The sequence below is a fragment of the Neisseria sicca VK64 genome, from assembly GCF_000260655.1.
Lineage (GTDB): Bacteria > Pseudomonadota > Gammaproteobacteria > Burkholderiales > Neisseriaceae > Neisseria > Neisseria sicca_B.
The window spans coordinates 1-44,616 of record NZ_AJMT01000076.1 but is presented as its reverse complement, the minus strand read 5'-3'; the positions used below and the strand labels follow the sequence as shown (position 1 = coordinate 44,616).

The 44,616-nt window shown below is 52.6% G+C and carries 46 protein-coding genes; 34 read left to right on the top strand and 12 right to left on the bottom strand.

What is annotated here, in order from left to right:
* The first annotated feature begins 385 nt into the window (after positions 1-385).
* Positions 386-1,765 (top strand): PIG-L deacetylase family protein, encoded by a 1,380-nt coding sequence (locus tag HMPREF1051_RS04775; RefSeq protein ID WP_003765096.1) that lies wholly within the window; start codon positions 386-388, stop codon positions 1,763-1,765.
* 162 nt (positions 1,766-1,927) lie between these two features.
* The gene (gene lpxH, locus HMPREF1051_RS04770; RefSeq protein ID WP_036491895.1) at positions 1,928-2,635 is read left to right on the top strand and encodes a UDP-2,3-diacylglucosamine diphosphatase; all 708 of its coding nucleotides are present in this window, start codon (positions 1,928-1,930) and stop codon (positions 2,633-2,635) included.
* 215 nt (positions 2,636-2,850) lie between these two features.
* Here lpxH and HMPREF1051_RS04765 read toward each other — a convergent pair whose 3' ends face one another.
* Together HMPREF1051_RS04765 and serB are read right to left on the bottom strand one after the other, a co-directional pair.
* Complete coding sequence (locus tag HMPREF1051_RS04765) at positions 2,851-4,824, bottom strand: TonB-dependent copper receptor (RefSeq protein ID WP_003765101.1); 1,974 nt, start codon at positions 4,822-4,824, stop codon at positions 2,851-2,853.
* Between the two features lie 399 nt (positions 4,825-5,223).
* Positions 5,224-6,057: a phosphoserine phosphatase SerB gene (serB, locus tag HMPREF1051_RS04760; RefSeq protein WP_003765047.1), complete on the bottom strand. Its 834-nt coding sequence runs from the start codon at positions 6,055-6,057 to the stop codon at positions 5,224-5,226.
* A 235-nt stretch (positions 6,058-6,292) separates the two neighbouring features.
* Here serB and HMPREF1051_RS04755 point away from each other — a divergent pair, with 235 nt between their 5' ends.
* The 6 genes from HMPREF1051_RS04755 (at position 6,293) to HMPREF1051_RS14240 (ending at position 11,646) form a co-directional block, all read left to right on the top strand.
* On the top strand, positions 6,293-7,834 hold the full coding sequence (locus HMPREF1051_RS04755; RefSeq protein ID WP_003765089.1) for a Re/Si-specific NAD(P)(+) transhydrogenase subunit alpha: 1,542 nt from the start codon (positions 6,293-6,295) through the stop codon (positions 7,832-7,834).
* A gap of 4 nt (positions 7,835-7,838) precedes the next feature.
* Positions 7,839-8,222, top strand: coding sequence for an MAPEG family protein (locus tag HMPREF1051_RS04750; RefSeq protein ID WP_003765063.1), 384 nt, complete (start codon positions 7,839-7,841; stop codon positions 8,220-8,222).
* A 103-nt stretch (positions 8,223-8,325) separates the two neighbouring features.
* Entirely contained in the window at positions 8,326-8,727 is a 402-nt protein-coding gene (locus tag HMPREF1051_RS04745) for a GFA family protein (RefSeq protein ID WP_003765117.1), read from the top strand.
* A gap of 87 nt (positions 8,728-8,814) precedes the next feature.
* Complete coding sequence (locus HMPREF1051_RS04740) at positions 8,815-9,468, top strand: class I SAM-dependent methyltransferase (RefSeq protein WP_003765082.1); 654 nt, start codon at positions 8,815-8,817, stop codon at positions 9,466-9,468.
* A gap of 90 nt (positions 9,469-9,558) precedes the next feature.
* Entirely contained in the window at positions 9,559-10,944 is a 1,386-nt protein-coding gene (pntB, locus tag HMPREF1051_RS04735) for a Re/Si-specific NAD(P)(+) transhydrogenase subunit beta (RefSeq protein ID WP_003765078.1), read from the top strand.
* A 402-nt stretch (positions 10,945-11,346) separates the two neighbouring features.
* A complete protein-coding gene (locus HMPREF1051_RS14240) occupies positions 11,347-11,646 on the top strand; it encodes a hypothetical protein (RefSeq protein WP_003765123.1) in 300 nt (99 codons plus the stop codon).
* A gap of 662 nt (positions 11,647-12,308) precedes the next feature.
* On the opposite strand, the gene HMPREF1051_RS15510 is transcribed toward HMPREF1051_RS14240, so the two are convergent.
* Positions 12,309-12,830, bottom strand: coding sequence for a thioredoxin family protein (locus HMPREF1051_RS15510; protein WP_003759382.1), 522 nt, complete (start codon positions 12,828-12,830; stop codon positions 12,309-12,311).
* A 300-nt stretch (positions 12,831-13,130) separates the two neighbouring features.
* Here HMPREF1051_RS15510 and HMPREF1051_RS04720 point away from each other — a divergent pair, with 300 nt between their 5' ends.
* Positions 13,131-14,663 carry a helicase HerA-like domain-containing protein gene (locus tag HMPREF1051_RS04720; protein ID WP_003765126.1) on the top strand — a complete coding sequence of 511 codons (1,533 nt, stop codon included), beginning with the start codon at positions 13,131-13,133 and terminating at the stop codon, positions 14,661-14,663.
* A gap of 112 nt (positions 14,664-14,775) precedes the next feature.
* Positions 14,776-15,318, top strand: a complete 543-nt coding sequence (gene ruvC, locus HMPREF1051_RS04715; protein ID WP_003765050.1) for a crossover junction endodeoxyribonuclease RuvC — start codon at positions 14,776-14,778, stop codon at positions 15,316-15,318.
* 171 nt (positions 15,319-15,489) lie between these two features.
* Here ruvC and apaG read toward each other — a convergent pair whose 3' ends face one another.
* From apaG to HMPREF1051_RS04695, 4 genes are all read right to left on the bottom strand, one after another.
* On the bottom strand, positions 15,490-15,858 hold the full coding sequence (gene apaG / locus HMPREF1051_RS04710) for a Co2+/Mg2+ efflux protein ApaG (RefSeq protein ID WP_003759386.1): 369 nt from the start codon (positions 15,856-15,858) through the stop codon (positions 15,490-15,492).
* 89 nt (positions 15,859-15,947) lie between these two features.
* Positions 15,948-16,436, bottom strand: coding sequence for a phosphatidylglycerophosphatase A (locus tag HMPREF1051_RS04705; protein ID WP_003759387.1), 489 nt, complete (start codon positions 16,434-16,436; stop codon positions 15,948-15,950).
* On the bottom strand, positions 16,429-17,385 hold the full coding sequence (thiL, locus tag HMPREF1051_RS04700; protein ID WP_036491892.1) for a thiamine-phosphate kinase: 957 nt from the start codon (positions 17,383-17,385) through the stop codon (positions 16,429-16,431). Before thiL ends, HMPREF1051_RS04705 begins: the two co-directional genes overlap by 8 nt.
* 365 nt (positions 17,386-17,750) lie before the next feature.
* Positions 17,751-18,551: a competence/damage-inducible protein A gene (locus HMPREF1051_RS04695; RefSeq protein ID WP_003765084.1), complete on the bottom strand. Its 801-nt coding sequence runs from the start codon at positions 18,549-18,551 to the stop codon at positions 17,751-17,753.
* A gap of 432 nt (positions 18,552-18,983) precedes the next feature.
* Here HMPREF1051_RS04695 and argG point away from each other — a divergent pair, with 432 nt between their 5' ends.
* From argG to HMPREF1051_RS04670, 5 genes are all read left to right on the top strand, one after another.
* Entirely contained in the window at positions 18,984-20,327 is a 1,344-nt protein-coding gene (gene argG / locus HMPREF1051_RS04690) for an argininosuccinate synthase (RefSeq protein WP_003765076.1), read from the top strand.
* Between the two features lie 71 nt (positions 20,328-20,398).
* Positions 20,399-20,614 (top strand): DUF4177 domain-containing protein, encoded by a 216-nt coding sequence (locus tag HMPREF1051_RS04685; protein WP_003765071.1) that lies wholly within the window; start codon positions 20,399-20,401, stop codon positions 20,612-20,614.
* Positions 20,607-20,822, top strand: coding sequence for a hypothetical protein (locus HMPREF1051_RS04680; RefSeq protein WP_003677014.1), 216 nt, complete (start codon positions 20,607-20,609; stop codon positions 20,820-20,822). The genes HMPREF1051_RS04685 and HMPREF1051_RS04680 overlap by 8 nt, the downstream gene beginning before the upstream one ends.
* A 95-nt stretch (positions 20,823-20,917) precedes the next feature.
* Complete coding sequence (locus tag HMPREF1051_RS04675) at positions 20,918-21,367, top strand: DUF3290 family protein (RefSeq protein ID WP_003677016.1); 450 nt, start codon at positions 20,918-20,920, stop codon at positions 21,365-21,367.
* Between the two features lie 12 nt (positions 21,368-21,379).
* Positions 21,380-22,012 (top strand): DUF421 domain-containing protein, encoded by a 633-nt coding sequence (locus tag HMPREF1051_RS04670; RefSeq protein WP_003765121.1) that lies wholly within the window; start codon positions 21,380-21,382, stop codon positions 22,010-22,012.
* 246 nt (positions 22,013-22,258) lie between these two features.
* On the opposite strand, the gene HMPREF1051_RS04665 is transcribed toward HMPREF1051_RS04670, so the two are convergent.
* Positions 22,259-22,630, bottom strand: a complete 372-nt coding sequence (locus HMPREF1051_RS04665) for a DUF488 domain-containing protein (RefSeq protein ID WP_003765065.1) — start codon at positions 22,628-22,630, stop codon at positions 22,259-22,261.
* A gap of 2 nt (positions 22,631-22,632) precedes the next feature.
* Here HMPREF1051_RS04665 and HMPREF1051_RS15560 point away from each other — a divergent pair, with 2 nt between their 5' ends.
* A complete protein-coding gene (locus HMPREF1051_RS15560; RefSeq protein WP_419538014.1) occupies positions 22,633-22,773 on the top strand; it encodes a hypothetical protein in 141 nt (46 codons plus the stop codon).
* Between the two features lie 83 nt (positions 22,774-22,856).
* Here the strand turns inward: HMPREF1051_RS15560 and HMPREF1051_RS04660 are convergent, their stop codons facing one another.
* From HMPREF1051_RS04660 to HMPREF1051_RS04650, 3 genes are all read right to left on the bottom strand, one after another.
* Positions 22,857-24,332, bottom strand: coding sequence for a malate:quinone oxidoreductase (locus tag HMPREF1051_RS04660; RefSeq protein WP_003765105.1), 1,476 nt, complete (start codon positions 24,330-24,332; stop codon positions 22,857-22,859).
* A 375-nt stretch (positions 24,333-24,707) separates the two neighbouring features.
* Positions 24,708-25,295 carry a GNAT family N-acetyltransferase gene (locus tag HMPREF1051_RS04655; RefSeq protein WP_036491885.1) on the bottom strand — a complete coding sequence of 196 codons (588 nt, stop codon included), beginning with the start codon at positions 25,293-25,295 and terminating at the stop codon, positions 24,708-24,710.
* 95 nt (positions 25,296-25,390) lie between these two features.
* The gene (locus HMPREF1051_RS04650) at positions 25,391-25,981 is read right to left on the bottom strand and encodes a 5-formyltetrahydrofolate cyclo-ligase (RefSeq protein WP_003765124.1); all 591 of its coding nucleotides are present in this window, start codon (positions 25,979-25,981) and stop codon (positions 25,391-25,393) included.
* Between the two features lie 77 nt (positions 25,982-26,058).
* Between HMPREF1051_RS04650 and HMPREF1051_RS04645 the strand changes: the two genes are divergently transcribed.
* From HMPREF1051_RS04645 to murJ, 5 genes are all read left to right on the top strand, one after another.
* Positions 26,059-26,271 (top strand): hypothetical protein, encoded by a 213-nt coding sequence (locus HMPREF1051_RS04645; RefSeq protein WP_003765085.1) that lies wholly within the window; start codon positions 26,059-26,061, stop codon positions 26,269-26,271.
* Positions 26,272-26,474: 203 nt separating this feature from the next.
* Positions 26,475-27,203, top strand: a complete 729-nt coding sequence (gene rpsB / locus HMPREF1051_RS04640) for a 30S ribosomal protein S2 (RefSeq protein ID WP_003759405.1) — start codon at positions 26,475-26,477, stop codon at positions 27,201-27,203.
* A gap of 123 nt (positions 27,204-27,326) precedes the next feature.
* Entirely contained in the window at positions 27,327-28,181 is an 855-nt protein-coding gene (gene tsf / locus HMPREF1051_RS04635) for a translation elongation factor Ts (RefSeq protein WP_003765122.1), read from the top strand.
* A 432-nt stretch (positions 28,182-28,613) separates the two neighbouring features.
* Positions 28,614-29,333 carry a UMP kinase gene (gene pyrH, locus HMPREF1051_RS04630; RefSeq protein WP_003712995.1) on the top strand — a complete coding sequence of 240 codons (720 nt, stop codon included), beginning with the start codon at positions 28,614-28,616 and terminating at the stop codon, positions 29,331-29,333.
* 237 nt (positions 29,334-29,570) lie between these two features.
* Positions 29,571-31,109: a murein biosynthesis integral membrane protein MurJ gene (murJ, locus tag HMPREF1051_RS04625; protein ID WP_036491881.1), complete on the top strand. Its 1,539-nt coding sequence runs from the start codon at positions 29,571-29,573 to the stop codon at positions 31,107-31,109.
* A gap of 79 nt (positions 31,110-31,188) precedes the next feature.
* On the opposite strand, the gene HMPREF1051_RS04620 is transcribed toward murJ, so the two are convergent.
* Complete coding sequence (locus tag HMPREF1051_RS04620; protein WP_003765119.1) at positions 31,189-33,051, bottom strand: ribonuclease catalytic domain-containing protein; 1,863 nt, start codon at positions 33,049-33,051, stop codon at positions 31,189-31,191.
* 351 nt (positions 33,052-33,402) lie between these two features.
* Here HMPREF1051_RS04620 and HMPREF1051_RS04615 point away from each other — a divergent pair, with 351 nt between their 5' ends.
* The 13 genes from HMPREF1051_RS04615 (at position 33,403) to HMPREF1051_RS14225 (ending at position 44,577) form a co-directional block, all read left to right on the top strand.
* Positions 33,403-33,759 carry an NADH-quinone oxidoreductase subunit A gene (locus tag HMPREF1051_RS04615; protein WP_003765068.1) on the top strand — a complete coding sequence of 119 codons (357 nt, stop codon included), beginning with the start codon at positions 33,403-33,405 and terminating at the stop codon, positions 33,757-33,759.
* The gene (locus HMPREF1051_RS04610; protein WP_003677002.1) at positions 33,750-34,232 is read left to right on the top strand and encodes a NuoB/complex I 20 kDa subunit family protein; all 483 of its coding nucleotides are present in this window, start codon (positions 33,750-33,752) and stop codon (positions 34,230-34,232) included. Before HMPREF1051_RS04615 ends, HMPREF1051_RS04610 begins: the two co-directional genes overlap by 10 nt.
* Positions 34,233-34,243: 11 nt before the next feature.
* A complete protein-coding gene (locus HMPREF1051_RS04605; RefSeq protein ID WP_003765094.1) occupies positions 34,244-34,837 on the top strand; it encodes an NADH-quinone oxidoreductase subunit C in 594 nt (197 codons plus the stop codon).
* Positions 34,827-36,083 (top strand): NADH dehydrogenase (quinone) subunit D, encoded by a 1,257-nt coding sequence (gene nuoD, locus HMPREF1051_RS04600; protein WP_003765049.1) that lies wholly within the window; start codon positions 34,827-34,829, stop codon positions 36,081-36,083. The genes HMPREF1051_RS04605 and nuoD overlap by 11 nt, the downstream gene beginning before the upstream one ends.
* A complete protein-coding gene (nuoE, locus tag HMPREF1051_RS04595; RefSeq protein WP_003765053.1) occupies positions 36,083-36,556 on the top strand; it encodes an NADH-quinone oxidoreductase subunit NuoE in 474 nt (157 codons plus the stop codon). Before nuoD ends, nuoE begins: the two co-directional genes overlap by 1 nt.
* Positions 36,557-36,950: 394 nt before the next feature.
* A complete protein-coding gene (gene nuoF, locus HMPREF1051_RS04590; RefSeq protein WP_003765091.1) occupies positions 36,951-38,246 on the top strand; it encodes an NADH-quinone oxidoreductase subunit NuoF in 1,296 nt (431 codons plus the stop codon).
* 187 nt (positions 38,247-38,433) lie between these two features.
* A complete protein-coding gene (locus HMPREF1051_RS04585) occupies positions 38,434-38,790 on the top strand; it encodes an endonuclease domain-containing protein (RefSeq protein ID WP_036491878.1) in 357 nt (118 codons plus the stop codon).
* Between the two features lie 371 nt (positions 38,791-39,161).
* Positions 39,162-41,423, top strand: a complete 2,262-nt coding sequence (gene nuoG / locus HMPREF1051_RS04580) for an NADH-quinone oxidoreductase subunit NuoG (protein WP_003765086.1) — start codon at positions 39,162-39,164, stop codon at positions 41,421-41,423.
* 2 nt (positions 41,424-41,425) lie between these two features.
* On the top strand, positions 41,426-42,502 hold the full coding sequence (gene nuoH, locus HMPREF1051_RS04575; RefSeq protein WP_003681683.1) for an NADH-quinone oxidoreductase subunit NuoH: 1,077 nt from the start codon (positions 41,426-41,428) through the stop codon (positions 42,500-42,502).
* 79 nt (positions 42,503-42,581) lie between these two features.
* Complete coding sequence (nuoI, locus tag HMPREF1051_RS04570; protein WP_002216341.1) at positions 42,582-43,061, top strand: NADH-quinone oxidoreductase subunit NuoI; 480 nt, start codon at positions 42,582-42,584, stop codon at positions 43,059-43,061.
* An 11-nt stretch (positions 43,062-43,072) separates the two neighbouring features.
* A complete protein-coding gene (locus HMPREF1051_RS04565) occupies positions 43,073-43,744 on the top strand; it encodes an NADH-quinone oxidoreductase subunit J (protein ID WP_003765115.1) in 672 nt (223 codons plus the stop codon).
* On the top strand, positions 43,741-44,046 hold the full coding sequence (nuoK, locus tag HMPREF1051_RS04560; protein WP_003759427.1) for an NADH-quinone oxidoreductase subunit NuoK: 306 nt from the start codon (positions 43,741-43,743) through the stop codon (positions 44,044-44,046). Before HMPREF1051_RS04565 ends, nuoK begins: the two co-directional genes overlap by 4 nt.
* Before the next feature lie 78 nt (positions 44,047-44,124).
* Complete coding sequence (locus HMPREF1051_RS14225) at positions 44,125-44,577, top strand: hypothetical protein (protein WP_155815287.1); 453 nt, start codon at positions 44,125-44,127, stop codon at positions 44,575-44,577.
* The last annotated feature ends 39 nt before the right edge of the window (positions 44,578-44,616 follow it).

The window sequence follows — 44,616 nt, the reverse complement described above, 5'->3', positions numbered from 1 at the left end:
TAAGCCCAATCGGGCAACAGTCCGATAACGAAAAATCCCGATACGGCAAAATGCCTGCGTATGCGTGTTTATAGTGGATTAACTTTAAACCAGTACGGCGTTGCCTCGCCTTGTCGTACTATCTGTACTGTCTGCGGCTTCGTCGCCTTGTCCTGATTTAAATTTAATCCACTATATTTTATGGGGAGGATTGCTCGAAATTTAATTGTCGGATGGCGCAGACCGCTTATAAATAAAGGGATTGTGCAATTGAAAACTGTATGATTTCAAATTGTAAATTAATCTTTTAAATGACGTTTGGTTTTTAAAACGACCGTTTGTTAGAAAGTTAAGACGGGCGCATTTTTAAATAATAAGATACGGGAAATTATCACAGGGAAAAAAAATGTTATTGTTAGTATTATTTTGCATGATACTTTGTCTGCTTGTAATTGCTGCCTTTATCGTGGCATCAATTCGCAGAAAACGGTTTGCTTACGATGTCAGCCGCGATTACGAATACGGTCAATTGCCCAAGTCGGCGACAGTCAGTTTGCGTGAGGGCGAACTGATCTTGCCCGACACCATCGGCGCGAATGATACGGTAATCGCCAGAATCAACGTGAAATCAGGTTGGCTGGGCAGATTGGTGATGCCTTGGATCGGCGTCAAAACCAACCGCGGGGAATGGCGGGCGTATGTCGAACATGGCGGCAACGGCGCGCGCTACCTCAATTTGACCGATACCTTCGACGACGGCAGCAGAAAAATTACATTAAGCGGCAACCGCGTGTCCCTGCCTGATCAGGAAGTCGAATTGTCGGTTTATCCGCGTGAGTGTTTGAGCGGTAAAAAAATCCTGGTCCTTGCGCCCCATGCGGATGATGCGGAATTGGCGGCTTACGGATTATATGAAAAACATGCTGCCGATACGTTGGTGGTTACGATTACCGCAGGGGAGGGCGGCAGCTTCCATTACAACAATCTGTATGCGCGCAATCCCGAGCAAATGCAGGCGCAGTATCTGCAAAAGGGCAGGATGCGCGTATGGAACAGCCTGACCGTGCCGCTTTTGGCAGGCGTGTCGTCTGAAAACATTTTGCAGCTCGGCTATTTTGACAGCACATTGCAAGTCATGAAGCAGAATCCCGATGCCGATGTGAAGTCGACCAAACTGGATACGGCGGATGTCAATCTGTTCCGCCGTGCCAATACTTCGCCTTTATCCAAGGGTTTGAACGGCGGCTCGAATTGGCGCGGTTTGGTCAATAATCTGGCCTATATTATCGAGACCTTCCAGCCCGACATCATCGTCAGCCCGTCGCCCAATATTGACGCACACAAAGACCATCAATATACGACGATTGCTGCGGTTGAAGCGTTGAAACAACTGGATTATCGGAAAGGCTCGCTGTTTTTGCATACGCTGCATTTTTTGAGCGACGATTTCCCGATCGGCAAGTCCGGCTCGATGTTGAGCCTGCCGCCGATGTTCGGTCAGCCGTTCCATTTCCACTCCGTTTATTCCCTGCCTTTGAACAAGGAAGAGCAGAACCGCAAACTGCTGGCGCTGGACGCGATGAACGATATCCGCCCCAACGCCAACGGGTATGCGGACTGGAAAACCATGATATTCCGCGGCTTGAACGGCTTGCGCCATCATGTATTTGATATCGATAAGGATTTGGTCAACCGCTTTGTCCGCAGCAACGAGTTGTTTTACGTCGTTCCCGTCAGCGATGTGCATCAGGAAGACAGTTATCAAAAAATCGTCCAATGCGGCTGATTGGGTCGGGTTTCAAATCATTGCCTGCCTGAATGTCGGATAAAAAGAGAAATTGAGCGAAGTTCCGGCAAGGAGCAGGCTACTGCCGCATACGTTGGCAGTTGATATACAAAGGTCGTCTGAAAACCTATAATGGCAAGGATTTCACACCTGTTGCCCGCCATGCCGATTTACTTTATTTCCGATTTGCACCTGAGCGAATCCCATCCCGAATTGACCGAATTGTTTTTGCGCTTTATGCGCGAAAAAGCACCAAAGGCGCGTTCGGTTTATATTTTGGGGGATTTGTTTGATTTTTGGATAGGCGACGACGAACAATCCGAATTGACCCAAACCGTCGCGCAAGCGATTCAATCGGTCGTGCAGCGCGGGGTGGAATGTTTCTTTGTACACGGCAATCGGGATTTTTTGATCGGAAAGCAATTTGCAGCGCAATCCGGTATGAAGTTGCTGCCCGAATATGCGGTGGTCGATTTATACGGCAGCTCTGCCTTGATTTGTCACGGAGATACTTTGTGTATCGATGATGCGCGTTATCAGAAGTTCAGAAAGGTTGTTCACCAAAAATGGCTGCAACGCCTGTTCCTAAGCCTGCCGCTGGCCCTGCGCCTGAAAATCGCCCGCAAAATACGCCGAACCAGCAAACAGGGCAAACAATATAAAGCTGCCGAAATCATGGACGTCCAGCCGCAATTCACCGCAGACATTGTGCGTCGGCATCATGCCCAACTGTTGATTCACGGACACACCCACCGTGAGCATATCCATCAGGAAGACGGCTTTACCCGTATCGTGTTGGGGGATTGGAAGCCTGATTACGCTTCCATACTGGAGGTTGACGAACAAGGTTTTCGGTTTGTTCCTTTATAAATTTGCGGGGCGGTGGCGGGTAAAAATACAGGGGCTTGGGTTCAAGCTTTCATCTCGGTACGATATTTCAACTGTTCCGTATGGTTTGAATATGATTTGAATCACTAAAACATCGTCTCTTGTAAAACAGCTTCACTTTAAAGTCATCATCAAAAAGGTCGTCTGAAAACCCACAATCGGGTTTTCAGACGACCTTTCACTTTCTCAACTCAACATCAGAATTTCGCTTGCAGCCTCAACCAAGCGGTACGGCCGGGTTCGTCGACGCGCAAGGTTTGCGTGCCTGCTGAAGGGTCGCCGCCTTTGCTGACGAATTCGGCGTAGGTTTTGTTGAACACGTTGTCTATACCGGCCTGCAAGGTGGCGTATTTGCTGAATTTCCAGCCGGCATTGAGCGAGAGTACGCCGAAGCCGGAAGAGGCGCCGATGTCCTGTCCGACGATATTGCCTTGACCTTTGCTGTAACGGTTTTGTTTCGCCACGACGCGCCATAACGCGCCTGCGCTGAATTTGCCGTTGTCGAAGGCGAGGGTGTTGTTCCACTCGAGCGGCGGAGTTTGTGCCAAAGGTTTGCCGTCGGTGCGGTTTTTGCCGTGGGTGTAGGCGAGGCTGCTGCCGATTTCCCAATTAGGTGCAAACGTCCATTTGACTTCGGCTTCGCCGCCGAAACGAGAGGCTTTAACGTTGCGTACGCCTAAATCCGTGCCTTGGCGTTCGAGTATGATGAAGTTTTTGACATCGCTGCCGAATACGGATACGGAGGCATGGAGGTTGGGACGTTTCCAGATGATGCCCGCATCGATTTGGCGGTTTTGCTCGGGATGGATGATTTTCTTTTTGGCGCGCAGACGTTCCCAGTAGTCGGGCGAGCGTTCGGCAATACCGAATCCGGCGTAGTATTTCAAGCCGTTATCCGTATCACGTTCCCAACGTAAGAAACCGGAATTCAAGTTGAATTTCTGATGTTTCAAAGCGGGATCGGTTACGTCTGCGGAATCGTAATGCGCTTTGACACGGTCGTGGCGCAAGCCTGCTACCCAACGTTGTTTGTCGGTTTGCTGCCAAGCGGCTTCGGTGAAAATGCCCCATTGTTTGAAACTTTGATTGGGCATATAGGGCTTGTGGCGGTAACCGTCGCCGCCGCGCTCCATGCGGGCGACGTGTACGTCGTCCATATAATCTACGCCGGTTTGCAGGTTGAGATTATCCCAATCGAAGGTGGCTTTCAGACGACCTGTGTCGGTGTTGCGTTTGGGGTTGTTGGCGTTTTTAATCTGTTTGCCTGCCGGATTGCGGATGGTGCGCAGGCTGTATGTGTCCATGACGTGGTCGATTTCGCTTTCACCGTAGCGCAATTCGAGTTCGCTGAACCAAGGGGTGAGGTTGCGCTGGGTAAAGCGGACGTTCCATGCGTCGCGGTCGAATTTGCTGCCGTCCATCATGCGGTCGGCGTAGGCGACTTTGGCCCTGCTTCGTTCGTATGTGCCTGCGATGGTGGTGTTTTCGGTCGGGGTGATGCCCAGTTGCAGCATTTGGCTGTCGCGTTTGAAATGGGAGTGGACGCGTTTGCCGTCGCCGTCTTTGTAGTCGCCGGCTTCGTTATGGGAAATATTGCTGCGGACGTAGCCGTATTTGCCGCCGAACTCGGCTTCAAGCGAACCGTCGCGGCGGTCGTTGCTGCCTGCGGTCAGGGAGGCGTTGATGTTGTAGGGTTTTTCGCTGAAATCAGGGTCTTTGCGGATGAATTGTACCGAGCCGCTGACCAAACCCATGCCTTGGGTTACGGTTTGCGGGCCTTTGGTGACGACGACTTTGTCGAAAGAATTCGGGTGGATGTAGGCAGTCGGCGGGTCCATACGCATGCTGCAGCCGCCGTAAATAAACTGGTCGTCTGCGTTAATCGACAGGCGCGAACCGCCCAAACCGCGGAACAATGGATCGCCCGAGCTTCCGCCTTTGCGGATGATGCTCATGTTGGGCACGGATTGTAAAAGGTCCGCACCGTCTCCGGCAGGGAGGGGTTGCAAAGCAGCTTTGGGGTTGAAAGTAACGCTATTGGCTTTTTGTTGTTGTGTGCCGGTGACGGTAACGGGGGAAAGGATAACAGTTTCTTCGGGAACAGGGTCTGTGTCCGCCCAAGCCTGGGAGACGGCTAAGGCAATCGGCAGAAGGAGTAACTGGTGTTTCATTCTTAGAGCTCCTTTTATTGGTTTAGTTCATTGTGCGTAGTTAATTACTACTTTGGTAGTATAAAGAATGTCAGGTAGTTTGTGAGGAAGAAAACGGTTTTATTTAATTTAAGTCAATATTTTCGAGGCATAATTAAATTATTTGAATAATAGTAATAACAGTGTTGATTAATTGCCTGCTTTTCCATCTGGCAGGAAGAAGGGATAAGGCTGTTACGGGGATAAAGAGGGTGGTATTCGGGAGCGGGATGCAAATCTGTTTTGGTATGTTGATACGGCGTGTCCTTTGACATTCCGTTTGTAGTCATTACGATATTTCAAACAGCAAAAAGGTCGTCTGAAAATTTTTCAGACGACCTTGGTTTTAACGGGAAACTCCTGACCACCGATACAGACGGTTTATTTAAACCAACCCCTGACGCGCTCCAGCCCGCCGAAATTGATGCAGGCATCGGCGACTGCCTGCGCTTTCGGTTTGGCGCGGTAAGCTACGCCTACGCCGGCTTCTTTGAGCATCGGAATATCGTTCGCACCGTCGCCCATCGCCAACACCTGATGCGGCTGCAATCCGAGGCGGTCGCGGTATTCGCGCAATAAATCCACCTTTGCCTGCGCGTCGATGATTCTGCCTTTCAGACGACCTGTCAGCTTGCCGTTTTCAATTTCCAAAATATTGGCGTGTTGGTATTCGAAGCCGAGGCGTTGTTGCAGCCTTTCGGTGAAAAACGTGAATCCGCCCGACACCAGCATGAATTTCACGCCGTGCGCCTTACATTCGTCCAGCAAAAATTCCGCGCCGGGCGAGAGCCGCAAAACGTTTTCATAAACCTCCGTCAAAACCCGCTCGTCCAATCCCGCCAGCAGGGCGACGCGGCTGCGCAAAGACTGCTCGAAATCCAATTCACCGCGCATCGAGTGTTCGGTAATTTCCGCCACGCGGTCTTTCAAGCCGACGCCCGCCGCAATTTCATCGACGCATTCAATGGTAATCAGTGTCGAATCCATATCGCTGACAATCAGCCCGAGTTCGCCGAACGCCCTATCGGGCAAAACAGCGTGGTCGATTTGACGGCTGTCCAGCAACGCCGCGTCTGCCCCGTTTAAAGAAAAGCCTTCTTCAACGATAAAACGCATACGCTTTTCATCGGCGTAATCAGGCTCGGGCAGGCGGGAGAGGAGGGCGGAAGGCAGGGCTTCGGCGGAGGGGAATTGGAGGACGAGGGCGTGCGGCATGGCGGTGGCTCAAAAAATGCGGATTATATAGTGAAACAGTGAAAAATGTTACGGCACCCAAGCCGTATTTTCGGAAATGATTTCAAACGCAGACGGCAGTATGTGTAAGGCAATACAGGGAGGAAATGCCGAATTGTCGGCTTGCCTATTGCCAGTCCACTGAAAATTCGCTATAAGGGGATTATATGGAATATATTAACATTTATATACAGACAACCTAAAAAAGGATTCAGAGATGAAAATCGGTATCCCACGCGAGTCATTATCCGGCGAAACCCGCGTCGCCTGTACGCCTGCCACCGTTGCCCTGTTGAGTAAACTGGGCTTTGAAACCGTTGTCGAAAGCGGCGCAGGTTTGGCGGCGAGTTTGGACGATGCCGCTTACCAAACAGCAGGCGCGACCGTTGCCGACAAAGCGACGGTTTGGGCCTGCCCTTTGATTTATAAGGTCAACGCGCCGTCCGAAGGCGAGCTGCCGCTGCTCAAAGAAGGGCAAACCATTGTCAGCTTCCTGTGGCCGCGCCAAAACGAGGCTTTGGTCGAAGCCTTGCGCGCCAAGAAAGTGAACGCGCTGGCGATGGACATGGTGCCCCGTATTTCCCGCGCGCAGGCTTTGGACGCTTTGTCTTCGATGGCAAACATCAGCGGCTACCGCGCCGTGATTGAAGCCGCTAACGCCTTCGGCCGTTTCTTCACCGGTCAAATTACTGCCGCAGGCAAAGTGCCGCCCGCGCAGGTTTTGGTGATTGGTGCAGGTGTGGCGGGTTTGGCGGCGATTGGTACGGCAAACTCGCTCGGCGCAGTGGTGCGCGCGTTCGATACCCGCTTGGAAGTGGCGGAACAAATCGAATCGATGGGCGGTAAGTTCCTGAAACTCGACTTCCCGCAAGAATCGGGCGGCAGCGGCGACGGCTACGCCAAAGTGATGAGCGACGAATTTATCGCCGCCGAGATGAAACTCTTTGCCGAACAGGCGAAAGAAGTGGACATCATCATTACCACCGCCGCCATTCCGGGCAAACCCGCGCCCAAACTGATTACTAAAGAAATGGTGGAAAGCATGAAATCCGGCTCTGTCATCGTCGATTTGGCGGCGGCGACGGGCGGCAACTGCGAACTCACCAAACCGGGCGAATTGTTTGTGACCGACAACGGCGTGAAAATCATCGGCTACACCGATATGGCAAACCGCCTTGCCGGACAGTCTTCCCAGCTTTACGCCACCAATTTGGTGAACCTGACCAAGCTGTTAAGCCCGAACAAAGACGGCGAAATCACGCTGGACTTCGAAGACGTGATTATCCGAAATATGACCGTTACCCGCGACGGCGAAATCACCTTCCCGCCTCCGCCGATTCAAGTTTCCGCCCAGCCGCAGCAAACGCCGTCTGAAAAAGCCGCGCCTGCCGCCAAGCCTGAGCCGAAACCCGTTCCCCTGTGGAAAAAACTCGCGCCCGCCGTCATCGCCGCCGTGTTGGTACTGTGGGTCGGCGCGGTTGCACCCGCAGCATTTTTGAACCACTTTATCGTGTTCGTCCTCGCCTGCGTTATCGGCTACTACGTCGTCTGGAACGTCAGCCACTCGCTGCATACCCCGCTGATGTCCGTAACCAACGCCATTTCCGGCATCATCGTCGTCGGCGCGCTGCTGCAAATCAGCCAAGGCAACGGCTTCGTTACCCTGCTGGCCTTCATCGCCATCCTGATTGCCAGCGTCAACATCTTCGGCGGCTTCTTCGTAACACGCCGGATGTTGAATATGTTTAGGAAAGGGTAAAAGCATGACTTTAGCCTATTGGTGCATCCTGATTGCATCGCTGCTGCCGCTGTTTTGTTCCTTCATCGCCAAAGCGCAGGGCGGTTTTCAGCCGTCGGACAACCGAAATCCGCGCGATTTCCTCGCCCGCACGCAAGGCTTGTCGGCGCGCGCCAATGCCGCGCAGCAAAACGGTTTTGAAGTGTTCGCCCCGTTTGCCGCCGCCGTTTTGGTGGCACACGCCACAGGCAATGCCGCGCAAGCGACCATCAACCTTTTGTCCATATCGTTCATCGCCTTTCGCATTGCTTATATTTTCAGTTATCTGAAAGACAAACCGAGCCTGCGTTCGGCAATGTGGACGGGCGGATTTGTCTGCACCATCGGGCTGTTTGTAGCCGCTGTCTGACAGCGGGGTCGTCTGAAAACGAGTGCAGCGAGTTTCGCTAAAACGAGCGCAGCGAGTTTTCAGACGACCTGGAAGCCAGTTTTCGAATATGAGGATTTCGACCATGAAAGCAAAATGCCTGTGCGGCAACGTATCTTTAGAAGTAGAACACGACAAACACGTCCATGCCTGCCATTGCTCAATGTGCCGCATTTGGGGCAGCGGCGCGACGTTTTCGCTGATTGCCGCCAAGCCGCCTAAAATCGACGGCGGTGAAAACATCGCCCGCTACCATTCGTCCGAATGGGCGGAACGCGCGTTCTGCAAAAACTGCGGTACCCACCTGTTCTACCATTTCCTGCCGAACGACAGCTATTTCGTCTTCGCCGGACTGTTTGCCGACAACGCCGATTTCAAATTGGAAGAGCAGATTTTCATCGACGCCAAAGCCCCGTATTACGAACTGGCAAACGACACGCCCAAGCTGACCGAAGAAGAATTTTTAGCACAATTCGGCAGCGAATAGGCAACCCGATACAGAGGTCGTCTGAAAACCCGAGTTCCAGATTTTCAGACGACGTTGAATCAACCATCCCAATAGTCGGAGAACCCTATGAACCTGTCCCCCGAACAAACCGCCGCCCAACTGCGCTGTCCGCATGACGAAGCGGGAGCAGCGTTCGGGCAGATGATGAACCTGCGCAACCTGACACAGATTCTCGGTTCGTTTGAAGCGGTGCAGCTGCAAAACGGAGACCGCATCCTAGAAACGGGTTGCGGCAACGGCGGGCTGCTCGGCTACATTTTGTCGCAGGCAGAAAACCTGCATTACACAGGTTTGGAAATTTCTCCGTTAATGCACGCACAGGCGCAGGCATTCAATGCCCCGTTTCTCGAAGCAGGGCTGGCGAATTACCGGCTGTACGACGGCGGCGCGCTGCCTTTTGCCGATGAAAGCTTCGACAAAATCGTTTCCGTCAATACCGTCTATTTTTGGGACGACGCGCCAAGCGTACTTTCGGAACTGAGCCGCGTGCTGAAATCCGGCGGGCGACTATGCCTGAATTTCTGCGAAAAAGACTTTATGGCGAAACTGCCGTTTGCCGCGCACGGCTTCGCGCCCTACGATGCCGCCGACATCCGCGCCCTGTCGGAAAACCTGCCGTTGCGCTGCATTCGGGAACAGCGAAGCCGCGATTGGGTGGTCAGCAAAAGCGGCAATCTGGTGCGGAGGGAGTTTGTCATAGTCGTCTTTGAAAAATACTAAGCATCAGGGTCGTCTGAAAACCCGAAATTCAGTTTTCAGACGACCCGATTAAAAAACACAGTTACTTTCACAAATAATTGGAGAATCACCATGTCTTCAGGACTCGTTACAGCGGCGTACATCGTAGCCGCGATACTGTTCATCTTCTCGCTGGCGGGGCTGTCCAAGCAGGAAACCGCCAAGCAAGGCTGTTATTCCGGCGTAGCGGGGATGGCGGTCGCCTTGTTCGTTACCGTGTTTTCCGAAAACACCCACGGACTCGGCTGGATCATCATCGCCATGCTCATCGGCGCCGCCATCGGCATCTACAAAGCCAAAAAAGTAGAAATGACCGAAATGCCCGAGCTGATTGCACTTCTGCACAGCTTTGTCGGCTTGGCAGCCGTTTTGGTCGGCTTCAACAGCTATATCGAGCCGGGCAACGTTTCGCACGATATGCACACCATCCATCTGGTCGAAGTCTATTTGGGCATCTTCATCGGCGCCGTAACCTTTACCGGCTCGCTGGTCGCGTTCGGCAAGCTCAACGGCAAAATCAGCAGCGCGCCGCTGCAACTGCCCGCCAAACACAAGCTCAACCTCGCCGCATTGGTTTTATCCTTTATCCTGATGCTGGTGTTCGTATCCGTTGACGGCAGCGGCTTCATCCTGATCCTGATGACCCTGATCGCCCTCGCATTCGGCTGGCATTTGGTCGCCTCCATCGGCGGCGCGGATATGCCCGTGGTCGTGTCCATGCTGAACTCCTACTCCGGCTGGGCGGCCGCAGCGGCAGGCTTCATGCTCTCCAACGACCTGCTTATCGTCACCGGCGCACTCGTCGGCTCCAGCGGCGCGATTCTGTCCTACATCATGTGTAAAGCCATGAACCGCTCCTTCATCTCCGTGATTGCAGGCGGTTTCGGTACCGACGGTTCCGCCGCAGCCTCAGGCAGCCAAGAAGTCGGCGAATACCGCGAAGCCAAACCCGCCGAAGTCGCCGAAATGCTGCGCAACGCCGGCAGCGTCATCATCACTCCGGGCTACGGCATGGCAGTGGCGCAGGCGCAATACCCCGTTGCCGAAATCACCGAGCTTTTGCGTAAAAACGGCACCGAAGTACGCTTCGGCATCCACCCCGTCGCCGGCCGCCTGCCCGGTCATATGAACGTATTGCTCGCCGAAGCCAAAGTCCCCTACGACATCGTTTTGGAAATGGACGAAATCAACGACGACTTCCCCGAAACCGACGTAGTGCTGGTTATCGGCGCGAACGACACCGTCAACCCAGCCGCCCAAACCGACCCGAACAGCCCGATTGCCGGCATGCCCGTATTGGAAGTGTGGAAGGCAAAAGAAGTCGTCGTCTTCAAACGCTCGATGAACACCGGCTACGCAGGCGTACAAAACCCGCTGTTCTTCAACGAAAACAGCGTAATGTGCTTCGGCGACGCGAAGAAAACCGTTGACGAGATTTTGGCGGAATTGAAGAAATAACATCTGAAGCCAAGACAAAAGGTCGTCTGAAAACCTGATTCCAAGGTTTTCAGACGACCTTTTCTTATGAACAAATCACGCCGAACACTCCACCGCCGTCATTCCCGCCCCTGCATACGCGAGGACAGGCTACGACGTGAATCCATCGGAAATTCTAAGAAACTGATGTTTGAAAAACAGTTGCCGAGATTTAAAAGTGGATTCCCGCCTGCGCGGGAATGACGGTAGTGCGACAGAAATCTATGTCTCTACGCGCAACCTGCCCCCTCTCCCGTCCAGCGGGAGAGGGCTGGGGAGAGGGTGGTTTTACGGGTTGTACGAATTTGATTTTCCCTCAAGTTGCAAAGCCACCCCCATCCTAACCTTCCCCCGCCGGACGGGGGAAGGAATAAGGTTGCTGATATGGTAAAAGGTCGTCTGAAACTGAAAACTTGGTTTCAGACGACCTTTTCTTATAAACAAATCACGCCAAACACCCCGCCGTCGTCATTCCCGCGCAGGCGGGAATCCATCGGAAATCCTAAGAAACAGATGTTTGAAAACAGTTGCCGAGATTCAAAAGTGGATTCCCGCCTGCGCGGGAATGACGATAGTTGGGCAGAAATTTATACCGCGACTTGCAGCCTGCCCCCTCTCCCGTCCGGCGGGAGAGGGCTGGGGAGAGGGTGGCTCTATGGGTTGTACGAATTTGATTTTACCTAAAACCGCGAAGCCACTCTCATCCTAACCTTCCCCCGCCGGACGGGGGGAAGGAACAAGTTGCCGTTGCAGCAACGAGTAGCGTGGGCTTTGCCCGCGAAACTTGCCGTATGTTAATTCAAAGGATGGCTGTGTTTTTATTCATTCGTGGGCAAAGCCCACGCTACTTGAGTTACTCCAAGCCTGCGTTGATTGAATAAACGAGGTCGTCTGAAACCGCAAACTTAGTTTCAGACGACCTTTTCTTATAAACAAATCACGCCAAACACCCACCGCCGTCATTCCCGCGCAGGCAGGAATCCATCAGAAATCCTAAGAAACAGATGTTTGAAAAACAGTTGTCGAGATTCAAAAGTAGATTCCCACCTGCGCAGGAATGACAGTAGTCCGACAGAAATCTATGCCACGACGTGCAGCCTGCCCCCTCTCCCGTCTGGCGGGAGAGGGTTGGGGAGAGGGTGGCTCTATGGGCTGCACGAATTTGATTTTTCCCAAAGTCATAAAGCCACCCCCATCCTAACCTTCCCCCGTGGAACGGGGGAAGGGACAAGATTGTTGATGTAATAAAAGGTCGTCTGAAACCAAAATCCCATTTTCAGACGACCTCTCTTCATTCCTTCCGCAAAGTCTTTAACACTCAAATGACACAATTCCAAATGGGCTGTTTACCGCAAGCCGTTTGCGTCCAGCCATTTCTCCAAGTCTTCGGCGCTGATTTTGCCGCCGTTTTCTTCCAAATCAAGTTTGTTGACTTGTTTGCCTTTGCTGTATTTCGCGAGGACGGGCGTGCCGCCGAGTTTGTATTGTTGGCGGAACGCGGTCCATGCTTCTTTGTCTTGGTGCAGGCGGTGGACGTTGACGAAGTAGATTTTGCCGTTCAGGTTGCGGCTGGCGATGTAGCGTTTGAACATGGGTTCGAAGGCGTTGCAGTCGCCGCAGCTCGGGCGGCCGATGTAGGCGTAAACGGTGTCTCCGTTGGCGACGCGTTTTTTGAAGCTCTCGACGGTCAGGCTGTCGAGGTGGAAGTAGATGTCGGAATAGGTGTCTTCCAGCCGTTTGGTGTTTTCGGCGGAAAGGCGCACGGCGGTTTGTGCTTCGGACAGGCTGTTTTTCAGGGCTTCGGTTTCGCGGTCGGCGGCGCAGGAACACAAGAGCAGCGCGGCGGTCAGGACGGGCAGGATTTTCATGATTCGGCTCCTTGGTTGCGATAGGGAAAGTATACGCTTTTCGCGGCGGCGGGGTCGTCTGAAACGCGGGAAACGGCTTTTTTCAGACGACCTTTTGATGTATGGCAATGGGCGGGCGAAGTAGCGTTGTGTAGCGTGGGCTTCGCCCGCGGTGGTTTGGGGGAGGGCGTCGGCTTGCTGCGGGTTGAAGCCATCCCCTGCAAAACGGTAGAATGGCGGCAGTTTGACAGACGGTTTGCGCCGATATTCGGGCGCGCCGTTTCTATACCGATATAAACCATCCAATCAAAGGAAACCTTCATGACGACATTCCCCATCGCGCGCGCGGGCGATAAGACACTTGAAATCCAAGGCAAAATGGCGAACCGCCACGGCTTGATTGCCGGTGCGACCGGTACGGGCAAAACCGTGACCCTGCGCCGTATGGCGGAAGCCTTCAGCAGCGAGGGCGTTCCCGTATTTTTGGTTGACGTCAAAGGCGATTTGTCGGGCATCGCGCAAGCGGGTGCTGCCAGCGGCAAAGTGGGCGAACGCATTGCCGAGTTTGGTTTGGGCGAGCAATGGCTGCAAAGCTTCCCCGTGCGCTTTTGGGATGTTTACGGCGAAACCGGCATTCCGGTGCGCGTGACCGTTTCTGAAATGGGCCCGCTGCTGCTGGCTCGTTTGATGAATTTGAACGACACGCAGGAAGGCTTGTTGAACCTTGTGTTTAAAGTCGCCGACGACAAAGGCTGGCACATTCTGGATTTGAAAGACTTGCGCAGTATGCTGAAACACGTTTCCGACCACGCTTCGGAATACCGCACGCAATACGGCAACGTCTCCGCCGCCAGTATCGGCGCGATTCAGCGGCAGCTTTTGACGCTGGAGAACGAAGGCGCGGAAAAATTCTTCGGCGAGCCGTCGCTCAACCTGCAAGATTGGATGCAGACCGACAACGGCAAAGGCGTCATCAATATCCTCAATTCGGAAAAACTGATGCGCTCGCCGCGTATGTACAGCGCGTTTTTACTGTGGATGTTGGCGGAGTTGTTTGAAACCCTGCCCGAAGTCGGCGATTTGGACAAACCGAAATTCGTGATGTTCTTCGACGAAGCGCATTTGATGTTCGACAACGCCGCCAATGCGCTGGTGGAGCAGGTCGAACAAGTCGTGCGCCTGATCCGTTCAAAAGGCGTGGGCGTGTATTTCGTGACCCAAAACCCGCTCGATTTGCCCGACACCATCCTCGGACAGCTCGGCAACCGCGTACAACACGCCTTGCGTGCCTTCACGCCGCGCGACCAAAAAGCGGTTAAGGCCGCTGCCGAAACTTTCCGCAGCAATCCGAATATCAAAGTTGCCGAAGCGATTGCCGAACTGGGCGTCGGCGAAGCACTCGTTTCCTTCCTTGACGAAAAAGGTATGCCTGAACCAGTAGAACGCGCGCTCGTCCTGCCGCCGCAATCTTCCTTGACCCCGCTTGCCGCAGAAGAGCGCAACCGCTTGTTCCAAAACGATGATTTGTATCCGACCTATAAAGACATGGTGGACAATTATTCCGCCTTTGAAGCCTTAGCCGAAGCCGACAGTCAGGCTGCGGCGGAGAAAGAGGCGGCAGCGGCGGCAAAAGAGCAGGAAAAAGCGCAAAAAGCCGCTGAAAAAGAAGCCGCCAATGCCGACCCCGGCATACTCGGCGGACTGCTCGGCGGCTTGAGCGGCGGACGTAAAAAGTCAGGGCAGGGCTTGGGCTACAACGTCGCCGATGCCATCGGCAGCCAAATCAACCGCCAAGTGACCAACGCCATCTCCCGCAGCGTGATGGGCATTATTAAAAACATGTTTAAAAAATAAGGCGTAAAAAGAAGGCAAAGGTCGTCTGAAAGCCTGACAATCGGTTTTCAGACGACCTTTTATGCTGGAGGAGACGGGAGATTGATTGACGATATGGGAATAAGAAACTGAGATGACTGTGCAAAAAAGCATCCGCATTTTGGGGATAGACCCCGGCAGTCGGGTGACCGGTTTCGGCATCATCGACGTATGCGGCAGGGAACATTTTTATGTGGCTTCAGGCTGTATCAAAACGCCGCCGAATGCGCCGTTGGCGGAGCGTATCGCCGTGATCGCGCGGCATATCAGGGAGATTGTGCAGCAATACCGGCCGCATCAGGCGGCGGTGGAGCAGGTATTTGTCAATGTGAATCCGGCATCTACGCTGATGTTGGGGCAGGCGCGCGGGGCGGCATTGGCGGTGTTGGTGATGGAAGGTTTGCCTGTGTTTGAATATACGGCGTTGCAGGTCAAGCAGGCGGTGGTTGGGAAGGGCAAGGCGGCGAAAGAGCAGGTGCAGCATATGGTGGTGCAGATGCTGTCGCTGTCGGGTACGCCGCAATCGGATGCCGCCGACGGACTCGCCATCGCGCTCACTCACGCTTTGCGCAATCACGGCTTGGCGGCGCAGTTGGGCACGGGGCAGATGCAGGTGAAGAGGGGGCGTTTCCAATAAGACTCGACGCGGCATTGCTTTGGTATAGTGGATTAACTTTAAATCAGGACAAGGCGAGGCAACGCCGTACTGGTTTAAAGTCAATCCACTATAAAAAAAGGTCGTCTGAAAGCCCCTTAATCTTTCAGACGACCTTTGGTTTTCCCGATCTGTATTGTTTTTGCTCGGTGTTTATTGCAGGGTGAAGCCTGCTTTGAATTCTAGCTTCGGTACGCCGACGATAAAGCGTTCGCCGATGCTGTCTTCAAACTCGTATGCGCCTTCGATGCTGCCCCATGGGGTGCAGAGTTGGGAGCCGCTGTTGTATTCATACGCCTCGCCCGGATAGAGGACCGGCTGTTCTTCAATCAGACCGGAATGGCCTACCGGCTCGGTTGCTCCGTGTCCGTCGGTGATTTCCCAGAAACGCTGGCGCAGCGTGATGACATCGTTGCTGCGGTTGCAGATGGTAATCACATAGTTGAAGGCATAGCGGTCGCGATAAACATCGCTTTGACCCGCAACGTAGCGTGGTTGAACATTGATTTCGATTTCGTTCATTTTTGTTGTCCCGTAATAGTGTTTTTTGTTTGCACCGATTTTTCGATGCGTTTGAAGTCTTATGGCTTCGAATAAGTGTGTTGAAAAAATCAGATAATCCAGGCAGCAATGCCTAAAACTATCAAGGTCATGATGGCGGCGATGATGTCGTCCAGCATAATGCCGAATCCGCCGTGCACATGCCGGTCAAACCATTTGATCGGCCAAGGTTTGATGGAATCAAACAGGCGGAACAGAATAAATGCCGCCAGCCACCAATTCCATTTAAACGGCGCAAAAGCCAGAATCAGAAGCATCGCTACCATTTCGTCCCAAACGATACCGCCGTAGTCTTGGATGCCGAGCGCCTTTTCGGTGTGGTTGCAAATGCGGATGCCCCACATAAACAGGGCGACACACAAAAAAGCCAGAATCCAGCCGTCGATACCGATTAAAACCAAGAGAAATGCTATCGGCAGAGCCGCCATCGTTCCGAATGTGCCGGGTGCGACGGGCGCGAGACCGCTGCCGAATCCGAATGCCAACAGGCATAACGGGCGCTGCTTCAACCAGTCAAAAGTAGGTTTAAATTCAGCCAAAGTGATCAAATCCTAATGAAGTCAGTTTTAATTCGCCGCCATTGGAATCTATTATTTTCAGACGACCTGTATTATTTATTTTCCCGATGGGCGTTACTGCTACGCCGCATTGTCCGGCTATTGTCTGAATCTCGCTGCGCCGGCATTCGGGGGCGGTGAAAACCAGTTCGTAATCATCGCCGCCTGCCAGTGCGCAGGAGAGCCAGCTTTCGTGCGGTAAGACGTTTTTCAATTCTTCTAAAACCGGCAGCGCATTTGCCGAAATTTCCGCTCCGACCGATGACGCGGTCAAAATGTGACCGAGGTCTTGTGCCAGCCCGTCCGAAATATCTTGAGCGGCATGGGCAATGGGCAGAAGCGCCTGTCCCAATCCCACTCTAGGTTCCGGACGGAGCAGCCTGTCATGGCAGCGGTCGAACAAATCGGGCGGTAGTGTGTGTGTGTTCAGGCGGCAGTTTAAAGCGGCTGCTGCTGATCCGATTTGACCCGATACCCAAATATCGTCGCCGTCTTTCGCGGCATCGCGCCGTAGGGCTTGTCCTTGCGGAAGCTCGCCGATAATGGTGACGTTGAATACCAAATCGCCTTTGGTCGTGTCGCCGCCGATCAGGGTAATGCCGAAGCGCTGCGCCAAACTGAAAAAGCTGTCACAAAAACGTTTCAGCCAATTTTCGTCCAATTCGGGCAATCCGGCACTCAATAACACCCATTTCGGGGTTGCGCCCATCGCGGCCATATCGGATATATTGACAGCTAGCATTTTCCATGCCAAATCTTCCGGAGCGGTGTCAGAAAAAAAATGTCTGTCTTTTAACAGCATATCCGCGCTAAAACATAAATCAAATCCGTGACTTGGGCGGATAATCGCAGCGTCGTCGCCAATGCCCAAAATCAAACCGCTGCTTTTCTGTTTTTGCAAATATTGTCTGATAAAGTCAAATTCCGTCATATATTGCATCTAAAGTGATAAAGATTGTTATCAATCGATTCGGAATTTTTGATAGACGAATAATGTATATTTATACAATATATATGTTAGTTAATGTAATAAATTGCATTAAACGGTAATATAATCGAGTCGATTGCAAAAGTAAATAAGATTTTTAATCCAAATGATAACGGTCAAAAAAGCGTACTTCTATCAAAAATTATTTCCGAGGGGATAAAAAGTGCCTTAAAAAAGAGTGTCAAGCCGCGCAAGAGGAACGGTAATATAGGAAAGTCTGCAAGTTGATATCAGGATATCGAGGTCGTCTGAAAAGCCGTTTTAGGTTTTTCAGACGACCTTTTGTCAAAATAAGAACAAAACGGCTTTTAGGCAGGCGTATCTTTCAACTCTGCGCCCAAATCCTTCAAACGCTGCAATACTTCGTCCCATGCTTTATCCAAATCGCGGCACGCTTCGCCTTCCGCCTTGATGCCGAACTCGATATGCGGTTTGACCGCCGTTCCGTCCGCATTTTGCCAGCCGACGCTGGGCAGGCTGTAAGAGCGCACGCCCGGGTAGGTGCGTTCGACGTATTCCATAATCGGCGCGACGCGCGATTCGGGCTGACCGAACACATACACGCTGCGGCTGCCGCGTTCGGTTTGGTTAAAACGGTCGGCGTAATAAGTATCCAAAACCCATTCCGCCATCGGGTGCGCCATCACGGGGAAGCCGGGGAAGAAATAATGTTCACGGATGGAAAATCCGGCGATGTTGTTGAACGGGTTGGGCACAAGCTCTGCGCCTGCAGGAAAATCCGCCATTTTCAGGCGCTGGGCGTGTTCGGGGGCGTCAAGCGGCTCGCCGCGTTTAAGGGTAACGGCTTCGATGAACTTGGCGGCTTCGGGATGGCGGACAACGGGCAAATCCAAAGCGGCGGCGGCAGCTTGGCGGGTGTGGTCGTCGGGCGTGGAGCCGATGCCGCCGGTAACGAAGGTCGGCAGGCCGTCTGAAAAGCTGCGGCGCAGTTGTCTAACCAGCAAATCAGGTTCGTCGGGCAGGTATTGCACCTGATTGAGCTTCAGCCCGCGCGATTCCAGCAGGGATTTGAAAAAGGCGAAATGCTTGTCTTGGCGGCTGCCGTGCAGGATTTCGTCGCCGATGATGATGAGGTTGAAAGCGTTCATGGATAGGTTTTCTTTACCGATGCCGTCTGAAAATGTTGATGGTGCTGTAATTTATTCCCTCTCCCGTGGGAGAGGGCTGAGCTTGCGCTTTTCAAGCAGCGTTTGCTTAAGGGCTGCTGCCTATACCCTCTCCCCAGCCCTCCCCCACAGGGGAGGGAGTCGGGTTGCGGATGGCGTAAAGGTCGTCTGAAAAGATTTTCAGCGAAACGGGCAAGGCTCATTTTCAGACGACCTTTACGGCTGACAATGTGTTCTATTTATAAGATAATGTTTCAACACACAGGACTACACACAAAGCGCAGCCCTATGTATCGCCCTGATTTGGAAGAGGTTGCATTTCTCCCAAACAGTCTCTGATTCTACCGCCCCGAAGGGCGGGGTTTCAACCGTTAAGGTATTTTTAATAACCCCTTTTAAGTCCGAAGAATTGTCATGAGCCAAAACAATACTATCCTGCAACACCTCCCCGTCGGTCAAAAAGTCGGCATCGCCTTCTCTGGCGGTCTTGATACCTCTGCCGCGCTGTTGTGGATGAAACTCAAAGGCGCGCTGCCTTATGCCTACACTGCCAACCTCGGCCAGCCCGACGAAGACGATTACAACGCCATTCCCAAAAAAGCGATGGAATACGGCGCAGAAAACGCCCGCCTGATCGACTGCCGCGCGCAGTTGGCACACGAGGGCATCGCCGCCATCCAATGCGGCGCGTTCCACGTTTCCACCGGCGGCATCGCCTACTTCAACACCACGCCTTTGGGCCGCGCCGTTACCGGCACCATGCTCGTTTCCGCCATGAAGGAAGACGACGTCAATATTTGGGGCGACGGCAGCACCTACAAAGGCAACGACATTGAGCGTTTCTACCGCTATGGCCTCTTGACCAATCCTGCGCTGAAAATCTACAAACCTTGGCTCGACCAACAATTTATCGACGAACTCGGCGGCCGTCACGAAATGAGCGAATTTCTGATTGCCAACGGTTTCAACTACAAAATGTCGGTTGAAAAAGCCTACTCCACCGACTCCAATATGCTCGGCGCGACGCATGAAGCCAAAGACTTGGAATTCCTCAACAGCGGCATCAAAATCGTCAAACCCATCATGGGCGTTGCCTTCTGGGACGAAAACGTCGAAGTCAAACCCGAAGAAGTCAGCGTACGCTTTGAAGAAGGCGTGCCCGTTGCACTGAACGGCAAAGAATACGCCGACCCCGTCGAACTCTTCCTCGAAGCCAACCGCATCGGCGGCCGCCACGGCTTGGGCATGAGCGACCAAATCGAAAACCGCATCATCGAAGCCAAATCGCGCGGCATCTACGAAGCCCCAGGCATGGCATTGTTCCACATCGCCTACGAGCGTTTAGTAACCGGCATTCACAACGAAGACACCATCGAACAATACCGCATCAACGGCCTGCGCCTTGGCCGATTGCTCTACCAAGGCCGCTGGTTCGACAGCCAAGCCCTCATGTTGCGCGAAACCGCCCAACGCTGGGTCGCCAAAGCCATCACCGGCGAAGTCACCCTCGAATTGCGCCGCGGCAACGACTACTCGATTCTGAACACCGAATCGCCCAACCTGACCTACCAACCGGAACGCCTGAGCATGGAAAAAGTCGAAGACGCCGCGTTCACCCCGCTTGACCGCATCGGCCAGCTCACCATGCGCAACCTCGACATCACCGACACCCGCGCCAAACTGGGTATCTACTCGCAAAGCGGTTTGCTGTCGCTGGGCGAAGGTTCGGTATTGCCGCAGTTGGGTAATAAGAAATAAGGTTTGCAGTTTTGCATCATTGGCAACTTAAGGGGTCGTCTGAAAAGATGATCCCTTGTAAAAGGAATCCCATGAAAGAATACAAAGTCGTCATTTATCAAGAAAACCTGCTGTCCAGCCTGTTTTTCGGCGCAGCCAAAGTCAATCCCGTCAAATTCAGCGCGTTCCTCAACAGCCAAACTCCCGAAGGTTGGCGTGTCGTAACCATGGAAAAAGATCAACGCCGTATGCTCTTATTTTTCAGACGTGAAGCCTACGTCGTCATTTTGGAGCGGGAACGTGTTTAAACTCGGCGTTTATGCCTGTCTCGGGCTGTTTGTCGGCTGGGTGTTGCTGCTGATTCTGCAACTTTGGTTTTCTTTTATCGAGGCAGAATTATTCTTCAAAATTACCCTGACCATGGCGGGGTTGTTTGTCATCATCCTCGCTGCCTTGCTGGTGTGCAGTCAGTATTTTTCCGAAAAGAAAATGAAAGACGACGGGTTTATCAACTGATGCGGCTCCGGATAAAACCTGCATCCAAACCATAATAGGTCGTCTGAAAAACCGTTTTCAGACGACCCCACTATTTCCTCAAATCATTTGAAATCATGAAATTCTTCACACACTTTTATCTTGAAAACCATATGTATTTCAACGACTACTTGAAATACGTCCTCATTTTCGCCGCGCTCGTCGTCCTGCTGCTCGCCGTATCGCAATACCTGCGCCACCGCATGGACACCAAATACCGCGACCTGAGCATTATTGCCCTGCTGCTGCTCATCCTCATCAGCGGCATCCAATACCTCTCATACAGCGAACGCCAAAACTTCGCCGCGGACAACTCGCGCATGGTCGGTTTTCTCAATACCCTGATTGAAAACCAAAAAGTGGAAAAGCGCGACATCAGCGTCAACAGCACGCACCTATACAACGGCATGATCGTCGGCATCAAAAACCAATACTACGAAGTCCATTTCAATCAAGACTTCTCCGCCTACACCCTGACCCCCATCAATCTGGTCAACAACAACATCGAACTTATCGACAAAGAATAACAGGACACACTCATGGAAGCATACTCCCTCCTTGCCCTCAAACTCCTTATGGGAATTTTAGGTTTGGTTTTGCAAATCAACCTTTTAGGTAAAGGCAACCTCGCCCCCACCTCCGCCATGGATCAAGTGCAAAACTATGTTCTCGGCGGCATCATCGGCGGCGTGATTTACAGCGACAGCGTCGGGCTTTTACAGTTTTTCCTCGTGCTGATTTTGTGGACGCTGTTGGTCTTGAGTCTGAAATTCATCAAAAACCACAACCACTGGGTCAAATCCGTGATTGACGGCAAATCCGTCTGGGTCATCGTCAACGGCGAAATCCAAACCGAAGAATGTATGAAAAACGGCATCAGCGCACATGACCTGATGTTTAAGCTCCGTGCCGCCGGCATCTACGAAATCTCTGCCGTCAAACGCGCCGTCATGGAGCAAAACGGCCAGCTCGCCGTCATTCAGTACGGCGACGAAAGCCTGCGTTACCCCCTGATTACCGACGGGCAAATCGACCATGACATCTTAGAAATCATCAAACGCGACGACGAGTGGCTGCAACAGGAACTTGACCGCCTCCACCTTGATGTCTCGAAAGTCTATATCGGCGAATACATCGACGGGAAATTGGTGGCGCACCCTTATCCTTCTTAATTTATAGTGGATTAACTTTAAATCAGGACAAGGCGACGAAGCCGCAGACAGTACAGATAGTACGGAACCGATTCACTTGGTGCTTCAGCACCTTAGAGAATCGTTCTCTTTGAGCTAAGGCGAGGCAACGCCGTACTGGTTTAAAGTTAATCCACTATAAAAAAACAAAGGTCGTCTGAAACCTAGACTGGATTTCAGACGACCTTTTTGCATCAACCCCAAATGACGCAGGTCTTGCTGTTTTTGTTAATCGCGATATTCAAACGATGTCCCCAAAAACTGCTCTAAGGCAGAAACATGGGAATGATGCGGGTCTTTGACGGCAGTCAGCAGTAAAACGCTGCTGTGTTGCCGTTCCAACTCCAAGAGCTGCCTAATGGCGGTTTGTTCGGTATCGCCGTGCAGCTCCTCATGGTAACGGCTGACGAAACCGTCAAAATGTTCAGCCGGATTCTCATGATACCAGCGGCGCAGGTTTGCACTGGGGGTGATGTCTTTGAGCCAGAGCGCCGTAGCAAAGACCTCTTTGTGGATGCCGCGCGGATAGAGGCGGTCGATAAAGACTGCGGTTTGTTCGGGGGCGGGCCGATATGCGTAAATGCGCTGTACGGTAAACATGTTTGCCTGTCTCCAATGGATTCAGGTCGTCTGAATGTTCAGACGACCTGATGTTTTATAGTGGATTAACTTTAAACCAGTACGGCGTTGCCTCGCCTTGCCGTACTATCTGTACTGTCTGCGGCTTCGTCGCCTTGTCCTGATTTAAATTTAATCCACTATATTTTAATACTTTAATGGTTTGAAAAAAGGCGGGCAAGAACGCCCGCCTTGCAATTTATCTGCCTCAAGCGTAATGGATACCCAATACTTTGGCGTTGTGGCTGATGATTTCTTCGGCAAGCTGCGGGTTGTCGTTGAGCTTGATGCCGAAGCCGGGAACAAGTTCTTTCAGACGACCTTCCCATGAGGAAATGCGGCTTGGGAAGCATTGGTGGATGAGTTTGATCATCAAGGGTACGGCGGTTGATGCGCCGGGTGATGCGCCCAAGAGTGCGGCGAGCGAGCCGTCGGCGTGGGCGACGATTTCGGTGCCGAATTGGAGGACGCCGCCTTTTTCGGAGTCTTTTTTGATGATTTGAACGCGTTGACCTGCGGTGATCAGTTCCCAGTCGTCAGGGTTTGCTTCGGGGTAGTATTCCAGCAGGGAGGCGAAGCGTTCTTCTTTGGTTTTGCGCAATTCGCCCAAGAGGTATTTGGTCAGGGGCATATTTGCCCAGCCGGCGCGCAGCATGGGGTAGAGGTTGTCCAAGTGGATGGACAGGGGCAAATCCATGAGCGAGCCTTGTTTGAGGAAGTTGGAGCGGAAACCTGCGTAAGGGCCGAACATGAGGTGGCGTTTGCCGTCTACGTTGCGGGTGTCGAGGTGCGGGACGGACATGGGCGGCGCGCCGACGGAGGCTTGACCGTACACTTTGGCGTTGTGCTGTGCGGCGGTTTCGGGGTTGCTGTTGCGGAAGAACAGCCCGGAAACGGGGAAACCGCCGTAACCTTTGCCTTCGGGGATGCCGGATTTTTGCAGCAGGGTCAGTGCGCCGCCGCCTGCACCGAGGAAGAGGAAGCGGGTGCGGAGGGTGAGTTGTCCGTCAGGGTTGCGGGTGTCGCTGGTTTTGAGCACCCATGCGCCGTCGGATTCGCGTTTGATGTCGTCGACGTGGCGGTTGAACTCGGTTTTGACGCCTTTTTCGCGCAGGTATTGCACCATTTGGCGGGTTAGGCTGCCGAAATCGACGTCTGTGCCTTCGGCGGAGTAGTTGGCGGCGACGGGTTGTCCTTCTTTACGGCCGTTGATGACCAGCGGCGCCCATTCGGCGATTTTGGCGCGGTCGGTGGAGAATTCCATCCGTTCGAAAAGTTTTTGGGATTTGAAGGCGTCGAAACGTTTTTGCAGGTAGTCGCAATGGTCGGTGTTCATGACCAGCGACATATGCGGGACGGTATGGATGAAGGAGTTGTCGGTGATTTTGCCTTCTTCGACAAGCGATGACCAGAACTGGCGGCTGATGTGGAATTGTTCGGCAATATTGAGGGCGCGGGTCGGGTCGATGGTGCCGTCTGCGCCGAGCGGGGCGTAATTGAGTTCGCATAACGCGGAATGCCCTGTGCCGGCGTTGTTCCAAGCGTTTGACGATTCCAACGCTACGTCTTCCAAGCGTTCGATAAGGGTGATTTCCCAAGACGGTTCGAGTTCTTTGAGCAAAACGCCCAAAGTCGCGCTCATAATGCCTCCACCCACCAAGACAACATCTGTTGCTTCAGCCATGGTTGTACTCCTAGAAACAGGCATATCCTGCCTTTATGATTATCCGTTGTATTACGAACGCCTGTTTCGGCGGTAAAACCTGCTGGCGCGGTGTTTTTGGCGTGGAAGATTGCGCGCGGGTTTTACGTTTTGAACCGATGTTAAACCGTTCATAATATGTTATTGAGAATTTAGTGGATTTTTCTGAGAATTGCAAAGATTTTCTGTTTGGATTTACATAAACGCGGTTTGAAAAGGTCGTCTGAAACATTCAGACGACCTTTATTTATCAGGTGTTTGGCGGGGTTGAACCTGATTTCATTCACTTCTTAAAGACTTCAGATTGTCAGCAAGATGGACGTGTTTTGATGAAAAAATGAAGAAGAAAACGTTTTTTCAGGACGCATCATAAGCTGCCGCTTTTTCGAGCAGTTTTACCCTTGCCTGCGGCCATTCTTCGCGCAGCAGGCTGTATTCCACCGTATCGCGTACGCTGCCGTCTTTCCGCAATTTGTGGCAGCGCAAGATGCCGTCTTGGTGTGCGCCCAGGCGTTCGATAGCGCGTTGGGAGGCGGTGTTGAGGTCGTCGGTCTGCCAGCAGGCGCAGCGGCAGTTTAAAGTGTCGAAGACGTAGTCGAGCAACATGATTTTGCAGGCGGTATTGATGCGCGTGCGCCGTGCCGACAGGGCGTACCATGTGAAACCGATGTAGAGGCGGGGGATAGCGGGGTCGATGTGGTAAAGCGAAGTCGAACCGACGATTTTGCCCGTGTCTTCGTCGATGACGGCAAAGGCAAGGCGGGTTTGCGTAGCGGTGCGGATGTAGTCCGCCACTTGGTCGGGTTCGGGCGCGCTGGTTACGTTCAGCTTCCAGACTTCGCCGTCGCAAACTGCTTCGCGCAAACCGTCTTCGTGTGCCGCCGTCAAAGGCTCGAGACGGACGCGGTCGAAGGACAAAACGGGAACAGATGAAAAATCAGCCATGGGGTTTCCTTTGTATTTGAAGATTTGAGTTTTCAGACGACCTTTGTATAGTGTCTTAACGGGCGACATCTTTGAGGTCGTCTGAAAGCTATTGATTAATGATGTTTGAACACCAGCACGCCCGATTCCGATACAAACCCGTCCAGCGGCAGGTCGTGCGGTTCGCGCGGCAGTGTGTCAACCAGTTGGCAAGCGAAGCCTACACCTATGGTTTTTGCCTGTAAACGGTATTTCATCGCCGCAAGCGTCGCATCGTAATAGCCGCCAGCCTGCCCTAAGCGGTAGCCTTCGCGGTCCATGCCGACAATCGGGACAAGCAATATCGATAAACCGTGTACGCGGATTTTGCGTCCCGAAAACTGCGGTACATGCAGCTTCGCCCTGCCGCGTTTGCGTTCTTGTTTTGCCCCGTCGGCAGGATAGGGCGTGAACCACATCCGCCGCGAACGCGGTTCGATATAAGGCAGATAGAGTTTGGCGCCGCGTTTTTGTGCCGCACGCACAAAGCCGTCCAGCCGCAGCTCGCTGCCCATCGGCCAATACACGCCGATTTTCCGCCCCTTCTTGATATAACGCTTGAGCAGGCGGTTAACCGTTTGCCCCGCCGCCAGCCGCCCTTGATGCCCCATCTGCGCGCGGGCGCGGCGCAATTCTCGGCGCAGGGCGTGTTTTTCCTCATTCCTCATTTCAGACGACCTTTTGAGTGTTGTTGTAGAATACGGCGATTATAAACGCTCCGTTAACATCAAAACAGGATTCCGCCATGTGGCATATCGTCCTTATCGGCTACCTCTTCGTCGCCGTCATGTATTCCGCCGCCCAACCCAGCATCGCGCGCGCTTTGATTTATTTGGTTTTTTGGGTAGTCCTGCCCGTCGCGTTTACCGTTTTCACCGTTACTATCCGCCGCCGCAACCGCCTGATGAAGCAGCAGGAAAAAGAAGCATTCGAACAAAGCCGCCGCGCAGCCGGATAAGAAGGCGGCAAACAGGACGGCAGTGCATAAAATCCCTTTTCAGGCGACCCCTTATCCGCTATAATCCGTCAGTTTTCCATTTCGGAAACACACAATTTTTTAAAACTTATGCCCACTTTCGCCGAAGGGTGCTTGACAATAGGCGCAGCCTATCAAGTTCTATGCGATTGAATGTGTGCTCTTAACCCTTTCAAGGAAATAAAATGTCTCAAATTACTATGCGTCAGATGATTGAAGCCGGCGTTCACTTCGGCCACCAAACCCGTTTCTGGAACCCGAAAATGGCACAATACATTTTCGGTGCGCGCAATAAAATCCACATCGTCAACCTGGAAAAAACCCTGCCGATGTTCCAAGAAGCGCAAGAAGCCGTACGCCGTCTGGTTGCCAACAAAGGCACCGTGCTGTTCGTTGGCACCAAACGCCAAGCGCGTGAAATCATCCGCGAAGAAGCTACCCGCGCCGGTATGCCTTTCGTCGATCACCGTTGGTTGGGCGGCATGCTGACCAACTACAAAACCGTTAAGCAATCCATCAAACGCCTGGAAGAAAAAACCGCTGCTTTGGAAAACGCTGCCGAAGGCGGTTTCAACAAAAAAGAAATTCTGGAAATGCAACGCGACGTTGAAAAACTGGAACGTTCTTTGGGCGGTATCAAAAACATGAAAGGCCTGCCTGACGCGATTTTCGTTATCGACACCGGCTACCAAAAAGGTACTCTGGTCGAGGCTGAAAAACTGGGCATCCCCGTTATCGCCGTAGTCGATACCAACAACAGCCCTGACGGCGTGAAATACGTCATCCCCGGTAACGACGACTCCGCCAAAGCCATCCGCCTGTACTGCCGCGGCATCGCCGACGCAGTTTTGGAAGGCAAAAACCAAGCGCTGCAAGAAACCGTAGCCGCTGCCCAAGAAGCTGCTGCCGAGTAATCCGGCAAACCGAAGAGGGGCGTTATGCCCCTTTTCTCAAATCCCGTTCTGAAAAACCTTTTCAGACGACCCCATTCCCAAACACGGATACCCCGTGTTTCCCCAAAATCTAGGAGATTCAAAATGGCAGAAATTACTGCAAAAATGGTTGCCGACCTGCGCGCCGCTACCGGCCTGGGCATGATGGAATGCAAAAAAGCCTTGGTTGAAGCCGAAGGCAACTTCGAAAAAGCCGAAGAAATCCTGCGCATCAAATCCGGCGCGAAAGCCGGCAAACTGGCCGGCCGTACCGCTGCCGAAGGCGTATTGGCTTACGCCATCAACGGCAATGTCGGTGCATTGGTTGAAGTAAACTGCGAAACCGACTTCGTTGCCAAAGACGCAGGCTTCGTAGAATTCGCCAACTTCGTTGCGAAAACCGCTGCCGAGAAAAAACCGGCTACCGTTGAAGAACTGAGCGAACTGGTTGAAGCAGAACGCAAAGCCATCATCGCCAAATTGGGCGAGAACATGTCTGTCCGCCGCTTCCAAGTCATCGACACCGCCAACCAACTGGTTGCCTACATCCACGGCGCATTGGCTACCGAAGGCGTATTGGTTGAGTTCAAAGGCTCTGAAGATGTAGCGCGTAAAATCGGTATGCACATCGTTGCCGCCAAACCGCAATGCGTAACCGAAGCCGAAGTAGATGCCGAAACCATCGAAAAAGAACGCCACATCTACACCGAGCAAGCCATCGCTTCCGGCAAACCTGCCGACATCGCCGCTAAAATGGTTGAAGGCCGTATCCGCAAATTCTTGGCTGAAATCACCCTGAACGGTCAAGCATTCGTGATGAACCCTGACCAAACCGTTGCCCAATTCGCTAAAGAAAACGGCACCGAAGTTATCAGCTTCGTCCGCTACAAAGTAGGCGACGGCATCGAAAAAGCCGTTGTCGACTACGCAGCCGAAGTTGCTGCCGCTGCTAAAGTGTAAGGCACTTATGAAAAAGAAAGCACCTAGATTCCAAACGAATCAGGGTGCTTTTTTTTGAGAGCTACACTGTTTAGAATACTGTTGGAAATAGAATATTTCATCATAATCAACAAATAATAATTTATCCAAACCCATACACCCACGGAAAACGCGTTACCCTGTCAGCCAAACATCCGGAAAGGTCGTCTGAAAAATCAAACGTCCTTTCCCTGAATTGAAGCAGCGCCACAGGGTGAACTGATCATTTGGAACGAGTCGGTTTTTGGTACGGAAAACGGCAGATTCAAGGCAAAAAGCGCAGCAAGATTGGACATCTTGCGAGTATTTTTAACGCAGAATATGCCGTTTTACGGAGCAAAATACCGTCGTTATCGAATGACCAGTTCGCCCTGCATAACTAGCGCTATCCACCTAAAGAAAGCAAGGTATTCCATGACACAGCAAATCAAATACAAACGCGTATTACTGAAACTCTCCGGCGAATCCCTGATGGGTTCCGACCCTTTCGGCATCAACCATGACACCATCGTCCAAACCGTCGGTGAAATCGCCGAAGTCGTCAAAATGGGCGTACAAGTCGGCATCGTTGTCGGCGGCGGCAACATCTTCCGCGGCGTATCCGCCCAAGCAGGCAGCATGGACCGCGCTACCGCCGACTACATGGGCATGATGGCGACCGTCATGAATGCGCTCGCCCTCAAAGATGCTTTCGAAACCCTCGGCATCAAAGCGCGCGTACAATCCGCGCTTTCCATGCAGCAAATCGCCGAAACCTACGCCCGCCCCAAAGCCATCCAATACCTCGAAGAAGGCAAAGTCGTCATCTTCGCCGCCGGTACGGGCAACCCCTTCTTCACCACCGACACCGCCGCCGCCCTGCGCGGAGCCGAAATGAACTGCGACGTCATGCTCAAAGCCACCAATGTGGACGGCGTTTATACCGCAGACCCGAAAAAAGACCCGTCCGCTACACGCTACGAAACCATTACCTTTGACGAAGCCTTGAACAAAAACCTCAAAGTCATGGATGCGACTGCCTTCGCCCTCTGCCGCGAACGAAAACTCAACATCGTCGTCTTCGGCATCGCCAAACAAGGCTCGCTCAAACGCGTCATTACCGGCGAAGACGAAGGCACGCTGGTTCACTGCTGATTCCTATCGGGCAATAATTGAAGTGATTTGATCAAGCAACAGGTCGTCTGAAAACTCGAAAATAGGTTTTCAGACGACCTTTTTGATGGTGGGCAACATAAGGAACAGGCAACGAAGCAGGGGGTGTTCATCCGCTATATGTTTGCCTGTTGGAATACCGATTTACCTAGATTTGCATATTCTGTCGTACAATACGCGCTTTCAGACGACGTCTGGACTTTTGAAGGAATAAAACGGATGAACTTGTTAGGGGCTTTGGCAAGGGTCGGTAGCTTAACAATGCTGTCGCGCATACTTGGTTTTTTGCGTGATGCGGTAATTGCCCGCACGTTTGGTGCGAGCATGGCGACCGACGCTTTTTTTGTGGCATTTAAACTGCCCAACCTGCTGCGCCGTATCTTTGCGGAAGGGGCGTTTGCCCAGGCTTTTGTGCCGATTTTGGCGGAATATAAGGAAACGCGTTCGAAAGAAGCGACGGAGGCGTTTATTCGCCATGTGGCAGGGATGTTGTCATTTGTCTTGGTCATCGTTACCGCGCTGGGCATTCTAGCCGCGCCTTGGGTGATTCAGGCTTCCGCGCCCGGCTTTAAAGAGCCGAAAAAGATTTTGCTTTCCATCGATTTGCTGAAGATAACGTTCCCGTATATCTTGTTTATTTCTCTGTCTTCCTTTGTCGGCTCAATCCTTAATTCCTATCATAAATTCAGTATTCCTGCATTTACGCCGACGTTTTTGAATATTTCTTTTATCGTTTTCTCAATATATTTCATCCCCTATTTTGATCCGCCTGTGACCGCGTTGGCGTGGGCGGTCTTTGTCGGCGGAATTTTGCAGCTCGGCTTCCAGCTGCCTTGGTTGGCAAAACTAGGTTTTTTGAAGTTGCCTAAGCTTAATTTCAAAGATGCAGCGGTCAACCGCGTGATGAAACAGATGGCACCTGCGATTTTGAGTGTGAGCGTGGTACAGATTTCTTCGGTGATCAACACGATTTTTGCGTCCTATCTGCAATCGGGCAGCATTACGTGGATGTATTACGCCGACCGTCTGATGGAGCTGCCCAGCGGTGTTTTGGGTGCGGCGCTCGGTACGATTTTGCTGCCAACTTTGTCCAAACACGCCGTCAATCAGAATACCGAGCAGTTTTCCGGACTGCTCGATTGGGGGTTGCGTCTGTGTATGCTGCTGGCGCTGCCGGCGACAGTCGGGGTTGCGGTATTGTCGTTCCCGTTGTTGGCGACGCTGTTTATGTCCAGTAAGTTTTCACTGTTTGACGCGCAGATGACGCAGCAAGCGCTGATTGCCAATTCTGTCGGTATACTCGGATCTATCATGGTCAAAGTGTTGGCACCCGGTTTCTATGCACGGCAAAACATCAAAACGCCGGTCAAAATCGCCATCTTTACGCTCGTCTGCACGCAGTTGATGAACCTTGCCTTTATCGGTCCTTTAAAGCACGCCGGGCTTTCGCTCGCCGTCAGTTTGGGCGCGTGTATGAATGCGGGACTGTTGTATTACCTGTTGCGCAAACACGGCATTTACCAACCTAGCAAAGGATGGGGAATTTTCCTGATTAAAATAGTGCTGTCGCTTGTTGTAATGGGCGGGGGATTATGGGCTGCACATACTTACCTGCCTTTTGATTGGGTACACGTTGGTGCTTTGCGTAAAGCAGGGCAGTTGTGCATCCTGATTGCGATAGGCGGCGGTTTGTATTTCGTTTCGCTGGCTACTCTGGGTTTCCGACCGAGGGATTTCAAACGGGTGGAAACTCGCTAGAGGCTGTTAAGACGTAAAAGAGGTCGTCTGAAAACCTATATTTCAGGTTTTCAGACGACCTTTTTTCATGACGGCAAACTTACGCAACCACAGGAGCGACAGCTTTTACATAGTTCAGCGCGATAAACTGCTTTTCGGGATCAAGCTCGGTGATTTTGAGCAGGACTTGCGATTTGGGTAGCGCGTCGAACGGGATGCCGGTGGCGCGGGTTACCAGCGGCAGGCCTTCGATGCGGACGAGGTCTTCTTTTAGGATGGTCGCGGTCAGCTCGCTTGTGCCTTGCTGTTGCAGGTACACGAGGCTCCAGTAGGCTTCCATCTGCCGTTGGAAATCGGCGTAGGCGGCATAGGCGGTGTCGAAATCGCGCAGGGCGGCGAAGAGTTCGGCATCGCTTTGTTGGAAGAGCGGTTCGGCGGTGTCGTCTATCAGGCTGAGGAGTTGTTTTTGGTTGATGTAGTCGGCGGCGCGACGTAGCGGCGAGGTGAACCAGCCGTAATGCTGTACGCCCATGCCGATGTGCGGCTCGGATTTGGTGCTCATGCGCACTTTTCCGGCAGGTTGGACGCGGAAGAGGCCGGGCAGGTCGTTGTCATGGAGCATCTGCGCCCAAGTGCTGTTGGCGAGTATCATCATCTCGCTGACCAGCGTATCAATGGGCGAACCGCGTTCGCGGCGGACGACGGATACGTTGCCTTCCTCATCCAATTCGATGCTGTAATCGTATTGCGGCGCACGGTTGGGTTCGTATTTGCCGCGCGCTTTTTGCAGGGCGACGGCGAATTGGTGCAACCAAATCAGGTCTTGATGATGGGCGAACATCATTTCGCCGGTTTCGTCCAAGCCGGTTTCAGCGTTGAAATGCGGCTCGATGGTTTGGATGCGCAGGTTTTCGGCGATGTTGACGGCTTCGATTTTGCAGGTCGGCTCGCCGACGTTGAATTCGCTGTCCACATCGAAATAAATGCTGACGGCAGGACGGTACGCGCCCGCATCAAGGCTGAACGCGGCAATCCAGTTTTCGGGCAGCATGGTGATTTTTCCGCCGGGAAAATAGACCGTGCTCAAGCGTTCCATGATGTTTTTTTCCATTTTGTCGCCTGGTTTAATGGCAAGCGACGGCGCGGCAATGTGGATGCCGACGCGCTTCGTGCCGTTGCCCAAATCGGTCAGGCTTAAAGCGTCATCGACTTCGGTGGTCGATTCGTCGTCAATGGAAAAGGCGGTAACGTCGGCTTTGGGCAGGTCGGGCATTTCGGGCAGGGGGAGGTCGGGGAAACCTGTTCCTTTGGGGAAGTATTTGATTTCAAAACCGTCTTGCAGATATTGGGGGATGGACGTAATGCCGCCCGTTTTTTTCGCCAATTCGTAGGCGGAGGTTTTCAGCGCGTCGGCGGCTTTGGTAAAGGCTTTGTAGGTCAGCGACTGTTTGTCGGGCGCGTGCAGGATGGTTTTCAAATCCGCCGCGATTTCAGACGGCATCTCGCCGCGTTTCAAGGCTTCCGCCCAAGCGTCGATTTGCGCGTCTTGTTGTTTTTTGCGTTCGATGGCGGCAAGCGCCTGTTTCAAAGTTTCTTCGGGCGCGGCTTTGAACACGCCTTTGGCTTTTTTGTAGAAATACATCGGCGCGGCGTACAGCGCAATCAAAGTCGCCGCCAGCTCGGTTTTGGTCGGCGCATGACCGTAATATTCTTCGGCGATGGCTTCGGCGGAAAATTCTTCTTCGCCGCACACTTCCCACAACAAATCGGTGTCGATGTCCGCCGCCTGCGCCTGCGCGTTCTCCAAAAACACCGCCATATCGCCGTCGAACTCGGCAAAGACGTTGTTTGCCTTCACTTTGGTGCGCTTGCCGTGTTGGGTATCGACTTGGTAGGTGGCGTCGTTTTTTTGGACGATGGCGGCGACTTTGAACTGGCCGGACTCTTCGTAAAAGATATTCATGTATTGCTGCTGTTAGGTTGAAGTGGGAAACGGACGATTTTAGCAGATTCTTACTGATAAAGACGGACAAAAGGTCGTCTGAAAAGCGAATCTGGTTTATTGGAAGGGTTTGGTTGTGTTTAGGGCTGGCGGTGGGTGTTGCATTTTCTATCCAATTTTATTGGCGTTGATATGGGTAAAGGAATGAAGTTGGGTTGTTATAAAACACAAATAAGAATCGTTATCATAAACTTATTGAATTTATTAAGATTTTTTTGCAGGTTGGCCGACATTTACCTTTTAATGGATTTTGAAATTCGATAAAATAGCAGGATATTAAGATTTGTCTGTCAACCAGTTAGGCATAAACCCATGTTGGCCAGTTACTTTCCCGTCCTCGTATTCATCCTCGTCGGCCTTGCGGCCGGCGTGCTGTTTATCCTGCTCGGCACGATTTTAGGTCCGAAACACCACTACGCCGAAAAAGACGCGGCTTACGAATGTGGTTTTGAAGCCTTTGAAAACGCCAGGATGAAGTTTGACGTGCGTTATTATCTCGTCGCCATCCTGTTCATCCTCTTCGATTTGGAGGTTGCGTTTATGTTGCCGTGGGCGGTGGTGTTCAAGGAGTTGGGCGCATACGGCTTCTGGTCTATGCTGGTGTTTATCGTCGTTCTGACGGTAGGCTTTGTTTACGAATGGAAAAAAGGTGCGCTGGAATGGGAATAGAAGGCGTTTTGAAAAAAGGTTTCATCACCACCAGCGCGGATACGGTGCTGAACTATATGCGTACCGGTTCGCTGTGGCCGGTTACTTTCGGTTTGGCCTGCTGCGCCGTGGAAATGATGCACGCGGGTATGGCGCGTTACGACCTTGACCGTTTCGGCATTATTTTCCGTCCGTCGCCCCGTCAGGCCGACCTGATGATTGTGGCGGGTACGCTCACCAACAAAATGGCGCCCGCCCTGCGCCGCGTGTACGACCAGCTCGCCGAGCCGCGCTGGGTATTGTCCATGGGTTCGTGTGCCAACGGCGGCGGCTACTATCATTATTCTTATTCCGTCGTGCGCGGTGCCGACCGTGTCGTGCCGGTAGACGTTTATGTGCCGGGTTGTCCGCCGACTGCGGAAGCCTTGATTTACGGCCTGATGCAACTCCAACAAAAAATCAAGCGCACTTCCACCATCGCGCGGGACGAGTAGGGGGGAACGATATGGCAAGCATTCAAAACTTATACGATACCGTCAGCCGCGTTTTGGGCAATCAGGCAAGCAAAGTCATTTCCGCTTTGGGCGAGATTACTGTCGAGTGTCTGCCCGAACACTATATTTCAGTGATGACTACGTTGCGCGACCATGAAGAACTGCATTTCGAGCTTTTGGTTGATTTATGCGGCGTCGATTACAGCACTTACAAAAACGAAGCATGGCAGGGCAAACGCTTCGCCGTTGTCAGCCAGCTTCTTTCCGTTAAAAACAATCAGCGCATCCGCGTGCGCGTCTGGGTTTCAGACGACGATTTCCCCGTGGTCGAATCCGTGGTTCCCGTTTATAACAGCGCGGATTGGTACGAGCGCGAAGCCTTCGATTTGTACGGCATCATGTTCAACAACCATCCCGACTTGCGCCGTATCCTGACCGATTACGGCTTTGTCGGACATCCTTTCCGCAAAGACTTTCCGATTTCCGGCTATGTGGAAATGCGTTACGACGAAGAACAAAAACGCGTGATTTACCAACCTGTTACCATCGAGCCGCGCGAAATCACGCCGCGTATCGTCCGTGAGGAGAACTACGGTGGCCAATAAATTAAGAAACTACACCATCAACTTCGGTCCGCAACACCCTGCGGCGCACGGCGTATTGCGTATGATTTTGGAGTTGGACGGCGAACAAATCGTCCGTGCCGATCCGCATATAGGCCTCCTGCACCGAGGTACCGAAAAACTGGCGGAAACCAAAACCTATCTGCAAGCCCTGCCTTATATGGACAGGCTGGACTACGTTTCCATGATGGTCAATGAGCAGGCGTATTGCTTGGCGGTAGAAAAACTTGCCGGAATTGATGTGCCTATCCGCGCCCAATACATCCGCGTCATGTTCGCCGAAGTAACGCGCATCCTCAATCACTTGATGGGCATCGGTTCGCACGCCTTCGACATCGGCGCAATGACCGCCATTCTCTACGCCTTCCGCGATCGCGAAGAGCTGATGGACTTGTACGAAGCCGTTTCCGGCGCGCGTATGCACGCCGCCTACTTCCGTCCCGGCGGCGTTTACCGCGACCTGCCCGACTTTATGCCCAAATACGAGAGCAGCAAATTCCGCAACGCCAAAGTATTGAAGCAGCTCAACGAATCCCGCGAAGGCACCATGCTCGACTTCATCGACGCCTTCTGCGAGCGCTTCCCAAAAAACATCGATACACTCGAAACCCTCCTGACCGACAACCGCATCTGGAAACAGCGTACCGTCGGCATCGGCGTTGTCTCTCCCGAGCGCGCCATGCAAAAAGGCTTTACCGGCGTGATGCTGCGCGGTTCGGGCGTGGAGTGGGACGTGCGTAAGAAACAGCCGTATGAAGTGTACGACCAAATGGATTTCGACATCCCTGTCGGCATCAACGGCGACTGTTACGACCGCTACCTCTGCCGCATGGAAGAAATGCGCCAATCCGTACGCATCATCAAACAATGCGCCGACTGGCTGCGCGTCAATCCCGGCCCGGTCATCACCACAAACCACAAATTCGCCCCGCCCAAACGCACCGAAATGAAAACAGGCATGGAAGACCTGATTCACCATTTCAAACTCTTCACCGAGGGTATGCACGTTCCCGAGGGCGAGACTTACACCGCTGTCGAACACCCGAAAGGCGAGTTCGGCGTTTACATCATTTCAGACGGCGCAAACAAACCCTACCGCCTGAAAATCCGCGCACCCGGCTTCGCCCACCTGCAAGGCATGGACGAAATGGCAAAAGGCCACATGCTCGCCGACGTCGTTGCCATTATCGGTACGCAGGACATCGTATTCGGGGAGGTGGACAGATAATGTTATCCGCAGAATCCTTAAAACAAATCGACATCGAGTTGGCAAAATATCCCGCCGACCAACGCCGTTCCGCCATCATGGGCGCGTTGCGTATCGCCCAAGCCGAAAAAGGCTGGCTCGCCCCCGAAACCATCGCCTTTGTTGCCGACTACATCGGCATTACGCCGGCGCAGGCATACGAAGTCGCTACTTTCTACAATATGTATGACCTCGAGCCGGTCGGCAAATACAAACTGACCGTCTGCACCAACCTGCCCTGCGCCCTGCGCGGCGGCATGGATACCGGCGAATACCTGAAGAAAAAACTCGGTATCGGCTACGGCGAAACCACGCCCGACGGCAAATTCACCCTAGTCGAAGGCGAATGCATGGGCGCATGCGGCGACGCCCCAGTTATGCTGGTAAACAATCACAGTATGTGCAGTTTCATGACCGAAGAGGCGATTGAGAAGAAACTGGCGGAGTTGGAATAGGTCGTCTGAAACGACGATTTAAACGTAGGTCGGATACTTGTATCCGACAGAGTGGGTAAAAAGGCAAAATGTCGGATTCAAGAATCCGACCTACTGAAATACCGAAATGCCGTCATTCCCGCGCAGGCGGGAATCCATCGGTAAGATTCGGTTTCTGAATTTAATTAAGACATTGCTTATCATCGAGGATGGATTCCCGCCTGCGCGGGAATGACGGCAGACAAGCAAAGTGGTCGAGATCCAACAAAAACGATTAAATGTCGTCTGAAAATATAGATTTGATAAACCAACAGATTTCATTTCAGACGACGTTACAAGCCGATACACAAAGACATCTTAAGGCCGTCTGAAAACAACGGCTGCAACCGATACGAAAACGAACAGGCACACCAAAATGGCTATTTACCAATCAGGCGTGATTTTTGACCAAGTGGATACCGCCAATCCCGACTGCTGGACATTGGACGAATACGTCAAACGTGGCGGCTATACCGCGCTGCGTAGAATCCTGTCCGAAAACATCTCGCAAACCGACGTGATTGACGAAGTCAAAACCTCCGGTCTGCGCGGCCGCGGCGGTGCGGGCTTTCCGACCGGCTTGAAATGGAGCTTTATGCCCCGTTCCTTCCCTGGCGAAAAATACGTCGTCTGCAACACAGACGAAGGCGAGCCGGGTACATTTAAAGACCGTGACATCATTATGTTCAATCCCCATGCTCTGATTGAAGGCATGATTATCGCCGGTTACGCGATGGGCGCGAAAGCGGGTTACAACTACATTCACGGCGAAATTTTCGAAGGTTATCAACGTTTTGAAGCCGCACTCGACCAAGCGCGCGCGGCGGGTTTTTTGGGTAAAAATATTTTAGGTTCGGACTTCGAATTCGAACTCTTCGCCCACCACGGCTACGGCGCATACATCTGCGGCGAAGAAACCGCATTGCTCGAATCGCTGGAAGGCAAAAAAGGCCAGCCGCGCTTCAAACCGCCGTTCCCCGCCTCGTTCGGCCTGTATGGCAAACCGACCACCATCAACAATACCGAAACCTTCGCCTCCGTACCGTTTATCGTCCGCGACGGCGGTCAGACGTTTGCCGACAAAGGCATTCCGAATGCCGGCGGTACCAAACTGTTCTGCATCTCCGGCCACGTTGAGCGTCCGGGCAACTATGAAGTGCCGTTAGGCACGCCGTTTGCCGAAATCCTGAAAATGGCGGGAGGTATGCGCGGCGGCAAAAAACTTAAAGCCGTTATCCCCGGCGGTTCGTCTGCACCCGTCTTGCCTGCCGACATTATGATGCAGACCAATATGGACTACGACTCGATTTCCAAAGCCGGCTCGATGCTCGGTTCCGGCGCGATTATTGTGATGGACGAAGACGTGTGCATGGTCAAAGCCCTCGAACGCTTAAGCTACTTCTACTACGACGAATCCTGCGGTCAATGCACTCCCTGCCGCGAAGGCACCGGCTGGCTCTACCGTATCGTCCACCGCATCGTAGAAGGCAAAGGCCGCATGGAAGACTTGGATTTGCTGGATTCCGTCGGCAACCAAATGGCAGGCCGCACAATCTGCGCCCTCGCCGACGCCGCCGTCTTCCCTGTCCGCAGCTTTACCAAGCATTTCCGTGATGAGTTTGTGCATTACATTGAACACGGCGGACCGATGAAGCCGAATAAGTGGTGTTGAGGTTTCAGACGACCTGAATATCAGTGGTGTTTGGGATTCTCACCAGCAAATTAATTCCCTCTCCCGCTCGCGGGGGAGGGTTAGGGTGGGGGTGGTGCTTGGAATATTTTGAAACAGATTTTTATACGGGCAAGATTCAGACGGCCTCCGTATAGGTCGTCTGAAAAAGATTGAGGCCAACTCGGCTATGCGGTACAGCACAAGAAATACGGCATTAAAACAGAATGTCCGTAATCTGAAGCAGAATATGACTTTGGCCGAGCAGAAATTGTGGCATCACTTGCGCGGCAAACGGTTGAACGGAATAAAATTCCGACGCCAACAGACAATAGGCGGATATATCGTCGATTTTGTCAGTATGGAACATCGTTTGATTATTGAATTGGACGGTGGACAACATTCGGAACAGATTGAGTATGACGAGCAGCGGACGGCGTTTTTGAATGCCCAAGGTTATCGGGTGTTGCGGTTTTGGAATAATGAAGTTTTGCAGCAAACCGAAGCAGTACTGGAAAAGATTATCGAAATGTGCGGCGGAAAATAAGACGGCTGCAACGTTGCAAAGCCACCCCCCATCCTAGCCTTCCCCCGCCAGACGGGGGAAGGGACAGACGGTAGTAGATTTGAATACTTCGGGTTGATTCCTGAGATTCAAGTAAACATAAAACATAATATTGAAAGACATGGCAGCAGAATCTGCCACTATATGTTCTGACAGAAACCTGTTTCCTCTCCCGTCAGGCGGGAGAGGGTGGGGGGATAGGTTGTACTAGAATTTGGATTTTTTAAAATTAAGAAACCCCTCCTAAAAATAAACAAGCAATAAACTTATACTTTAAAGGCCGTCTGAAACCCATTTTTCAGACGACCTCCATAAAAGATTATTTATCAAATACCCGTAACTAGGAACGAACCATGTTACAAATCGAAATCGACGGCAAACAGGTATCTGTGGAGCAGGGCGCGACGGTGATTGAGGCCGCGCACAAGCTCGGTACTTATATTCCGCATTTCTGTTACCACAAAAAGCTCTCCATCGCCGCCAACTGCCGTATGTGTCTGGTGGACGTGGAAAAAGCCCCCAAACCGCTGCCCGCCTGCGCTACGCCGGTAACGGACGGCATGATTGTGCGCACGCATTCGGCAAAAGCCCGTGAGGCGCAGGAAGGTGTGATGGAGTTTTTGCTCATCAACCATCCGCTCGACTGTCCGACCTGCGACCAAGGCGGCGAGTGCCAGTTGCAGGATTTGGCGGTGGGCTACGGCAAAACCACCAGCCGCTATACCGAAGAAAAACGTTCCGTCGTCGGCAAAGACATGGGGCCTTTGGTTTCCGCCGAGGAAATGAGCCGCTGCATCCACTGCACCCGCTGCGTACGTTTCACCGAAGAAATCGCCGGTTTGCAGGAAATTGCGATGGCGAATCGCGGCGAACACTCCGAAATCATGCCCTTCATCGGCAAAGCGGTGGAAACCGAATTGTCGGGCAACGTCATCGATTTGTGTCCCGTCGGCGCGCTGACCAGCAAACCGTTCCGTTTCAACGCGCGTACTTGGGAGCTGAACCGCCGCAAATCCGTTTCCGCCCATGACGCTTTGGGCAGCAACCTGATTGTGCAGACCAAAGACCATACCGTCCGCCGCGTGCTGCCGCTGGAAAACGAAGCGATTAACGAATGCTGGCTGTCCGACCGCGACCGTTTCGCCTACGAAGGCCTGTATCACGAAAGCCGTCTGAAAAACCCGAAAATCAAACAGGGCGGCGAGTGGATGGACGTGGATTGGAAAACCGCGCTGGAATATGTCCGCAGCGCGATTGAATGTATCGCCAAAGACGGCAACCAAAACCAAGTCGGCATTTGGGCGAACCCGATGAATACGGTTGAAGAACTGTATTTGGCGAAGAAACTCGCCGACGGTTTGGGCGTTAAAAATTTCGCTACCCGTCTGCGCCAACAGGACAAACGTTTTTCAGACGACCTCAATGGTGCGCAATGGTTGGGACAAAGCATCGAATCGCTGGCGGACAACGAAGCCGTATTGGTGGTCGGCGCAAACCTGCGCAAAGAACAGCCGCTTCTGACCGCCCGCCTGCGCCGCGCCGCTAAAGACCGCATGGCTTTGAGCGTATTGGCCAGCAGTAAAGAAGAATTGTTTATGCCGCTTCTGTCTCAAGAAGCCGTACATCCCGACGAGTGGGCAGGTCGTCTGAAAAACCTGTTTGCCGATGCGGAACACACGATTACCGCGAGCCTGAAAAACGCTGAAAAAGCAGCGGTGATTTTGGGCGCGGAAGTGCAAAACCATCCCGATTACGCTGCGATTTACGCCGCCGCACAAGAGCTGGCGGACGCAACCGGCGCGGTGCTGGGTATTTTGCCGCAGGCTGCCAACAGCGTCGGTGCGGACGTATTGGGCGTGAACTCGGGCGAGAGCGTTGCCGAAATGGCAAACGCGCCGAAACAGGCAGTCTTGCTGCTCAATGTCGAGCCGGAAATCGATACGGCGGACGGTGCAAAAGCCGTAGCCGCGTTGAAACAGGCAAAAAGCGTGATGGCGTTTACGCCGTTTGTCAGCGAAACGCTGCTGGACGTGTGCGACGTATTGCTGCCGATTGCGCCGTTTACCGAAACCTCGGGCAGCTTCATCAATATGGAAGGCCGTCTGCAATCCTTCCACGGTGTCGTTCAGGGCTTCGGCGACTCGCGCCCGCTGTGGAAAGTGTTGCGCGTATTGGGCAATCTGTTTGACCTGCAAGGCTTTGAATACCACGATACCGCCGCGATTCTGAAAGACGCGTTGGACGTGGAAAGCCTGCCGTCCAAACTGAACAACCGCGCCGCTTCGACTCAAAAAGATTTTCAGACGACCTCAAGCCGCCTCGTGCGCGTGGGCGGAGTCGGTATTTATCACACCGATGCCATCGTGCGCCGTTCCGCGCCGTTGCAAGCGACCAGCCATGCCGCCGTGCCCGCCGCGCGTGTGAATCCGAACACATTGGCGCGCTTAGGCCTGCAAGACGGACAAACCGCCGTCGCCAAACAAAACGGCGCAAGCGTATCGGTTGCAGTCAAAGCCGATGCCGGTTTGCCTGAAAACGTGGTGCATCTGCCGCTGCATACCGAAAATGCCGCGCTGGGTGCGTTGATGGACACTATTGAACTGGCGGGAGCTTGATCATGCAAGAATGGTTCCAAAACCTCTTTGCCGCAACGCTCGGTCTGGGCGATTTGGGTATCACCGTAGGCTTGGTGGTATCCGTCATCGTCAAAATCGTGATTATCCTGATTCCGCTGATTCTGACCGTTGCCTACCTGACGTATTTCGAACGTAAAGTCATTGGATTTATGCAGCTTCGCGTCGGCCCGAACGTAACCGGCCCATGGGGTCTGATTCAGCCGTTTGCCGACGTGTTCAAACTCTTGTTTAAAGAGGTAACCCGTCCGAAGCTGTCAAATAAAGCCCTGTTCTACATCGGCCCGATTATGTCGCTCGCCCCGTCTTTCGCGGCGTGGGCGGTGATTCCGTTCAACGAAGAATGGGTGCTGACCAATATCAATATCGGCCTTTTGTACATCCTGATGATTACCTCGCTGTCGGTTTACGGCGTGATCATCGCGGGCTGGGCTTCCAACTCTAAATATTCGTTCTTGGGCGCAATGCGTGCCTCCGCGCAAAGCATCTCCTACGAAATCGCCATGAGCGCCGCGCTGGTGTGTGTCGTGATGGTGTCGGGCAGCATGAACTTCTCCGACATCGTTGCCGCGCAGGCAAAAGGCATCGCGGGCGGTTCCGTGTTCTCGTGGAACTGGCTGCCGCTCTTCCCAATCTTCATCGTCTATCTGATTTCCGCCGTTGCCGAAACCAACCGCGCACCGTTTGACGTGGCAGAGGGCGAGTCCGAAATTGTTGCCGGACACCACGTCGAATATTCCGGCTTCGCGTTCGCGCTGTTTTTCCTTGCCGAATACATTTTCATGATTCTGATTGCCGCGCTGACATCGCTGATGTTCCTCGGCGGCTGGTTGTCTCCGTTCCCGCAAAGCTGGGGCTTTATCGGTACACCTTCCGCATTCTGGATGTTCGTGAAAATGGCGGCGGTGCTGTACTGGTATCTGTGGATTCGTGCAACCTTCCCACGCTACCGCTACGACCAAATCATGCGCTTGGGCTGGAAAGTGCTGATTCCCATCGGCTTCGCCTATATCGTGATTTTGGGTCTGTGGATGATTTCGCCGCTGAATTTGTGGAAATAAGTTTCAGACGACGTATCAAGGTCGTCTGAAAACGCAGTTTTGAATATTTAACGGAATCCCTGTTTTGAGGGAACAGAATATGGCTAATTTAGTAAAAACTTTCTTGCTCGGCGAACTGGTCAAAGGCATGGGCGTAACGCTCAAAAACTTTTTTGCCCGCAAAGACACGATTTATTTCCCCGAAGAGAAAACGCCGCAATCTGTGCGTTTCCGCGGCCTGCACGCGCAGCGGCGGTATCCGAACGGTGAGGAACGCTGCATCGCGTGTAAATTGTGCGAGGCGGTGTGTCCGGCAATGGCGATCAACATCGAATCGGAAGAACGCGAAGACGGTACGCGCCGCACCAAACGTTACGACATCGACCTGACCAAATGCATCTTCTGCGGCTTCTGCGAAGAGGCCTGTCCGACCGATGCGATTGTGGAAACGCATATTTTTGAATACCACGGCGAGAAAAAAGGCGACTTGCACATGACCAAGCCGATCCTCTTGGCAATCGGCGACAAATACGAAGCCGAAATCGCCAAACGCAAAGCCGCTGACGCGCCGTACCGTTAAGGAGCAGACGAATGACTTTTTCCGCGATTCTGTTCTATATCCTTGCCGCCATCGTCCTATACGGCGCGCTGCGTACCGTTACCGCGAAAAACCCTGTCCACGCCGCTTTGCATCTGGTGCTGACCTTCTGCGTGAGCGCGATGATTTGGATGCTGATGCAGGCGGAGTTTTTGGGCGTTACGCTGGTGGTCGTGTATGTCGGCGCAGTGATGGTGCTGTTCCTGTTCGTCGTGATGATGCTGAACATCGACATCGAGGAAATGCGCGCCGGTTTCTGGCGGCATGCGCCTGTTGCCGGTGTTGTCGGCACATTGTTGGCGGTTGCCCTGATCTTGATTCTGGTCAATCCGAAAACCGACCTTGCCGCATTTGGTCTGATGAAAGACATTCCTGCCGATTACAACAACATCCGCGATTTGGGCAGCCGTATTTATACCGATTATCTGCTGCCGTTTGAGCTGGCGGCGGTATTGCTGCTGTTGGGTATGGTGGCGGCGATTGCGCTGGTTCACCGTAAAACCACCAATCCGAAACGCATGGATCCTGCCGACCAAGTTAAAGTGCGCGCCGACCAAGGCCGTATGCGCTTGGTGAAAATGGAAGCTGTGAAACCGCAAACCGAATTTGTCGAAGAGAGCGAAGTTTCAGACGGCCTCAAACCGAAAGAGGAGGGTAAAGCATGATTACCTTGACGCATTATCTGGTATTGGGCGCGCTCCTGTTCGGTATCAGCGCGATGGGCATCTTTATGAATCGTAAAAATGTGCTGGTCTTGCTGATGTCTATCGAGCTGATGCTCTTGGCGGTGAACTTCAACTTTATCGCCTTCTCGCAGCATCTGGGCGATACCGCCGGACAGATTTTCGTATTCTTCGTATTGACCGTCGCTGCTGCCGAATCCGCCATCGGTTTGGCAATTATGGTGCTGGTGTACCGTAACAGAAAAACGATTAATGTTGCCGATTTGGACGAGTTGAAAGGGTAGGGAGACAGGGGTCGTCTGAAAATGCAGATCCTCTTCCCAATATGTTTACAAGTGTATGGTCGCCAACCAATATAAAAAATGAGAAATATATCGAATTATGCCAAGCTAGGCTTATTAGCTTTTTTGATCGCTTGCTCTTCTAGCGTTGCGCTGGCTAAAAGCAGCCGTCCGGCAGGGTTATATCTAAATCCGTTTTTGGGGCCTCCTGGAAGCAAAATAAACCATGTGACTGTTGCCTTATTTCCAAATCGTCAATATTGCATGCAGAGAGAGGGTGAGTCTGGAAAGGTACGACGTGGTACTTACCGACTGGTCAAACAAAAAATATATTTGGATAACGGCATGAAGTTGGCTAAATATAAAGACGATTTTGGCGACCCGAGTCGTGAGTTTTATAGCCTTACACAAAATGGTAAAGAGATAGATATGTTGCTTTATGCTGATGACCAGTTTTTCATTAAAAGAGAGGGTGTTAGCCCAAAAAAATTTTGGCGTTCTCTGAAAATAGAAGTATGTAACGATTACCGTTAGACAAAAACCGTTAGACAAAAACTGATGGTCAATCTGGAA

What these genes read in the sequence shown, in the direction of transcription:
- HMPREF1051_RS04775 (WP_003765096.1), top strand. Translation starts at nt 386, where the DNA reads ATGTTATTGTTAGTATTATTTTGCATGATACTTTGTCTGCTTGTAATT.
- lpxH (WP_036491895.1), top strand. Translation starts at nt 1,928, where the DNA reads ATGCCGATTTACTTTATTTCCGATTTGCACCTGAGCGAATCCCATCCC.
- HMPREF1051_RS04765 (WP_003765101.1), bottom strand. Translation starts at nt 4,824, where the DNA reads ATGAAACACCAGTTACTCCTTCTGCCGATTGCCTTAGCCGTCTCCCAG.
- serB (WP_003765047.1), bottom strand. Translation starts at nt 6,057, where the DNA reads ATGCCGCACGCCCTCGTCCTCCAATTCCCCTCCGCCGAAGCCCTGCCT.
- HMPREF1051_RS04755 (WP_003765089.1), top strand. Translation starts at nt 6,293, where the DNA reads ATGAAAATCGGTATCCCACGCGAGTCATTATCCGGCGAAACCCGCGTC.
- HMPREF1051_RS04750 (WP_003765063.1), top strand. Translation starts at nt 7,839, where the DNA reads ATGACTTTAGCCTATTGGTGCATCCTGATTGCATCGCTGCTGCCGCTG.
- HMPREF1051_RS04745 (WP_003765117.1), top strand. Translation starts at nt 8,326, where the DNA reads ATGAAAGCAAAATGCCTGTGCGGCAACGTATCTTTAGAAGTAGAACAC.
- HMPREF1051_RS04740 (WP_003765082.1), top strand. Translation starts at nt 8,815, where the DNA reads ATGAACCTGTCCCCCGAACAAACCGCCGCCCAACTGCGCTGTCCGCAT.
- pntB (WP_003765078.1), top strand. Translation starts at nt 9,559, where the DNA reads ATGTCTTCAGGACTCGTTACAGCGGCGTACATCGTAGCCGCGATACTG.
- HMPREF1051_RS14240 (WP_003765123.1), top strand. Translation starts at nt 11,347, where the DNA reads ATGGTAAAAGGTCGTCTGAAACTGAAAACTTGGTTTCAGACGACCTTT.
- HMPREF1051_RS15510 (WP_003759382.1), bottom strand. Translation starts at nt 12,830, where the DNA reads ATGAAAATCCTGCCCGTCCTGACCGCCGCGCTGCTCTTGTGTTCCTGC.
- HMPREF1051_RS04720 (WP_003765126.1), top strand. Translation starts at nt 13,131, where the DNA reads ATGACGACATTCCCCATCGCGCGCGCGGGCGATAAGACACTTGAAATC.
- ruvC (WP_003765050.1), top strand. Translation starts at nt 14,776, where the DNA reads ATGACTGTGCAAAAAAGCATCCGCATTTTGGGGATAGACCCCGGCAGT.
- apaG (WP_003759386.1), bottom strand. Translation starts at nt 15,858, where the DNA reads ATGAACGAAATCGAAATCAATGTTCAACCACGCTACGTTGCGGGTCAA.
- thiL (WP_036491892.1), bottom strand. Translation starts at nt 17,385, where the DNA reads ATGACGGAATTTGACTTTATCAGACAATATTTGCAAAAACAGAAAAGC.
- HMPREF1051_RS04695 (WP_003765084.1), bottom strand. Translation starts at nt 18,551, where the DNA reads ATGAACGCTTTCAACCTCATCATCATCGGCGACGAAATCCTGCACGGC.
- argG (WP_003765076.1), top strand. Translation starts at nt 18,984, where the DNA reads ATGAGCCAAAACAATACTATCCTGCAACACCTCCCCGTCGGTCAAAAA.
- HMPREF1051_RS04685 (WP_003765071.1), top strand. Translation starts at nt 20,399, where the DNA reads ATGAAAGAATACAAAGTCGTCATTTATCAAGAAAACCTGCTGTCCAGC.
- HMPREF1051_RS04675 (WP_003677016.1), top strand. Translation starts at nt 20,918, where the DNA reads ATGAAATTCTTCACACACTTTTATCTTGAAAACCATATGTATTTCAAC.
- HMPREF1051_RS04670 (WP_003765121.1), top strand. Translation starts at nt 21,380, where the DNA reads ATGGAAGCATACTCCCTCCTTGCCCTCAAACTCCTTATGGGAATTTTA.
- HMPREF1051_RS04665 (WP_003765065.1), bottom strand. Translation starts at nt 22,630, where the DNA reads ATGTTTACCGTACAGCGCATTTACGCATATCGGCCCGCCCCCGAACAA.
- HMPREF1051_RS04660 (WP_003765105.1), bottom strand. Translation starts at nt 24,332, where the DNA reads ATGGCTGAAGCAACAGATGTTGTCTTGGTGGGTGGAGGCATTATGAGC.
- HMPREF1051_RS04655 (WP_036491885.1), bottom strand. Translation starts at nt 25,295, where the DNA reads ATGGCTGATTTTTCATCTGTTCCCGTTTTGTCCTTCGACCGCGTCCGT.
- HMPREF1051_RS04650 (WP_003765124.1), bottom strand. Translation starts at nt 25,981, where the DNA reads ATGAGGAATGAGGAAAAACACGCCCTGCGCCGAGAATTGCGCCGCGCC.
- HMPREF1051_RS04645 (WP_003765085.1), top strand. Translation starts at nt 26,059, where the DNA reads ATGTGGCATATCGTCCTTATCGGCTACCTCTTCGTCGCCGTCATGTAT.
- rpsB (WP_003759405.1), top strand. Translation starts at nt 26,475, where the DNA reads ATGTCTCAAATTACTATGCGTCAGATGATTGAAGCCGGCGTTCACTTC.
- tsf (WP_003765122.1), top strand. Translation starts at nt 27,327, where the DNA reads ATGGCAGAAATTACTGCAAAAATGGTTGCCGACCTGCGCGCCGCTACC.
- pyrH (WP_003712995.1), top strand. Translation starts at nt 28,614, where the DNA reads ATGACACAGCAAATCAAATACAAACGCGTATTACTGAAACTCTCCGGC.
- murJ (WP_036491881.1), top strand. Translation starts at nt 29,571, where the DNA reads ATGAACTTGTTAGGGGCTTTGGCAAGGGTCGGTAGCTTAACAATGCTG.
- HMPREF1051_RS04620 (WP_003765119.1), bottom strand. Translation starts at nt 33,051, where the DNA reads ATGAATATCTTTTACGAAGAGTCCGGCCAGTTCAAAGTCGCCGCCATC.
- HMPREF1051_RS04615 (WP_003765068.1), top strand. Translation starts at nt 33,403, where the DNA reads ATGTTGGCCAGTTACTTTCCCGTCCTCGTATTCATCCTCGTCGGCCTT.
- HMPREF1051_RS04610 (WP_003677002.1), top strand. Translation starts at nt 33,750, where the DNA reads ATGGGAATAGAAGGCGTTTTGAAAAAAGGTTTCATCACCACCAGCGCG.
- HMPREF1051_RS04605 (WP_003765094.1), top strand. Translation starts at nt 34,244, where the DNA reads ATGGCAAGCATTCAAAACTTATACGATACCGTCAGCCGCGTTTTGGGC.
- nuoE (WP_003765053.1), top strand. Translation starts at nt 36,083, where the DNA reads ATGTTATCCGCAGAATCCTTAAAACAAATCGACATCGAGTTGGCAAAA.
- nuoF (WP_003765091.1), top strand. Translation starts at nt 36,951, where the DNA reads ATGGCTATTTACCAATCAGGCGTGATTTTTGACCAAGTGGATACCGCC.
- HMPREF1051_RS04585 (WP_036491878.1), top strand. Translation starts at nt 38,434, where the DNA reads ATGCGGTACAGCACAAGAAATACGGCATTAAAACAGAATGTCCGTAAT.
- nuoG (WP_003765086.1), top strand. Translation starts at nt 39,162, where the DNA reads ATGTTACAAATCGAAATCGACGGCAAACAGGTATCTGTGGAGCAGGGC.
- nuoH (WP_003681683.1), top strand. Translation starts at nt 41,426, where the DNA reads ATGCAAGAATGGTTCCAAAACCTCTTTGCCGCAACGCTCGGTCTGGGC.
- nuoI (WP_002216341.1), top strand. Translation starts at nt 42,582, where the DNA reads ATGGCTAATTTAGTAAAAACTTTCTTGCTCGGCGAACTGGTCAAAGGC.
- HMPREF1051_RS04565 (WP_003765115.1), top strand. Translation starts at nt 43,073, where the DNA reads ATGACTTTTTCCGCGATTCTGTTCTATATCCTTGCCGCCATCGTCCTA.
- nuoK (WP_003759427.1), top strand. Translation starts at nt 43,741, where the DNA reads ATGATTACCTTGACGCATTATCTGGTATTGGGCGCGCTCCTGTTCGGT.
- HMPREF1051_RS14225 (WP_155815287.1), top strand. Translation starts at nt 44,125, where the DNA reads ATGAGAAATATATCGAATTATGCCAAGCTAGGCTTATTAGCTTTTTTG.